At 65.8% G+C, this 56,184-nt stretch carries 56 protein-coding genes (1 of these 56 only partly in view); 30 read left to right on the top strand and 26 right to left on the bottom strand.

Annotation, left to right across the window (positions count from 1 at the left end):
* From IE100_RS13655 to cysG, 10 genes are all read right to left on the bottom strand, one after another.
* Positions 1-90, bottom strand: the 5' end (the start) of a protein-coding gene (locus tag IE100_RS13655) for a glycosyltransferase family 9 protein (protein ID WP_189374910.1). Its footprint begins 1,056 nt before the window's first position; 90 of the gene's 1,146 nt are visible here — the first part of the coding sequence; the start codon lies at positions 88-90; its stop codon lies beyond the left edge, outside the window.
* Complete coding sequence (locus IE100_RS13650) at positions 90-911, bottom strand: polysaccharide deacetylase family protein (RefSeq protein WP_189374909.1); 822 nt, start codon at positions 909-911, stop codon at positions 90-92. Before IE100_RS13650 ends, IE100_RS13655 begins: the two co-directional genes overlap by 1 nt.
* Entirely contained in the window at positions 908-2,008 is a 1,101-nt protein-coding gene (locus tag IE100_RS13645; RefSeq protein ID WP_189374908.1) for a glycosyltransferase family 4 protein, read from the bottom strand. The genes IE100_RS13650 and IE100_RS13645 overlap by 4 nt, the downstream gene beginning before the upstream one ends.
* On the bottom strand, positions 2,001-3,761 hold the full coding sequence (gene msbA, locus IE100_RS13640) for a lipid A export permease/ATP-binding protein MsbA (protein ID WP_189374907.1): 1,761 nt from the start codon (positions 3,759-3,761) through the stop codon (positions 2,001-2,003). The genes IE100_RS13645 and msbA overlap by 8 nt, the downstream gene beginning before the upstream one ends.
* 59 nt (positions 3,762-3,820) lie before the next feature.
* Positions 3,821-4,942 carry a glycosyltransferase family 4 protein gene (locus tag IE100_RS13635; protein ID WP_189374906.1) on the bottom strand — a complete coding sequence of 374 codons (1,122 nt, stop codon included), beginning with the start codon at positions 4,940-4,942 and terminating at the stop codon, positions 3,821-3,823.
* Positions 4,939-6,021 carry a putative lipopolysaccharide heptosyltransferase III gene (gene rfaQ / locus IE100_RS13630; protein WP_189374905.1) on the bottom strand — a complete coding sequence of 361 codons (1,083 nt, stop codon included), beginning with the start codon at positions 6,019-6,021 and terminating at the stop codon, positions 4,939-4,941. Before rfaQ ends, IE100_RS13635 begins: the two co-directional genes overlap by 4 nt.
* Before the next feature lie 19 nt (positions 6,022-6,040).
* Positions 6,041-7,780 (bottom strand): phosphoenolpyruvate--protein phosphotransferase, encoded by a 1,740-nt coding sequence (ptsP, locus tag IE100_RS13625; RefSeq protein WP_189374904.1) that lies wholly within the window; start codon positions 7,778-7,780, stop codon positions 6,041-6,043.
* Between the two features lie 45 nt (positions 7,781-7,825).
* Positions 7,826-8,095, bottom strand: a complete 270-nt coding sequence (locus tag IE100_RS13620; protein WP_047967915.1) for an HPr family phosphocarrier protein — start codon at positions 8,093-8,095, stop codon at positions 7,826-7,828.
* Positions 8,092-8,490, bottom strand: coding sequence for a PTS sugar transporter subunit IIA (locus IE100_RS13615; protein ID WP_189374903.1), 399 nt, complete (start codon positions 8,488-8,490; stop codon positions 8,092-8,094). The genes IE100_RS13620 and IE100_RS13615 overlap by 4 nt, the downstream gene beginning before the upstream one ends.
* A gap of 77 nt (positions 8,491-8,567) precedes the next feature.
* The gene (gene cysG, locus IE100_RS13610) at positions 8,568-9,983 is read right to left on the bottom strand and encodes a siroheme synthase CysG (RefSeq protein ID WP_189374902.1); all 1,416 of its coding nucleotides are present in this window, start codon (positions 9,981-9,983) and stop codon (positions 8,568-8,570) included.
* Positions 9,984-10,163: 180 nt separating this feature from the next.
* On the opposite strand from cysG, the gene IE100_RS13605 reads away from it, so the two are divergent.
* A complete protein-coding gene (locus IE100_RS13605; RefSeq protein ID WP_189374901.1) occupies positions 10,164-11,831 on the top strand; it encodes a diguanylate cyclase in 1,668 nt (555 codons plus the stop codon).
* Between the two features lie 83 nt (positions 11,832-11,914).
* Here the strand turns inward: IE100_RS13605 and polA are convergent, their stop codons facing one another.
* Positions 11,915-14,713 (bottom strand): DNA polymerase I, encoded by a 2,799-nt coding sequence (gene polA / locus IE100_RS13600; protein WP_189374900.1) that lies wholly within the window; start codon positions 14,711-14,713, stop codon positions 11,915-11,917.
* Positions 14,714-14,729: 16 nt separating this feature from the next.
* On the opposite strand from polA, the gene IE100_RS13595 reads away from it, so the two are divergent.
* The 10 genes from IE100_RS13595 to IE100_RS13550 all read left to right on the top strand — a co-directional run bounded on the left by IE100_RS13595 (position 14,730) and on the right by IE100_RS13550 (position 22,639).
* A complete protein-coding gene (locus tag IE100_RS13595) occupies positions 14,730-15,458 on the top strand; it encodes an LOG family protein (protein ID WP_189374899.1) in 729 nt (242 codons plus the stop codon).
* Positions 15,459-15,507: 49 nt separating this feature from the next.
* A complete protein-coding gene (locus IE100_RS13590) occupies positions 15,508-15,819 on the top strand; it encodes a DUF2782 domain-containing protein (RefSeq protein WP_120809321.1) in 312 nt (103 codons plus the stop codon).
* Between the two features lie 9 nt (positions 15,820-15,828).
* Positions 15,829-16,767 (top strand): homoserine kinase, encoded by a 939-nt coding sequence (gene thrB / locus IE100_RS13585; RefSeq protein WP_189374898.1) that lies wholly within the window; start codon positions 15,829-15,831, stop codon positions 16,765-16,767.
* Positions 16,768-16,876: 109 nt separating this feature from the next.
* Positions 16,877-17,578, top strand: coding sequence for a winged helix-turn-helix domain-containing protein (locus tag IE100_RS13580; RefSeq protein WP_189374897.1), 702 nt, complete (start codon positions 16,877-16,879; stop codon positions 17,576-17,578).
* Positions 17,575-18,915 (top strand): ATP-binding protein, encoded by a 1,341-nt coding sequence (locus IE100_RS13575; RefSeq protein ID WP_189374896.1) that lies wholly within the window; start codon positions 17,575-17,577, stop codon positions 18,913-18,915. Before IE100_RS13580 ends, IE100_RS13575 begins: the two co-directional genes overlap by 4 nt.
* 106 nt (positions 18,916-19,021) lie before the next feature.
* Positions 19,022-19,612, top strand: a complete 591-nt coding sequence (locus tag IE100_RS13570) for a porin family protein (protein ID WP_189374895.1) — start codon at positions 19,022-19,024, stop codon at positions 19,610-19,612.
* 159 nt (positions 19,613-19,771) lie between these two features.
* Positions 19,772-20,689 carry an oxygen-dependent coproporphyrinogen oxidase gene (gene hemF, locus IE100_RS13565; RefSeq protein ID WP_189374894.1) on the top strand — a complete coding sequence of 306 codons (918 nt, stop codon included), beginning with the start codon at positions 19,772-19,774 and terminating at the stop codon, positions 20,687-20,689.
* Positions 20,686-21,201, top strand: a complete 516-nt coding sequence (locus IE100_RS13560) for a hypothetical protein (RefSeq protein ID WP_189374893.1) — start codon at positions 20,686-20,688, stop codon at positions 21,199-21,201. The genes hemF and IE100_RS13560 overlap by 4 nt, the downstream gene beginning before the upstream one ends.
* A 45-nt stretch (positions 21,202-21,246) precedes the next feature.
* Entirely contained in the window at positions 21,247-21,660 is a 414-nt protein-coding gene (locus IE100_RS13555; RefSeq protein WP_189374892.1) for an HIT family protein, read from the top strand.
* 136 nt (positions 21,661-21,796) lie between these two features.
* Positions 21,797-22,639, top strand: coding sequence for a sulfurtransferase (locus IE100_RS13550; protein WP_189374891.1), 843 nt, complete (start codon positions 21,797-21,799; stop codon positions 22,637-22,639).
* 96 nt (positions 22,640-22,735) lie between these two features.
* On the opposite strand, the gene IE100_RS13545 is transcribed toward IE100_RS13550, so the two are convergent.
* Together IE100_RS13545 and IE100_RS13540 are read right to left on the bottom strand one after the other, a co-directional pair.
* Positions 22,736-23,332 carry an RBBP9/YdeN family alpha/beta hydrolase gene (locus tag IE100_RS13545; RefSeq protein WP_189374890.1) on the bottom strand — a complete coding sequence of 199 codons (597 nt, stop codon included), beginning with the start codon at positions 23,330-23,332 and terminating at the stop codon, positions 22,736-22,738.
* Positions 23,332-24,105, bottom strand: coding sequence for an exodeoxyribonuclease III (locus tag IE100_RS13540; protein WP_189374889.1), 774 nt, complete (start codon positions 24,103-24,105; stop codon positions 23,332-23,334). The genes IE100_RS13545 and IE100_RS13540 overlap by 1 nt, the downstream gene beginning before the upstream one ends.
* Before the next feature lie 75 nt (positions 24,106-24,180).
* Between IE100_RS13540 and pyrE the strand changes: the two genes are divergently transcribed.
* Positions 24,181-24,825 carry an orotate phosphoribosyltransferase gene (gene pyrE / locus IE100_RS13535; protein ID WP_189374888.1) on the top strand — a complete coding sequence of 215 codons (645 nt, stop codon included), beginning with the start codon at positions 24,181-24,183 and terminating at the stop codon, positions 24,823-24,825.
* Positions 24,826-24,880: 55 nt separating this feature from the next.
* Here the strand turns inward: pyrE and IE100_RS13530 are convergent, their stop codons facing one another.
* The 4 genes from IE100_RS13530 to metX form a co-directional block, all read right to left on the bottom strand.
* On the bottom strand, positions 24,881-25,207 hold the full coding sequence (locus IE100_RS13530) for a hypothetical protein (protein WP_189374887.1): 327 nt from the start codon (positions 25,205-25,207) through the stop codon (positions 24,881-24,883).
* Between the two features lie 34 nt (positions 25,208-25,241).
* Positions 25,242-26,834, bottom strand: coding sequence for an AmpG family muropeptide MFS transporter (locus IE100_RS13525; RefSeq protein ID WP_189374886.1), 1,593 nt, complete (start codon positions 26,832-26,834; stop codon positions 25,242-25,244).
* Between the two features lie 85 nt (positions 26,835-26,919).
* Positions 26,920-27,516, bottom strand: coding sequence for a methionine biosynthesis protein MetW (gene metW / locus IE100_RS13520; RefSeq protein WP_189374885.1), 597 nt, complete (start codon positions 27,514-27,516; stop codon positions 26,920-26,922).
* The gene (gene metX / locus IE100_RS13515) at positions 27,513-28,655 is read right to left on the bottom strand and encodes a homoserine O-succinyltransferase MetX (RefSeq protein WP_189374884.1); all 1,143 of its coding nucleotides are present in this window, start codon (positions 28,653-28,655) and stop codon (positions 27,513-27,515) included. Before metX ends, metW begins: the two co-directional genes overlap by 4 nt.
* A gap of 174 nt (positions 28,656-28,829) precedes the next feature.
* Between metX and IE100_RS13510 the strand changes: the two genes are divergently transcribed.
* The 5 genes from IE100_RS13510 (at position 28,830) to ybaK (ending at position 32,181) form a co-directional block, all read left to right on the top strand.
* The gene (locus IE100_RS13510) at positions 28,830-29,009 is read left to right on the top strand and encodes a protein MIGRI (RefSeq protein WP_189374883.1); all 180 of its coding nucleotides are present in this window, start codon (positions 28,830-28,832) and stop codon (positions 29,007-29,009) included.
* An 84-nt stretch (positions 29,010-29,093) separates the two neighbouring features.
* On the top strand, positions 29,094-30,014 hold the full coding sequence (gene mnmL, locus IE100_RS13505; RefSeq protein ID WP_189374882.1) for a tRNA modification radical SAM protein MnmL/YtqA: 921 nt from the start codon (positions 29,094-29,096) through the stop codon (positions 30,012-30,014).
* Positions 30,015-30,101: 87 nt separating this feature from the next.
* The gene (gene msrP / locus IE100_RS13500) at positions 30,102-31,013 is read left to right on the top strand and encodes a protein-methionine-sulfoxide reductase catalytic subunit MsrP (protein WP_189374881.1); all 912 of its coding nucleotides are present in this window, start codon (positions 30,102-30,104) and stop codon (positions 31,011-31,013) included.
* 1 nt (position 31,014) lies between these two features.
* On the top strand, positions 31,015-31,668 hold the full coding sequence (gene msrQ, locus IE100_RS13495) for a protein-methionine-sulfoxide reductase heme-binding subunit MsrQ (RefSeq protein WP_189374880.1): 654 nt from the start codon (positions 31,015-31,017) through the stop codon (positions 31,666-31,668).
* 27 nt (positions 31,669-31,695) lie between these two features.
* Positions 31,696-32,181 carry a Cys-tRNA(Pro) deacylase gene (ybaK, locus tag IE100_RS13490; protein ID WP_189374879.1) on the top strand — a complete coding sequence of 162 codons (486 nt, stop codon included), beginning with the start codon at positions 31,696-31,698 and terminating at the stop codon, positions 32,179-32,181.
* A 142-nt stretch (positions 32,182-32,323) separates the two neighbouring features.
* Here the strand turns inward: ybaK and IE100_RS13485 are convergent, their stop codons facing one another.
* Positions 32,324-33,526: a multidrug effflux MFS transporter gene (locus IE100_RS13485; protein ID WP_189374878.1), complete on the bottom strand. Its 1,203-nt coding sequence runs from the start codon at positions 33,524-33,526 to the stop codon at positions 32,324-32,326.
* Positions 33,527-33,639: 113 nt separating this feature from the next.
* Between IE100_RS13485 and arsC the strand changes: the two genes are divergently transcribed.
* The gene (gene arsC, locus IE100_RS13480) at positions 33,640-33,984 is read left to right on the top strand and encodes an arsenate reductase (glutaredoxin) (protein WP_189374877.1); all 345 of its coding nucleotides are present in this window, start codon (positions 33,640-33,642) and stop codon (positions 33,982-33,984) included.
* A gap of 69 nt (positions 33,985-34,053) precedes the next feature.
* Here arsC and IE100_RS13475 read toward each other — a convergent pair whose 3' ends face one another.
* On the bottom strand, positions 34,054-36,396 hold the full coding sequence (locus IE100_RS13475; protein WP_229800382.1) for a penicillin-binding protein 1A: 2,343 nt from the start codon (positions 36,394-36,396) through the stop codon (positions 34,054-34,056).
* 212 nt (positions 36,397-36,608) lie between these two features.
* Between IE100_RS13475 and IE100_RS13470 the strand changes: the two genes are divergently transcribed.
* The 8 genes from IE100_RS13470 (at position 36,609) to IE100_RS13435 (ending at position 43,706) form a co-directional block, all read left to right on the top strand.
* Positions 36,609-37,730 (top strand): pilus assembly protein PilM, encoded by a 1,122-nt coding sequence (locus tag IE100_RS13470; protein WP_189374963.1) that lies wholly within the window; start codon positions 36,609-36,611, stop codon positions 37,728-37,730.
* A gap of 3 nt (positions 37,731-37,733) precedes the next feature.
* Positions 37,734-38,324 carry a PilN domain-containing protein gene (locus IE100_RS13465; protein WP_189374875.1) on the top strand — a complete coding sequence of 197 codons (591 nt, stop codon included), beginning with the start codon at positions 37,734-37,736 and terminating at the stop codon, positions 38,322-38,324.
* Positions 38,321-38,926 (top strand): type IV pilus inner membrane component PilO, encoded by a 606-nt coding sequence (locus IE100_RS13460; RefSeq protein ID WP_189374874.1) that lies wholly within the window; start codon positions 38,321-38,323, stop codon positions 38,924-38,926. Before IE100_RS13465 ends, IE100_RS13460 begins: the two co-directional genes overlap by 4 nt.
* The gene (locus tag IE100_RS13455) at positions 38,923-39,459 is read left to right on the top strand and encodes a pilus assembly protein PilP (RefSeq protein ID WP_229800381.1); all 537 of its coding nucleotides are present in this window, start codon (positions 38,923-38,925) and stop codon (positions 39,457-39,459) included. The genes IE100_RS13460 and IE100_RS13455 overlap by 4 nt, the downstream gene beginning before the upstream one ends.
* On the top strand, positions 39,456-41,561 hold the full coding sequence (locus IE100_RS13450; protein WP_189374873.1) for a type IV pilus secretin PilQ: 2,106 nt from the start codon (positions 39,456-39,458) through the stop codon (positions 41,559-41,561). Before IE100_RS13455 ends, IE100_RS13450 begins: the two co-directional genes overlap by 4 nt.
* A 34-nt stretch (positions 41,562-41,595) precedes the next feature.
* A complete protein-coding gene (gene aroK / locus IE100_RS13445; protein ID WP_189374872.1) occupies positions 41,596-42,144 on the top strand; it encodes a shikimate kinase AroK in 549 nt (182 codons plus the stop codon).
* Between the two features lie 2 nt (positions 42,145-42,146).
* Positions 42,147-43,238, top strand: coding sequence for a 3-dehydroquinate synthase (aroB, locus tag IE100_RS13440; protein ID WP_189374871.1), 1,092 nt, complete (start codon positions 42,147-42,149; stop codon positions 43,236-43,238).
* Positions 43,239-43,316: 78 nt separating this feature from the next.
* Entirely contained in the window at positions 43,317-43,706 is a 390-nt protein-coding gene (locus IE100_RS13435) for a type IV pilus assembly protein FimV (RefSeq protein ID WP_189374870.1), read from the top strand.
* A 172-nt stretch (positions 43,707-43,878) separates the two neighbouring features.
* On the opposite strand, the gene IE100_RS13430 is transcribed toward IE100_RS13435, so the two are convergent.
* Positions 43,879-44,307: a type IV pilin protein gene (locus IE100_RS13430; protein WP_189374869.1), complete on the bottom strand. Its 429-nt coding sequence runs from the start codon at positions 44,305-44,307 to the stop codon at positions 43,879-43,881.
* A complete protein-coding gene (locus IE100_RS13425; protein WP_189374868.1) occupies positions 44,301-44,801 on the bottom strand; it encodes a pilus assembly FimT family protein in 501 nt (166 codons plus the stop codon). The genes IE100_RS13430 and IE100_RS13425 overlap by 7 nt, the downstream gene beginning before the upstream one ends.
* Positions 44,802-45,126: 325 nt before the next feature.
* Between IE100_RS13425 and gabT the strand changes: the two genes are divergently transcribed.
* Both gabT and gabD read left to right on the top strand, forming a co-directional pair.
* Entirely contained in the window at positions 45,127-46,392 is a 1,266-nt protein-coding gene (gabT, locus tag IE100_RS13420; RefSeq protein WP_189374867.1) for a 4-aminobutyrate--2-oxoglutarate transaminase, read from the top strand.
* 78 nt (positions 46,393-46,470) lie between these two features.
* Positions 46,471-47,931: an NADP-dependent succinate-semialdehyde dehydrogenase gene (gene gabD / locus IE100_RS13415; RefSeq protein ID WP_189374866.1), complete on the top strand. Its 1,461-nt coding sequence runs from the start codon at positions 46,471-46,473 to the stop codon at positions 47,929-47,931.
* Positions 47,932-48,037: 106 nt separating this feature from the next.
* Here gabD and IE100_RS13410 read toward each other — a convergent pair whose 3' ends face one another.
* The 5 genes from IE100_RS13410 to IE100_RS13390 all read right to left on the bottom strand — a co-directional run bounded on the left by IE100_RS13410 (position 48,038) and on the right by IE100_RS13390 (position 54,022).
* Positions 48,038-50,398 (bottom strand): diguanylate cyclase, encoded by a 2,361-nt coding sequence (locus IE100_RS13410; RefSeq protein ID WP_189374865.1) that lies wholly within the window; start codon positions 50,396-50,398, stop codon positions 48,038-48,040.
* A gap of 52 nt (positions 50,399-50,450) precedes the next feature.
* Entirely contained in the window at positions 50,451-51,884 is a 1,434-nt protein-coding gene (locus tag IE100_RS13405; protein WP_189374864.1) for a hypothetical protein, read from the bottom strand.
* A 73-nt stretch (positions 51,885-51,957) separates the two neighbouring features.
* Positions 51,958-53,118 carry a GNAT family N-acetyltransferase gene (locus IE100_RS13400; protein ID WP_189374863.1) on the bottom strand — a complete coding sequence of 387 codons (1,161 nt, stop codon included), beginning with the start codon at positions 53,116-53,118 and terminating at the stop codon, positions 51,958-51,960.
* A 9-nt stretch (positions 53,119-53,127) separates the two neighbouring features.
* The gene (locus IE100_RS13395; protein ID WP_189374862.1) at positions 53,128-53,544 is read right to left on the bottom strand and encodes a rhodanese-like domain-containing protein; all 417 of its coding nucleotides are present in this window, start codon (positions 53,542-53,544) and stop codon (positions 53,128-53,130) included.
* Between the two features lie 13 nt (positions 53,545-53,557).
* Entirely contained in the window at positions 53,558-54,022 is a 465-nt protein-coding gene (locus tag IE100_RS13390; RefSeq protein ID WP_189374861.1) for an OsmC family protein, read from the bottom strand.
* Positions 54,023-54,115: 93 nt separating this feature from the next.
* On the opposite strand from IE100_RS13390, the gene pdxR reads away from it, so the two are divergent.
* Positions 54,116-55,582 carry a MocR-like pyridoxine biosynthesis transcription factor PdxR gene (gene pdxR / locus IE100_RS13385; protein WP_189374860.1) on the top strand — a complete coding sequence of 489 codons (1,467 nt, stop codon included), beginning with the start codon at positions 54,116-54,118 and terminating at the stop codon, positions 55,580-55,582.
* Entirely contained in the window at positions 55,579-56,073 is a 495-nt protein-coding gene (locus IE100_RS13380; RefSeq protein ID WP_189374859.1) for a 2-thiouracil desulfurase family protein, read from the top strand. The genes pdxR and IE100_RS13380 overlap by 4 nt, the downstream gene beginning before the upstream one ends.
* Positions 56,074-56,184: the final 111 nt, after the last annotated feature.

Below are 56,184 nucleotides of genomic sequence, written 5' to 3'. Positions count from 1 at the left end.
CAGCTCGGCCGGGTCCGGCGCACGGCGGTCGAAGCGGCGGGCCAGGCCCAGCCCCCACGCCAGCAGGTTTTCGCGGATGCGGGTGCCCATTATTTGCCCCGCAGCGCCAGATAGGCGCGCCCCAGCAGCGGGCTGCGATACAGGCCGAGGCGACGGCCGAACCAGCCGTCGCTGCGGTCCTTGGTCACGATGCGGCCGATGTGTCGTGGCGAGGTGGCGCGGGTGTTGAGCGCCTTGTCCACCGTATACAGGTGGCGGAAACCGGCCTCGGCGGCCACGGCCAGGTAGTCGTCGTCAAAATAGCCCTGCGGCCAGCACAGGTGATCGCTGACCGTGCCCAGCCGCGCCTGCAGCGTGGCACGCGACTGCGCCAGATCCGCCGCCAGTTGCGCGCGCTTGTCCTCGCGGCTGGCGCACAGCTTGTCCCAGCGCGCATGGCTGTGGGTGTGGCTGTGGAACTCGAAGGTGCCGGCGGCACGCGCCGCCTCGATCTCGCTCCAGCGCATCATCACCTCATCGGCACGCCCCTCGTCAACCGCCCGCTTGCAGCCCTTGTGATCCGGCGTGGCCGGCAAGGGTTGGCCGCAACCGTCGTGCGGCCGCACCGCACCGTCGCCGATCCAGCCGGTGATGGTGAACAGCGTGGCCTGCTGGCCGTAACGCTGCAGCACCGGATGGGCGTAGACCCAGTTGTCGAGGTAACCGTCGTCAAAGGTGACCAGCACGCTCTTGTCCGGCAGCGGTCGACCGGCGAGAAAACCGGCCAGGTCGTCGCAACGGAGGGTGGTCCAGCCGTTTTCCGCCAGCCAGCGCATATTGTGCTCGAAGGTCTGCGGCGAGACCGTCACCAGGCCGGGGCTGGGGCTGACGTGGTGGTACATCAGTACCGGAATGGCTTTGGCCTGTTTCATCCCTGCCCCCGTTGTGCCAGCAGGCGGCGATACAGCTCCAGCATCGACCGGCACATGGTGTCGACATGGAACACCGACGACACCAGCTCGCGGCTGCGCTCGGCCATGCGCCGGCGCAGCGCGTCGTCGCCCAGCAGGCGGTTGACCGCCTCGGCCAGGCTGGCGGCATTGCCCGGCGCAATCAGCAGGCCGTTGTCGCCGTCGCGGACCACTTCCGGCACGCCATCGACATTGGTGCCCACCACCGGCAGACCCATCGCCATCGCCTCGATGTAGGAGGTGCCCAGCGCCTCCTGCTCGGTCGGCAACAAGAACAGGTCGCAGCCGGCCAGCACATTGGCGATGTCGCGGCGCAGGCCGAGCAGGTGTATGCGTGCGGCCAACCCTTTTGCTGCAATCAGCGTCTTGAGGTTGTCCATCTGTGCACCGTCGCCGGCAAACACGAAATGGGTGTCCGGATGCGCCGCCAGAATGCGGTCGGCCGCCCCCACGATGAAACGGTGTCCCTTTTTCATGCGCAGGATGGCCACGGTGCCGATCACGCGGGCGCTGTCGGCGATGCCCAGTTCGGCGCGCAGCGTGGATGGCCCGTCCAGTTGCATCACCCGCGGATCGATGCCGGTGTACACGGTGGACACGCGCGACTCCGGCACACCCTCGCTCATCAGGTAGCGGCGCACGTGCTCGCTGACGCTGACGACATGGTGCGGCAGCGTGGTATAGGTGAAACGCGAGGTGATCGGCAGCGCCAGATGGCGGGTACGCACCACCAGACGACCGGCCAGCAAGCCGGCCACGCCGCCGAGGATGCTGTCGCGGCCACTGTGGGTGTTGACCACGTCGGCCTGCACGCGACGGATGATGGCCGCCATGCGCCACGCCGCCGGCAGGTCGATGCCGTTGCGCATGCGCACCTCGAACACCTCGAAACCGGCCTCGCGCGCACGGGCGCCGAACTTGGCCTTGGGCTGGCACAGCAGGATCATGCGGTGGCCCAGCTGGCGCAGGCCCACCATCTCCTTGAAGGTGCGGTGCTCCTGCCCGCCCCAGCCCAGCGACGATTCGGTATGGACGATGGTCAGTGCCGGCTTAGTCATGGGCCGGCTCCTTGAATTGCAGGCGGTGCAGGTTGGCGTACAGGCCATCCTGCGCGATCAGGGCGGCGTGGTTGCCGACTTCGGCAATACGACCCTGATGCATCACCACGATGCGGTCGGCGTGCTCGATGGTGGACAGACGGTGGGCGATCACCAGCGTGGTGCGGTTCTGCATCAGGTTTTCCAGCGCCGCCTGCACCAGCCGTTCGGACTGGGTGTCCAGCGCACTGGTGGCCTCGTCCAGGATCAGGATAGGCGCGTTTTTCAGCAGTGCACGGGCAATCGCCAGCCGCTGGCGCTGGCCGCCGGACAGGCGCACGCCGTTTTCGCCGATCAGGGTGTCAAAGCCCTGCGGCATCGCCTCGATGAATTCCAGCGCGTTGGCGGCGCGGGCGGCCTCGACCACCTGCTCGCGGCTGACTTCGCCGATGCGGCCGTAGGCAATGTTGGCCGCCACGCTGTCGTTGAACAGCACCACGTCCTGGCTGACCAGCGCAATGTGCTGGCGCAGGCTGGCCAGGGTGATGTCGGTCAGCGGAATGCCGTCCAGCAGGATCCGCCCCGCCGATGGCTCGTAGAAGCGCGGGATCAGGCTGACCAGCGTGGTCTTGCCGCTGCCGCTGGAGCCGACCAGCGCCACGGTCTCGCCCGGTTTGACGGCAAAGCAGATGTCCTGCAACGCCGGGCGCTCGGCTGCCGGGTAGCTGAACTGTACGTTGTCGAACAGCAGCTCGCCGCGCGTACCCTGCAGGCGGCGGGTGCCGTTATCCGGCTCGCCCTGCTCGTCGAGGAAGCCGAACACGCTCTCGGCGGCGGCCAGGCCTTTTTGCAGCGATTGCGAAATGCTGGTGATGCGCTTGACCGGTGCGAACAGCATCAGCATCGCGGTCAGGAAGGACATGAAGTCACCAGCGGTAAAGCTACCGCTGTGGGCGCGCAGCGCGGCGAAATACAGGATGGCCGCCAGCGCGCAGGCGATGAACAGCTGGGTCACGCCGGTATTGGCCGACGAGGTGGCGCTTTGCTTGACGCCGTTATGGCGGATGGCCTCGGCCGTGCGCTGGAAGCGCTGCGCCTCGTAGCCTTCGCCGCCATAGACCTTGACCACGCGGTGGCAATCGATGGTTTCGCCCAGCACCTGGGTCAGTTGCGCGATGTTCTGCTGGTTCTGGCGCGACAGGCCGCGCAAGCGCTTGCTGACCACGCGCACGCACAGTGACACCACCGGCAGTACCGCGAGGCAGATCAGCGTCAGCTGCCAGTCGGTATAAAACAGCAGGCCCAGCAGGCCGATGATGGTGATGCCGTCCTTGACGGTGACGGTGATCACGTTGAAACCGGCCTCGGTCACCAGGTTGACGTCGAAGGCGATGCGCGACAGCAGGCGGCCGGACGGATGGTCGTCGTAGTAGTTCACCGGCAGGCGAACCAGTTTGGCGAACATCTCCTCGCGCAGCGTCTGCACCAGATGGCCGGTCAGCCAGCTGGTGGAGTATTCGTTGATATAGCTGGTCAGCCCGCGCACCAGGAACAGGCCGACGATGGCCAGCGGCGCCCAGATCAGCGACGAGCCGTCCTTGTTGACGAAACCGCCGTCGATCAGCGGCTTCATCAGCCGGGCGAAGGCCGGCTCGGTGGCGGCGGCGATGCTCATCGACAGCAGCGACACCAGAAAAACCTTCCAGTAAGGCCTCAGGTAGCCGAGCACCCGCTTGTAAAGCGCGAAACTGCTGGTCGCAGGGATAGTTGTCATGCGAAAAACCAACGATAAAACAAACGATTATAAACCAGTCCGGCGCCAGCCGGGCCCTGTCACAACAAGCGCTGGTAGCAAGCCAGCAGACGCGCGGCCATCTTGTCCAGCGTCAGCTCGGCCACACTGTCGCGCGCCGCTGCGGCCAAGCTTGGCCAATCGGCACGGCAGGCCAGCCAGCTGGCGACCTGTGCCTGCTGCGCCGGCGTATCCAGCGCGTCGGCTACCCAGCCGTTGTCGCCGTCGCGGATCAGCTCCGCGGCGCCACACTGCAGCGTGGTGAATACCGGCAGACCGGCGGCCAGCGCCTCGACACAGACATTGGGAAACGGATCGTACAGGGTGGGCAGGATGAAGGCGTCGGCCATGCCGTAAAACGGCTTGACGTCGTTTTGCGCGCCGGCAAAACGGACACGTGCGGCAACCCCCAGCGCTGCGGCCAGGCTTTGGTAGCGCGCGACGCGCTTGTCGTGCCCGACGACCACCAGATGCACATCCGGATGCGGCACGATGGCCTGCAAGGCCCGTGCCACGCCCTTGCGCTCGAAGCCGGAGCCGACGTACAGCAGCAGCGGCGCGGAGGCCGGGATCTGCCACTGCTCGCGCATCGCGGCACGGTGTTCGCGCAGCGACGGGTGAAACGCCGCGGTATCGACGCCGTTATAGATCACGGCAAAACGCTCGTCCGGCAGGCCGAAGTAGTGCTGGATCTCACGCTTCACCATCTGCGAATTGCAAATTACGGTTTTCAGGCGCGGATGCAGGAACATGCGCCGCTCCATCCACTGCACGTAGTGGTGGTAGGGATTCAGCAGCATGGCCAGCCGGCCCCGGCGCGACAGCACGCGGCGGCGCAGCTGCAGCCAGTGACGGTGCACGCCATCGCCGGCACGGTAGATGTCGCAGCCGGCGATGCGCTCGTGCGACTGCACCAGCTCGAAGCCTTCGCGCTGCCAGATCTGGCGCGCGGCGCAAGCAAAGCCCCAGTCGCGCCAGACACTGCCGAGATAGAAAGGGTTGGCCGCAAAGGCGCGCACGCCGGACAGCGACTCCCACTTGCGCGCGATCAGGTTCACCTCCAGAGCGCCCTGCGCCGACAGCGCCGACAGCGCGCGGCTGACGAAGCGCTCGGCGCCGCCGGCCGGATTGTATTTCTGCCGCACGATGGCCAGCCGCGTCATGCGCCGACCTCGGCCATCAGGCTGTTGAAGGCGGCCAGCACCTGCGCCTCGGTGATCAGTTCCAGACACTCGCTGCGCTTGCCGCCGCCACAGCCGTCCTTGCCACACGGGCGGCACGGCAGGTTGGTCGTCAGTACGCGATGTGGCACCTGCCACGGCCCCCACTCGATGTCGCCGGAGGGACCGAACAGCGCCACGCACGGCGTCTGCATCGCCGCGGCGATGTGCATCGGCACCGAGTCCATGCCAATGAAGGCGCGCGCACCGTCGATCAACGCCGCCAGCTCCTTCAGGCTCAGCTGGCCGGCCAGCGAGGCCACCGGCCGGGACAGCCGGCCGGTGATATCGGCCAGCATCGCCAGCTCCGCCGGATCCGGCGCCGCCGACAGCACCACGGTCTCGCCCTGCACGCGCAATTGTTCGATCAGTGCCGCCATACGGGCGGCAGGCCAGGTCTTGAACAGCCAGCGCGAGGTCGGATGGATGAGCAGGTAGGCGCCGCTGACGCCCTGCGCCGCCAGCTTCTGGCGCACGCTCTGCTGGGCGGTTTTGCCGGCCACCAGCCGCAGCCGGCGCTCGCCAGCCGACGGATGGATGCCGAGACGGCGCAAGGCGTCGAGGTGGATTTCGACGGTATGGCGACGGTTACCACCGATCACCGGGTAACGGTGACTGAAGCTGCGAGCAAAGAACTTGCCGAAATTACCGCCCGGCGCCACCGCCCAGCGCGGCCGCAGCATGCGGACGAGCCAGGCGCCGCGCTTGTGTTCGGTCAGCTGGATCACCAGATCGTAGTCGCGCGCCTTCAGCCCGGCCAGCAGCTGCCACTCGGCGGCCAGCTGGCCGCGCAGGCCGAGCTTTTTCCAGTTCCGGTCGATGGTGAACAGCTGCGACAGCGCCGGATGGCCGGACAGCATGTCGCGGGTGTCGTGATACACCAGCGCGTCGATCTCGGCGTGCGGTGCGTGCGTCTTCAGCACCGACAGCACCGGCGACGACAACAGCACGTCGCCGTGGTGGCGCAGCTTGATGACCAGCACGCGGCGCACGGCGGACAGATCGATAGCGTCTTTGAGCATAGAAAAGAAAAAAGCCGGATCAGGCGTCCGGCCCGGCATTCAGTTGTTGCAGAAGATCGGCGATTCTATCAGGGTCTTCGCTGCGAAGCATGCGCGCGACGTGCGGCCCCACTTCGTCGAGGTGGCTGGACAGTACCTGCTGCTTCACGTCCAGCAGGTTGGCCGGGTGCATCGAGAAGCGGCGCAGGCCCATGCCCAGCAGCAGGCGGGTCAGGCGCGCGTCGCCAGCCATCTCGCCGCACACCGATACCGGCACCCCGGCCTTGCTGGCGGTCTTGATGGTGTAGGAGATCAGCTTCAGCACCGCCGGATGGATAGGATCGTACAGGTGGCTGACGGTGTCGTCGTTGCGGTCGATCGCCAGCGTGTACTGGATCAGGTCGTTGGTGCCGATGGAGAGGAAGTCGACGTGCTTGATGAAGCTGCCCACCACCAGCGCCGCCGACGGGATCTCGATCATGGCGCCGACCTCCACCGCCTCGGCAAAGGCGACGCCCTCCGCGCGCAGCTCGGCCTTGGCGTACTCCAGCTGGTTGAGCGACTGCTTCAGCTCGCCCAGGCTGTTGATCATCGGGAACAGGATGCGGATCTTGCCGAAGGCCGAGGCGCGCAGCAGCGCGCGCAGCTGGGCGCGGAACATCAGCGGCTCGGCCAGGCACAGGCGGATGCCGGTCAGCCCCAGCGCCGGGTTTTCCGCCAGCTGGTGATTGAGCCAGCGCGGGCTCTTGTCGGCGCCGAGGTCCATGGTGCGCACCGTCACCGGCGCGCCACCGGTCAGCTCCGCCACCATGCGGTAGGCCTCGAACTGCTCGTCCTCAGACGGCAGGTTGTCGCGGCCGAGGAACAGGAATTCGCTGCGGAACAGGCCGACACCGACGGCACCGGCCTCCAGCACGTTGGCCGCATCCTGCGGCAGCTCGATATTGGCCAGCAGCTCGATCGGAGTGCCATCCTCGGTGATGGCGTCGGTGTTGCGGATGCTGGACAGCTTGCGCCGCGCCTCGACGCAGGCGCGTTGCCGGCGGCGGTACTCGGCCAGCACCGACGGCTCCGGGTTGATCAGCAGCACGCCCTGCTGGCCGTCGACGATGATCAGCTCGTCCTCGCGCACCAGTTCGCGCGCGTGGTGCAGTGCGATCACCGACGGCAGGTCGAGGCTGCGGCCGAGAATGGCGGTATGGCTGGTGGCGCCGCCGACGTCGGTGACGAAGGCGGCGACGCTGGAATCCTTGAAATAGACCATGTCGGCCGGCGACAGGTCGTGCGCGACCAGGATGGCGTCGCCGTCCAACCCTTCCGATAGCTGCAGCTCGGTAGTATGGCCGCCGAGGTTCTTGAACACGCGCTCCACCACCTGCAGCACGTCGTGCTTGCGTTCGCGCAGGTAGTCTTCCTCGATGGCGTCGAACTGCTCGATCAGGGTGTCGCACTGCTGTTTCAGCGCCCACTCCGCGTTGCAGCGCAGGCTGGCGATCAGTTCGCGCGGATCGCGCGTCAGGGTCACGTCCGACAGCAGCATGATGTGCAGCGACAGGAAGGCCCCCAGCTCGGCCGGGGCATTCTCCGGGATGCTGCCCCACAGCATTTCCAGCTGCTTGCGCGTGGCCCGCACTGCCTGGTCGAAACGCTGCTGTTCTGCCGCGATTTCGTGGTCGTCGATACTGTAATGCACCACGTCATCCATGCTTTGCGACAGCAAGTGGGCACGGCCGATGGCGATGCCGCCACCGATCGGTACCCCGTGCAAAACGATGCTCATGTTGCGCCCTCTCCCCTGTCCGGTACCTGTTCTTGTTGCGGGCGGTTATTCCGCCTCGTCAAAGCGGTTGTTGATCAGTTCGACCAGCGCCGCCATCGCGAGATCCTCGTCCTCGCCGTTGGTTTCCAGCTCGATTTGCGAGCCTTTCGCCGCCGCCAGCATCATCACCCCCATGATGCTCTTGCCGTTGACGCGGCGGCCGTTGCGCGCGATCCAGACCTCGGCCTTGAAACGGCTGGCGGTCTGGGTGAACTTGCTGGAGGCGCGCGCGTGCAGGCCCAGCTTGTTGATGATCTCGATTTGCTGTGTTTTCATTCTTTTCCCTCGGGAATGACGTAGTACACGCCTTCCAGTCCCCCTGTAATCGCCTTGCTGACCACCACCTCCAGCGGCTGCGCACTGTAGCTCAGCGCCCGCACCAGCATCGGCAGGTTGACGCCGGCAACGACCTCGACCATGCCGCGCTTGCGCAAGCGGCTGGCAATATTGCAAGGCGTCCCGCCGAGCATGTCGCTTAACACCAGCACGCCGCTGCCGTCATCGATCTTGTCGATCAATGCCTGCGCGTCCAGCAGCCGCGCGTCGGGATTGTCCTGTTTCTCGACGCCGAGAATGGCCAGATTGTCCGGCACGCGCCCCAGCACGTGCCGTGCACAGTCGGCCAGGCACAAGCCCAGCTCGCCATGCGAAATGATCAGTACACCTACCATGATTGTCTTGCTCCGGACGAGCCGGTATTGCCCGCGTTATGACGTGGTGACGGTACCGCGCCGCCACCGCCCTGGATTCACTGCTGCGCGTCGGGGGTCAGCACCACCTCCTCGACATCGCGGAACCAGCCCAGCCGCGACGACAGCGCCACCACGTCGCCGACGATGATCAGCGCCGGCGAGGCGATGCCGCTCTGCGCGATCTTGGCCGGCAGGCTGGCCAGCGTGCCAACCACGGTGCGCTGCTGCGCGGTGGTGGCGCGCTGCACCACCGCCGCCGGCGTCGTCGCCGCCTTGCCGTGCGCGATGAAGGCGTCGCAGATCTCGGCCGCCATCGCCAGTCCCATGTACACCACCACCGTCTGATCCGGGCGCGTCAGTGCCGGCCAGTCTAGCTGAATGCTACCGTCTTTTTTATGACCTGTAACAAACACCACCGCCTGCGCGTGATCGCGGTGCGTCAGCGGGATGCCGGCGTAGGCGGCAGCGCCGCTGGCCGAGGTGATGCCGGGCACCACCTCGAACGGGATACGGTGCTCGGCCAGCAACTCGATTTCCTCGCCGCCACGGCCGAAGGTGAACGGATCGCCGCCCTTCAGCCGCAGCACGCGCTTGCCCTCTTGCGCCAGCCTCACCAGCAGGGTGTTGATCTCTTCCTGCGGCATGGTGTGGTTGGCACGCTGCTTGCCGACGAAGATGCGCTCCGCGTCGCGGCGCACCAGCTCCATCAATTCCGGCGCCACCAGATTGTCGTACAGCACCACGTCGGCCTGCTGCATCAGGCGCAGGGCACGGAAGGTGAGCAGGTCGGGGTTGCCGGGGCCGGCACCGACCAGGTAGACCGCGCCGGACGGCGTGCTGTCGCCTGCGGCCAACCTTTGCAGCAGGTCGGCCTCGGCGGCGCGCTCGTCGCCGTTCATCACCTGTTCCGCCAGCGGCCCTTCCAGCACCGCCTCCCAGAACGCGCGCCGCTCCTCGACATTGCCGAAGCGCGCCTTGACCCGATCGCGGAAGCGCGCGGCGAACTGTGCCAGGCGGCCGAAACCGGCCGGGATCAGGCTTTCAAGCCGCGCGCGGATCAGCCGCGCCAGCACCGGCACGCCGCCGCCGGTCGATACCGCGATCACCAGCGGCGAGCGGTCGACGATGGCCGGCGTGATGTAGCTGGACAGCTCGGGGTCGTCCACCACGTTGACCGGAATGCCCTGCGCCTGCGCCGTCTGCGACACCAGACGGTTGACCTCGCGCTGGTTGGTGGCAGCCACCACCAGCCGCTGGCCGCCGACCTGTGCCGGCTGGAAACAGGCGTCGATATGGCGTACCTCGCCGGCGGCCGCCATCGCGGCCAGCTCCGGCGCCAGCTGCGGTGCCACCACCGTCAGCCTTGCACCGGCCGATTGCAGCAGGCGCGCCTTGCGCACTGCCACCTCGCCGCCGCCGACCAGCAGGCACGGCTCGCCGGCAAGGCGCATGAAAATCGGAAAATACTCCACGGAATGCTCCTGTAGCTGACCCTGGCAGAATACTCCAGCCGGCGCCGGTTGGCGATGCCCGCCCTCGGCACTACGCCCTGCAGCGGATGTCGCCGGCCATGGCATTCAGGTACTATGCTGCAAACATTATCCCGGATTCGCCATCGCCCGCCGCGCGGCCATGGCCTGCAGGAGTATCGCGTGTTCGCCCAAGCCACTCTCGAAACCGTCCTCAGCGCGCTGCCGGCCGGTTACCTGCTGCTTGACCTGTCGCGACAGGTCGTCTTCGTCAGCGAGCGTTTCAGCATCGCCTGCCACGACGCCCCGCTGCCCGTCGTCGGCAGCCCGCTGCCCGCCGCGCTGCTGCCGCAGGCGGTGCTGCAGCGCCTCGATCAGCCCGACGACAAGGGGCTGGCGCTGCCGGCGCACGGCCTGCTGCTGGAGTGGCTGGTCACGCCGCTGCAGAGCGGTTGGCTGATCAGCGTGCGCGAGGACCGCCACGCCTTCCGCACCCTGGTCGACAACTCGCCGGACATCATCACCCGCTACGACCTCGACCTGCGCTGCCGCTTCATCAACAACACGCTGAGCAAGTTCTCGCCGACACCGGCGGCGGAACACATCGGCCGCACGCTGGACGAACGGCGCCTGCCGGCACAGCTGAAGGACGCCATCCGCCACAATGCGCAGCAGGTGATCGCCAGCGGCAAGCCGCAGCGCTTCACCAGCGAGCTGAGCCTGCCGCAGAGGCTCTACGTGTTCGAGTCCAGGCTGCTGCCGGAGTTCGATGACGACGGCCAGCTGCAGTCGCTGCTCAGCATCGACCGCGACATCAGCGAGCAGCACGCCACCCGGCTGTGGGAAGCCGACGAAAACCGGCTGCTGGAGATGATCGCCAACGACCGGCCGCTGCCGGAGGTGATGACCTGGACCTGCCAGATGATAGAGAACCAGCTCAGCGGCACGATGTGCAGCATCATGCTGCTGGACGAGGCCGGCGAGCGGCTGTACCTGGCGGCGGCACCGTCGCTGGCCAGCGAATACAAGGAGGCGATCGACGGCCTGCGCATCGGCGAGGGCGTCGGCTCCTGCGGCACCGCCGCGCTGCGCGGCGAGATGGTGATCGTCAGCGACATCGCCAACGATCCGCTGTGGCAGGACTACCGCGAGCTGGCCGCCGCCCACCGGCTTGGCGCCTGCTGGTCGCTGCCCATCCTGGCGCAGGACGGCAAGGTACTCGGCACCTTCGGCCTCTACCACGACCGCCCCTGCGCGCCGGAGCCGCAGGCACTGGACATCGTGCGCCGCACCTCGCACCTGATGGCGATCGCCATCCAGCAGGAGCAGCGCGCCACCGCGCTGTACCGGCTGGCGACGCTGGACGGCCTGACCGGCCTCGCCAACCGCCGCCACTTCCTCGACCTCGCCTCGCAGCGGTTCAGGGAGGCGCGCTACCTCGGCAAGCCGTTCAGCCTGCTGATGATGGACATCGACCACTTCAAGCGCGTCAACGACGGCCACGGCCACGAAGGCGGCGACGTGGTGCTGCAGGCCTTCGCCCAGTGCGTGAAGAGCACGCTGCGCGCCAGCGATTTGGTGTGCCGCATGGGCGGCGAGGAGTTTGCCGCCATCCTGCCCGACACCCCGGCCGGCGAGGCGCTGGTGGTGGCGAAACGGCTGCGTAACGCCATCGCCGCACTGCCGATCTCGCACCAGGACCACACCATCCCGATCACGGTCAGCATCGGCGTCGCCTCGCTGTCGCCGGCCTGCCGCGAGCTGAGCGAGCTGATCCGTCACGCCGACCAGGCGCTGTACCAGGCCAAGGCCAAGGGACGCAACCGCGTCTGCGTCGCCGAGTCGCTGTAAGCGGCGCGATGGCCAAAAAGGTTGGCCGCAACAGCGCATGCCGTTGCGGCCAACCTTTTGTCATGGGCTGAAGACGAACGCGCCTAGTGCGCACTCTCCCAGCTGCTGCCGACACCGACCTCCGCCAGCAGCGGCACCTTCAGTTCGGCGACGCCGGCCATCAGCTGCGGCAGTTTTTCCCGCACCAGCACCAGCTCGCTTTCCGCCACTTCCAGCACCAATTCGTCGTGCACCTGCATGATCAGCTTGCTCTGCAGCCGCTCCCTCTCCAGCCAGCCCTGTACCGCGATCATCGCCAGCTTGATCAGGTCGGCGGCGGTGCCCTGCATCGGCGCGTTGATCGCGGCGCGCTCGGCGCCGGCGCGACGCGCCTGGTTGGCGGCGCGGATCTCCGGCAGGTACAGGCGGCGGCCGAACACGGTCTCGACGTAGCCCTGCTCGCGCGCCGCATCGCGCGTCTGCTGCATGTACTCGGCGACGCCCGGGTACTTGCGGAAGTAGCTGTCGATGTACAGCTTGGCGGCGTCGCGGCTGATGTCCAGCTGCGAGGCGAGGCCGAATTCGCCCATGCCGTAGATCAGGCCGAAGTTGATGGCCTTGGCGGCGCGGCGCTGCTCGGTCGTCACCTCGCCCAGCGGGGTGGAGAACACCTCGGCGGCGGTGGCCTTGTGGATGTCCTCGCCGCTGGCGAACGCCGCCAGCATGCCCGCGTCGCCGGACAGGTGCGCCATGATGCGCAGCTCGATCTGCGAGTAGTCGGCGGAAACGATCACGTGGCCGGGCGCGGCGATGAAGGCCTCGCGCACGCGGCGGCCCTCGGCGGTGCGCACCGGGATGTTCTGCAGGTTGGGGTCGGAGCTGGCCAGACGGCCGGTAATCGCCACCGCCTGTGCATAAGTGGTGTGCACGCGGCCGGTCTGTGGATTGATCAGCGCCGGCAGCTTGTCGGTGTAGGTGGACTTCAGCTTGGCGAGGCCGCGGTACTGCAAAATCAGCTTCGGCAGCGGGTGGTCCAGCGCCAGTTTTTCCAGCACTTCCTCGTCGGTGGAGAAGCCGCCGCTCGGCGTCTTGCGCACGCCCTTGGTCGGAATGCCGAGCTTGCCGAACAGGATTTCCTGCAGCTGCTTGGGCGAGTTGAGGTTGAACGGCTGGCCGGCCTGCGCGTAGGCGGCCTGCTCCAGGCGCAGCATCTCGCTGCCCAGCTGGTGGCTCTGCGCCGCCAGCTGCTCGCGGTCGATCAGCACGCCGTTGCGCTCCATCGCGAACAGCACCTCCGCCACCGGCAGCTCGATGTCGCGGTAGACCTCGGCCAGCTTGCCGCTCAAGAGCGGGGCGAAATGCTGCGCCAGGCGCAGGGTGATGTCGGCGTCCTCGGCCGCGTAGTTGGCCGCCACGTCCACCGCCACCTCGGCAAAGCCGATCTGCTTGGCGCCCTTGCCGCAGATTTCCTCGTAGCTGACCGTGGTTTCGTTCAGGTGGCGACGCGCCAGATCGTCCATATTGTGGCGCAGGTGGCTCTCGATCACGTAGGAGGCCAGCAGCGTGTCGTCGACCACGCCGCGCAGGGTGATGCCGTGGTTGGCAAACACGTGGCGGTCGTATTTCAGGTTCTGGCCCAGCTTTTTCTTGCCGGCGTCTTCCAGCCACGGCTTGAGCCGCGCCAGGGTGGCGTCGAAGTCCACCTGCTGCGGCGCGTCCGGGCCGCGGTGCGCCAGCGGCAGGTAGGCGGCCTGCCCCGCGGCCACCGAGAAGCTGATGCCGACCAGCCGCGCCTGCATCTGGTCGAGGCTGGTGGTCTCGGTGTCCAGCGACACCACCTCGGCCGCGGCCAACCTTTGCAGCCACGCGTCCAGCTGCCCAGTACTGAGGATGGTGTCGTAGTGGCGCACGATGGCGGGGTCGTTACCGACGGCCACAACAGTGGCCGGCGCCGCCGCGCCGTCGTCGCCGAACAGGTCGCCGCTGGTAGGCTGCGCCGCTGGCGCCCGCGTGGCGGCCGGCGTGACGGTGGCGGTATCGGCCGCCGCTTCGCTGACCTCGCGCAGGAAGGTGCGGAAGCCGCAGGCGGCGAACAGTTCCGCCAGCCGCGCCTTGTCCTTGCTGCCGTGCCGCAGAGTGTCCATGCCCTGCGGCAGCTCCGCCTGCAGCGGCACGTCGCACTTGATGGTGATCAACTCGCGCCCGCGCGGCAGCCAGTCCAGCGCCGCGCGCAGATTGTCGCCGACCTTGCCGCCAACGTTGGCCGCATGGGCGATCACGCCATCCAGCGTGCCGTACTCTTCCAGCCACTTCACTGCCGTCTTCGGGCCGCACTTGTCGACGCCGGGCACGTTGTCGACCTTGTCGCCGATCAGGGTCAGGTAGTCGATGATCAGGCCCGGCGGCACGCCGAACTTCTCCTGCACCCCGGCCTCGTCCAGGTTCTCGTTGGTCATGGTGTTGACCAGCGTCACCGCCGGCGTCACCAGCTGCGCCATGTCCTTGTCGCCGGTGGACACGATCACCCGCATGCCGGCTGCCTCCGCGCTGCGGGCCAGGGTGCCGATCACGTCGTCGGCCTCGACGCCGTCCACCATCAGCAGCGGCCAGCCGCTGGCGCGCACCACCTCGTGCACGGTGGGCACCTGCGCGGCGAGATCGCCCGGCATCGACGGCCGGTTGGCCTTGTACTCCGGGTACAGCTCGTCGCGGAAAGTCTTACCTTTAGCATCGAAAATGCAGGCGCTATAATCGAACTGCACTTCCTTTTCCAGCCGGCGCAGCATGTTGACCATGCCGTAGATGGCACCGGTCGGGTCGCCGGTGGGCGAGCGCAAGTCGGGCATCGCATGGAAGGCCCGGTACAAATAAGAAGAGCCGTCAATCAATAACAAGGTTTTCATAAGAAAAGGGGCAGATATGAGCTTGTCCGATAAATTACCGCAAACCAGCGACCGCTACGCGATGATGCAGCGTTTCCGCTCGCGCGAAGCCTGGCATGTGATGAAAATTCTGTCGGAATTTGTTGAATCGGCAGAAGAACTGCAACAGATCAGTCCAGCTGTAAGTATTTTTGGCAGCGCACGGACGCCGCGCGATCATCGCTATTATAAGCTGACCGAGGACATTGCCCGCCTGTTATCCGACGCCGGCTTCGCGGTGATCTCCGGTGGCGGCCCCGGCATCATGGAGGCGGCCAACAAGGGCGCCTATTACGGCAACAGCCCGTCGGTGGGCCTCAATATCGTGCTGCCGCACGAGCAGCGCCCCAACGAGTACCAGGACCTGAGCCTGAAGTTCGACCACTTCTTCAGCCGCAAGGTGATGTTCGTCAAACATGCGCTGGCCTATGTGGTGATGCCCGGCGGCTTTGGTACACTGGACGAAATGTTCGAGGCGCTGACGCTGATCCAGACCGGCAAGACGCGCAAGATGCCCATCATCCTGTGCGGCGTCGAGTTCTGGAGCGGCCTGCTCGACTGGGTGCGCCAGCGCCTGATCGGCGATGGTCTGATCAACGCCGAAGACCTCGACCTGCTGCAGCTGATCGACGATCCGCAGCAGATCGTGGAAACCATCTTCACCTTTTACGAAACCCGCGGCTTCGAGGCCCTGCCGGAAGAACGCGAACAGCTGCTCAATCTGTAATATTTGCCGACCGGCGCTGCCAGCCAGCGCCGACAACCGAGGAAACCCCATGTCCCGCCTGATTCTGGCCGTGCTGGCCGCCATCGCCCTGCCGGCGCTGGCCGATACCCCCGCCGCGGTGCTGCCGCCACCGCCGACCATTGCCGCCGATGCCATGGCAGAGCCGGAAGTCCGCATCATCCAGGACGGCGACAACAGCATCGAGGAGTACCGTCTCAACGGCCGCCTCTACCTGCTGAAAGTGACGCCGAAAAACGCGCCACCGTACTACCTGCGTGACGACGAGGGTAACGGCCAGATGAAACGCATCGACCCGTCGCAGCGCCTGGTGGTGCCGCAGTGGGTCCTGCTGACCTTCTGAGGAGCGGGCATGTCGGTTTATACCTCGGTCTCGACCGCAGAGCTGGCACAGTGGCTGCAGCGCTATGCGCTGGGCGAGCTGGTCGAGCTGAAAGGCATTGCGGCCGGTGTCACCAACACCAACTACTTCGTCACCACCACCCACGGCCGCTACGTGCTGACGCTGTTCGAGGTGCTGCAGCTGGATGAGCTGCCCTACTTCCTGGAGCTGAAGAGCCACCTGGCGCGCCACGGCGTCGCCTGTCCGGCGCCGATCGCCGACCACAACGACCAGTTTGCCTCGCTGCTGGCCGGCAAGCCGGCCTGCCTGGTCAGCTGCCTGGACGGCCACGACGTCGCCGAGCCGAACGCCGCACAGTGCTACGCCATCGGCGAGATGCTGGCGCAGATGCACAAGGCCAGCAGCACCTTCCCGCGCCGCATGCGCAACCCGCGCGGCCCGGAATGGTGGAGCCGCACCGCGGCCTCGCTGTATCCGCAGCTGCCGGCTGCCGACGCCGCCAGCCTGCGCAGCGAAGTCGCGTTCCAGGACAGCCACCGCTTCGATTTCCTGCCGCAGGGGGTGATCCACGCCGACCTGTTCAAGGACAACGTGCTGATGGACGGCGACAAGATCGCCGGTTTCATCGACTTCTACTACGCCTGCAACGACGTGCTGCTGTACGACCTCGCCATCGCGCTCAACGACTGGGCGCGCGACGCGCAGGGCGACATCGACGCCGAACTGGCCCGCGCCATCATCGCCGGCTACCAGAGCATCCGGCCGCTGACCGCGGAAGAGCGCAAGGCGTGGCCGGTGATGCTGCGCGCCGCGGCGCTGCGCTTCTGGGTGTCGCGCCTGCTCGACTTCTACCGTCCGGCCAGCGGCGAGATGACCTACACCAAGGACCCCGGCGTGTTCCAGCGCCTGCTGGAAGCGCACCGCACCCGCCAGGACTTCTGGCTGTAACGCGCATCAGCCCCGGCCAGCCGCCACCGCACAGCCCGCCCGTCGCGGGCTGTTTTGCCTGCTGGCGGAATTGCGGTATAACCGGCCAGTCACCCCACAAGGATCTGCCATGAACCCACGTCTGTTGCTGATCGAGGACGATCAGCGCCTGGCCGACCTCGTCAGCAGCTACCTGCGCAAGAACGGCTACGACATCCAGCACCACGCCCACGGCGACGGCGCCGCCGAACGCATCATCGAGATCATGCCCGACCTGGTGATCCTCGACGTGATGCTGCCGGGCAAGGACGGCTTCGAAGTCTGCCGCGCGGTGCGCCACCGCTATCCGGGGCGCATCCTGATGATGACCGCCCGCGACGAGGAGATCGACGAGATCCTCGGCCTGGAGCTGGGCGCCGACGACTATCTGGCCAAGCCGGTGGAACCGCGCCGCCTGCTGGCGCGCATCCGCGCGCTGCTGCGCCGCAGCGACAACGGCGGCGACGACGGCGGCGACCAGGACAAGCTCGGCTTCGGCAGCTTCAGCATCTGCCAGAGCACGCGCGAGGCGGTGCTTGGCGCGCAGTCGCTGGAGCTGACCACCGCCGAATTCGACCTGCTGTGGCTGCTGGCCAGCCACGCCGGCGAAATCCTGTCGCGCGACGACATCATGAACCAGCTGCGCGGCATCGGCTTCGACGGCCTCGACCGCTCCATCGACGCCCGCATCTCGCGCCTGCGCAAGAAGCTGGACGACAATCCGGAGACGCCGACCCGCATCAAGACCGTGCGCGGCAAGGGCTACCTGTTCTCGCGGAGCGACTGGGAGTGAGAGCGCCGCTGGGCATGGCGCGCATGTTCGCGCGCTACTTCGCGCAGACCATGCTGCTGCAGTTCGTGCTGCTGCTCGGCTTCGTACTGCTGCTGATCGTGCTGTCCGCCAACAGCGAGCGCGAACGGCTGCAGAAGCAGATGGACGGCACCGTGCGCCTGATCCAGCGCGAGCTGCTGCGCCAGCCGCCGGCACGGCGCGACGCCAGCCTGCGCGAGCTGCAGCCGCTGTTCGCCTATCCGCTGGCGCTGCTCAGGCAGCCGCCGCCCGGCCTCGGCGAAGAGGCGCGCGCGCGCCTGGCCAGCGGCCAGAGCTGGCTCGACCGCAGCCAGCAGAACCTGTACGCGCCGCTGCCCGGCACCAGCCAGCTGCTGGTGATCGGCCCACTGGACAGCCAGGACAGCGGCGGCGGCTGGCTGCACAGCGAGCTGGGCCTGTTCGTGCTGTGGTTCGTCTTCTTCGGCGTGCCGCTGGCGCTGCTGATCTACCTCAACCTGCGCCCGCACTGGCACGACCTGGCCGCGCTGCGCGACACCTCGCTGCGGCTGGCGGAGGGCGACCTGGGCGCGCGGGCGCCGCCGGCGCGCAGCCCGCTGTTCTCGCCGCTGCAGCGCCAGCTCAACAGCATGGCGGAAAAGCTGGAAACGCAGATGGAGACGCGGCAGGCGCTGGCGCACGCCATCGCCCACGAGCTGCGCACGCCGGTGGCAAGGCTGCGCTTCGGGCTGACCATGATGGACGAGGCGGAGTCCGACGACGAGCGCCGCGGCTACCGCGACGGCATGGAGCGCGACATGCAGGAGCTGGACGAGCTGATCAACGTCAGCCTCAGCTACGCCAAGCTCGACCGCGGCGAGGTGCCGCTGGAGTACGACACCATCGACCTCGAAGAGTGGTTCGAGGACCTGATCGAGCTGGTGCAACCGTTGCGGCCAACCTTGCTGCAACTGACACTGGACTGCGCGCGCGGCGAGGCCACCGTCGACCGCCGCCTGGTCTACGTCGCCACCCGCAACCTGCTGCTGAACGCCTTCAAGTACGCGCGGCAGCAGGTGGCCATGACGGTGGCGGTCGAGCACGACCAGCTGATCGTCACCGTCGACGACGACGGGCCGGGCATTCCGGAAAAGGAGCGCGAGCGCATCTTCGACCCGTTCCAGCGCCTCGATCGCTCGCGCGACCGCGCCAGCGGCGGCTACGGCCTCGGCCTGTCCTTCGTGCGCCTGATCGCCCACCACCACGGCGGCAAGGCGTGGATCGCCCAGTCGCCGCAAGGCGGCGCCCGCTTCGGGCTGACGCTGCCACGGCAGCCGGCGCCGTCACAAAGCGTCACATAAACGCACAGCCGCCACACAGTCGGCGTACGCAAGCGCCATAGTGTTGCGCGGCGGCGGCACGCAGAATGGACTCATCAACCTCACTCACCGTGAAACGGAGTCCATCATGAAGAAACTGCTTGTCGCTACCCTGTTTGCCGCTGCCGCCAGCACCGCCTTCGCCGCGGAAACCGGCAACTACGTGTTCGGTAATGTCGGCATCTCCGCCAACCAGTGGACGCTGAAAGACGGCGCCGCCAACCGCGCCGGCGTCAGCGATCGCAAGGTCAACGACGACGATGCCACCTCCGGCATGGTCGAGATCGGTGTCGGCCAGCGCATCAACGACAACTTCGCGGTCGAGGGCAGCTACCTGCGCCACGGCGACGCCACCGGCCTGAACGGTGCCGGCAGCCTGGACTACGACACCTTTCGTGTCGCTGCACTTGGCATCATCCCGGTGACCCAGCAGCTTGAAGTCTACGGCAAGGTGTCCGCCAACCACATCCGCAGCAAGTTCAACAGTGCCTCGCCCGCGCTGGCCAGCAGCAAGGACAGCAGCTTCGGCATGGGGCTGGGCGTCGGTGCCGCCTACAACTTCGACAAGAACCTGTCCGCCCGCGTCGAGTACGAAGGCATCGGCAACATCGGCCACAAAGACATCACCGACACCGCGCCGGTCGGCGCGCTGAAAGTCGGCCTGGGTTACCGCTTCTGATTTCCTGCTGTCCAGTAACATCCTCGTGTGCATTTGCCCGCCTTCCTGGCGGGCTTTTTTTCGTTGTCGGCGTGTTGCCCGGTCAATGATCACACCACGGCGGCGACAGCCGGCGCTTTTGCTACAATCGGCGCTTGTTGACCAAATCAGGACATTGCGATGAGCCACCCCCACGCCAACCAAGTGAAGGCCTTCCTGCTCGACTTGCAGGACCGCATCTGCGCCGGGCTGGAAGGCGCCGACGGCGGCGCCCGCTTCGCCACCGACAGCTGGCAGCGCGGCGACGCCGGTCTCGGCGGCGGTGGCATCAGCCGCGTGCTCACCGGCGGCGCGGTGTTCGAACAGGCCGGCGTCAACTTCTCGCACGTCACCGGCCCGGCACTGCCGGCCTCCGCCACCGCGCACCGCCCGGAGCTGGCCGGCCGCCGCTTCGAGGCCATGGGCGTGTCGCTGGTGATCCACCCGGAAAACCCCTACGTGCCCACCAGCCACGCCAATGTGCGCTTCTTCATTGCCGAGAAAGACGGCGAAGCGCCGGTGTGGTGGTTCGGCGGCGGCTTCGACCTCACCCCCTACTACGGCAATGTGGAAGATGTCGTTCACTGGCACACGGTGGCGCGCGACTTGTGCGCGCCGTTCGGCGCCGACAGCTACCCGAAATACAAGCAGTGGTGCGACGAGTACTTCTATCTCAAGCACCGCGACGAGGCGCGCGGCGTCGGCGGCCTGTTCTTCGACGACCTCAACCAGCCGGACTTCGACACCAGCTTCGCCTTCATGCAGGCGGTGGGCAACGGCTTTCTCGATGCCTACCTGCCCATCGTCGCACGCCGCAAGACGACAAAGTGGGGCGAGCGCGAGCGCCAGTTCCAGCTCTATCGCCGCGGCCGCTACGTGGAATTCAACCTGGTGTGGGACCGCGGCACGCTGTTCGGCCTGCAGACCGGCGGCCGCACCGAATCGATCCTGATGTCGATGCCGCCGCTGGTGCGCTGGGAATACGGCTACCAGCCGGAAGCCGGCAGCGCGGAGGCGGCGCTGTACACGGACTTCCTGCCGGTACGGGAGTGGGTGTGAACATGTTGCGGCCAACCTTGTGGCGTGTCCTGGCGCTGTGCCTGGCATTCAGCCTGCCCAGCCAGGCAGAAGAAAGCGTACCGCCGGAAGTGGCGGCCTTCATCCCCGCCGGCTTCCAGCCGCTGCGTTACCAAGCCAACGATTTCAACAACGACGACCGGTTGGACGGACTGTTGATGCTGCACGGCAAGAGCAAGGAACGCCCGGTGCTGCTGTTGCTGCGCGGCGACGACGACAAGCTGACCCTCGCCGCGCGCAACGACCATGCGATCCTGCCCAAGGGCTGGTTTTCCGATCCGTTTGACGAAGTAACAGTGGGAACAGGTTGGTTTAGCTTGTCTCACAGCATCAACAATCAACACATCAGGCAAAAATTCGGCTGGGACTCCCTACAGCAAACCTGGCTTCTCCAGGAGTTGCATGTGGTCGCGCCCGGAGATATCCGCACCTTCGGGCCAAAGCAGATCAAACCAGTGCGTTTTGCAGACTTTTTCCCACTTGTAACCGAGTAAACGGTACGTTCTGGCCTCAAATCTTTTGCCGAAAAGGAACAACACATGCAATGCGAACTGTGCCACCAGGACGGTGGCGACATCCTGTACCGCGACGACAGGCTGCGGGTGATCCTGGTGGCCGATGCCGACTACCCGGCGTTCTGCCGCGTGATCTGGCACGAGCACGTCAAGGAGATGACCGACCTTTCCAGCGCCGACCGCGCCCACGTGCTGGACTGGGTGCTGCGCACCGAGCAGGCGCTGCGCGACGTGCTGAACCCGGACAAGATCAACCTCGCCAGCTTCGGCAACATGGTGCCGCACCTGCACTGGCACGTGATCCCGCGCTTTGCCGACGACAAGCACTTCCCCAACCCGCTGTGGGGTGCGGCGATGCGCGACGGCGTGGCGCACGGTACGCCAACGTTGGCCGCGCAGCTGCGCCACGCACTGCAGGGCGGCGCAATAGCGCAATGACATTGCCGGCCTGGCAGGCGGGTGGTAAGGTGAGGCGCGTTTCAGTGCCCCAACCAGAACCACTTCCCAGCCGGTCTTGTCCATCCTCCAGACCGGCTATGAAGCGGCTCCGTCACCATCTGTCCGAGGAGCGTCGATGTTTACCACCCTGATTTCCGCCAGCCAACTGCAACAACTGGACGAGCAGCACACCGTGCTGCTCGACTGCCGTTTCCGCCTCAACGATCCCGACTTCGGCCGTGCCGCCTACGACGAGGGCCATCTGCCCGGCGCGCACTACCTGCATCTCGACTACCACCTGTCCGGCACCAAGAACGGCAACAACGGCCGTCATCCGCTGCCGGACGGGCAGCGCCTGGCGGTCAACCTCGGCGCGCTGGGCATCGGCCCGGAGACCCAGGTGGTGGCCTACGACGACGCCGGCGGCATGGTCGCCGCCCGCGCCTGGTGGCTGCTGCGCTGGCTGGGCCACGCCAATGTCGCGGTGCTGGATGGCGGCATCCAGGCGTGGCAGCAGGCCGGCGGCGCGCTGGACACCGGCGTGCCGGAACGCAACGCCACCCGCTTCAGCATGGGCACGCCGCAGGAAAGCGTGGTGACGCTTGACGAGATTGCGGCCAACCTGTGCACGCCGCAGTACCAGCTGGTCGACGCCCGCGCGCCGGACCGCTTTGCCGGCGAGAACGAGACGCTGGACCCGGTCGGCGGCCACATCCCCGGCGCCAAGAACCGCTTCTTCATGCACAACCTCGGCAGCGACGGCCTGTTCAAGCCGGCCACGCAGCTGCGCGACGAATGGCTGGCGCTGCTGGACGGCACCCCGGCCGGACAGGTGATCCTGTCCTGCGGCAGCGGCGTCACCGCCTGCCACAACAAGCTGGCGATGGAGTACGCCGGCCTCAGCGGCGCGCGGCTGTACGCCGGCTCGTGGAGCGAATGGTGCAGCGATCCGACACGACCGGTGGCCACCGGCGCCTGAGAACCTGTTCAATGTCTGCACAACAAAAATCCCCGCCGCGGCGGGGATTTTCCATGCAAGCTTGGCCGCAAGGCGCGGCCGCGCTCAGTCTCACACTCAGTCGAGAATCAGCTGCTGGATCAGGCGCTGGCCGGCCTTCCAGTCGCCAAGACGGCTGGCACTGCCCATGTGGCCGCTGTTGCCGGCACTGAGCAACGGCACCTGCCAGCACGCCGCCAGCGCTTCCGCCTCGGTCCAGTCGCAGAACAGGTCGTCGTGGCTGGCCACCAGCCGTGCCGGCACCGGCAGCCGCAGTTCGCGCGGCGCGGTAAAGCCGGCAAAGTCGGGCAGCGGCGCTCCCGGCGGCAGCTCGCCACTGGCGGCGGCGCGCTGCGGCGTGATCGGCAGCGCCGGCGGCGCCACCAGCAGCACGCCCTTCACCTTCTTCTGCTCCAGCAGGCTGGCCTGGCCCAGCCACTCCACCGTGGCGTGACAGCCGAGACTGTGCGCGGCGATCACCACCTTGCCGTCGCAGTCCGCCACCGTGGCGGCCAACCTTTGCACCCAGGCGTCGCGCGTCGGGTACAGCCAGTCGTCCTGCTCCACCCGCCGCGCCAGCGGATACAGCACCTCCCAGTAGCTCTGCCAGTGGCTGGCGCCGGAATTGCCCCAGCCGGGCACGGTAATCAGGAACACGTCGTCATCGTCCAGCATCACTCACTCCTGTCGTAGTCCACCGTCAACGGTGCGTGGTCGGAGAACTTTTCATCTTTATAGACGCTGGCGCTGCGCGCCTGTGCCATCAGCGACGGCGTCACGATGTGGTAGTCGATGCGCCAGCCGACGTCCTTGGCGTAGGCCTGGCCGCGGTTGCTCCACCAGCTGTAGCCCGGCGCGTCCGGATACAGGCGGCGCCACACGTCGCACCAGCCGTCGCCGAGCAGCTGCGTCATCCACGCGCGTTCCTCCGGCAGGAAGCCGGAATTCTTGACGTTGCCCTTCCAGTTCTTGAGGTCGATCTCCTGGTGGGCGATGTTCCAGTCGCCGCAGATCACCACGTCGCGGCCCTGCGCGCGCAGCTGGTCGAGGTGCGGCTTGAACACGTCGAGGAAGCGGAATTTCACGTCCTGGCGCTCGTCGCTGCTGGAGCCGGACGGCAGGTACAGCGAGATCACCGACAGGTTGCCGCTATCGACCTGCAGGTAGCGGCCTTCGGCGTCGATCCAGTCCACGCCGAGGCCGATGGTGACCGCGTCCGGCTGATGGCGGGTGTAGATGCCGACGCCGCTGTAGCCCTTCTTGTCGGCGTAGTGAAAGTAGCCGGTCAGGCCGTCCGGATTCTGCATCCGCGGCGACAGGTCGCCGGCCTGCGCCTTCAGCTCCTGCACGCAGACAAAATCGGCATTGTGTCCGGCCAGCCAGTCAAAAAAGCCCTTCTTGTCGGCAGAGCGGATGCCGTTGAGGTTGGCGGAAACGATTCGAAGCATGGGGTCTCCCGTGGTATCCTTGCCGGCAATTTTTCAGGCACGTCAAAGTGTTAATCATTAAAGAGGCATATGGAAATGAGCGATTTTCGTCAGGATTTTATTCGTTTTGCGCTGAGCAAGCAGGTATTGCGTTTTGGCGCATTCGTCACCAAAGCCGGACGCACCTCGCCGTACTTCTTCAACGCCGGCCTGTTCAATGATGGCGACAGCGTACTGCAGCTGTCGCGTTTTTATGCAAAATCCATCAGCAGCAGCGGCGTAGCGTTCGACATGATCTTCGGGCCGGCCTACAAGGGCATCATCCTGGCCGCCGCCGCGTCGATGGCGCTGGCGGAGCAGGGCCGCAACGTGCCGTTCGCCTACAACCGCAAGGAAGCCAAGGATCACGGCGAGGGCGGCAGCCTGGTCGGCGCCCCGCTCAAGGGCAAGGTGCTGATCATCGACGACGTGATCTCCGCCGGCACCTCGGTGCGCGAGTCGGTGCAGCTGATCCGTGCCGCCGGCGCCGAGCCGGCCGGCGTCGCCATCGCGCTGGACCGCATGGAACGCGGCACGGGCGAGCTGTCGGCGGTGCAGGAAGTGGCCCGCGACTTCAACCTGCCGGTGGTGGCGATCGCCAACCTGCAAGACCTGCTCGGCTTCCTCGAGGGCAGCCCGGAGCTGGCCGACAACCTGGAGGCGGTGCGCGCCTACCGCGCCCAGTACGGCGTCGGCGCCTGATATCGCCCGCGCCGGCCACAGCGCTCGCCGTGGCCGGTGTGCGGCGTAGCAGCACTTACTGCTGCGCCGCTTCCTTCTGCTGCCAGGCGTCCTTCAATACCTGCTGCGCCTGCTGCAGGCCGCTCTCCGCCGCCAGCAACTGGCTGTCGGCGTGCTGCAGCTGCAGATTGGCCTGCGCCAGCTGCTGCTGCGCCTGCTCCAGCCGCTGTGCGGCCAACCTTTGCTCCGCCTCCGCCTGCTGTTTCTGCCGCCGCGCGCTCTCCAGCCGGCTGTCGGCGCTCTGGTACGCCATCTGCGCCGCCAGCAGCTGCTGATCCACCGTCTGCGCCTGCAGCGTGCCCGCCGCCAGCAGCAGCGCCAGTGCCATGGTCTTGCCTTTCATGTTTCGGACTCCTTGAATCGGTTTGCGGTGTGGCTCAATCGTCCGCCGGCAGCGCGCCGCGCGGCACGTCCAGCGCCTGGATGCGCCCGCGCAGATAGCCCAGCATCAGCAGCCCCGGCAGCGCCATCACCGTCGAGAATAGGAAGAACACCGGCCAGCCGACGCTTTCGGCCAGCACCCCGGACATCGGCCCGACCCACACGCGGCCGATGGCGGAAAACGCCGACAGCAGCGCGAACTGGGTGGCGGTGAACTTCTGGTTGCACAGCGCCATCAGGAAGGCGACGAAGGCGGCGGTGCCCATGCCGGCGGTCAGGTTCTCGATGCTGACCGCGAACAGCAGCAGGTTGTCGACGGCGGTGGCCTCGTGCAGCGCCACCAGTCCCCAGTCGAACGGCGGCAGCGAGAAGCCGCCCCAGGCGCCCTTGCCCGACACCGCCACCAGCCAGAAGCCGAGGTTGGACAAGAGCTGCAGCACGCCGAACAAGAGCAGCGAGCGGAACAGCCCCAGCTTCATCATCAGCGCGCCGCCGGCCAGCGCGCCGACGATGGTCAGCCAGATGCCGATCACCTTGTTGACCACGCCGATCTCGGCCTGGGCAAACCCGACGCCCTTGAGCAAAAAGGTGGTGGTCAGCGCGCCGGCAAAGGCGTCGCCCAGCTTGTAGAGGATGATCAGCGCCAGGAAGGCGCCGGCCGCCTCCATGCTGAAATAGTTGCCCAAGGAGCGGTTCAGCGTCTCGAAACGCGCGCGCCGCGCCGCCCACCACGCCAGCGGGATGGTCACCCCCATGCCGATCAGCAGCGTCAGCAGGTCGACCCATTTTTTCTGGTCCGGATTGACCGGCGGCGCAAGGTTGGCCGCAGCCGGCGCCGCGCTGCCGAACAGCGGCGACAGCACGGCGTCGGCCAGCGGCGCGCCAACGCGGGTGGTGAACTGGTAGCCAACCACCACCGCCAGCAGCACCGCGACAAAGCCTTTCAGGTCGTTGCGCGCGTTGCTGTGCGGCGCGACGTTGCCGGCCGGCACCGCCGGCACCAGCAGCAGCGACACCAGCGCCGCCGCCAGCATCAGCCCCGCCATCAGCAGGTAGATGCCGTTCCAGTTCAGGCCGCTGCCGCTGACCGGATCGGCCCACACCATGGCGATGCCGCCGGACAGGATCATCGCCAGCCGGTAGCCGAACACCCCCAGCGAGGAGCCGAGGCCGCGCTCCTGCGGCGCCAGCACGTCGGTGCGGTAGGCGTCGATCACCACGTCCTGCGACGCCGACAGGAAGGACAGCAGCACCGCCAGCAGCGCGAACGCCTGGATGCCGTGCGCCGGCGAGGTCTGGGACATCAGCGCCAGCGTGGCGGCGATGCCCAGCTGCGACAGCACCAGCCAGCCGCGGCGGCGCCCCAGCCACGGCGGCTCGAAGCGGTCCATCAGCGGCGCCCACAGGAACTTGAAGGTGTACGGCAGCCCGACCAGGCTCAGGAAGCCGATGGTGGCGACGTCGAGGCCGTCCACCGTCAGCCACGCCTGCATCGCGGTGCCGGACAGCGCCAGCGGCAGGCCGCTGGCAAAGCCCAGCACCCCGATCATCAACATGCGCCACGCGCCGCTCTTGCGAAAATCAGCCATCTACCCGTTCCTGTCCCTGCAAAATAAAAAGAGCGCGGATCACGCGCCCTGAAGCCGCCGGGGGCGGACCCCGGCCGGTTGCGCGTCAGCCGCGGCCGACGCGGTAAAACGCCAGACTGCCGCGCAGATTGGGCAGGAAGCTCACGCGCTTGCCCTGGTCCATCACCACCCGCTCCAGCACGCGGATGTGGTTCTTGGCGCACAGGCTCTCGAAATCGCCCAGCATGCACCAGTGGATGTTGGGGGTGTTGTACCACTGGTAGGGGATGGTTTCCGACACCGGCATGTGGCCCTGCAGGATCTGCCAGCGGTTCTGCCAGTAGCCGAAGTTGGGGAAGGTGACGATGGCCTCGCGGCCAACCCTGAGCATCTCCAGCAGGATCTCCTCGGTGTGCTGCATCGCCTGGATGGTCTGCGACAGCACCACGTGCTCGAAACGCTGGTCCTCGAATTCGGCGAGGCCGGCCTCCAGGTCGCCCTGGATGGCGTTGACGCCGGCCTTCACACAGCGCACCACGTTGTTCACGTCGAAATCGACGCCGTAGCCCTTGACCTGCTTGTGCTGCTGCAGCCAGGCCAAGAGCTCGCCCTCGCCACAACCGAGGTCCAGCACGCGGCTGGCCGGGGCCACCCAGTCGGCGATCAGCTGCAGGTCGGGGCGCAATGTTGTCAGTGTCGTCATGCGTTCACCTCCTCGGCCACGCGGTCCAGATAGGCCTGCATCAGGTCGACGTAGGGTTGGTCGGTCATCAGGAAGGCGTCGTGGCCGTGCACCGACTCGATCTCGCCGTAGCAGACGCGCTTGCCGGCGGCGATCAGCGCCTTCACCGTCTCGCGCGAGCGTTCCGGCGAGAAGCGCCAGTCGCTGGTGAAGCTGGCCACCAGGAAGCTGGCGGTCGCCTTTTTCAGCGCCGCCACCAGGTCGCCGCCGTAGTCCTTGGCCGGGTCGAAGTAGTCCAGCGCCTTGGTCATCAGCAGATAGGTGTTGGCGTCGAAGTAGTCGGAGAACTTGTCGCCCTGGTAGCGCAGATAGCTCTCGATCTCGAACTCGACGTCGTAGCCGAACTGGTACTCGCCGGAGCGCAGCATGCGGCCGAATTTCTCGCCCATGCCGTCGTCGGACAGGTAGGTGATGTGGCCCAGCATGCGCGCCAGACGCAGGCCGCGGCGCGGGATGGTGCCGTGGGCGTAGAAATCGCCGCCGAGGAAATCGGGGTCGGTAATGATCGCCTGCCGCGCCACGTCGTTGAAGGCGATGTTCTGCGCCGACAGCTTGGGGGCCGAGGCGATCACCAGCGCGTGGGCGATGCGATCCGGGTAGTCGATGCTCCACTGCAGCGCCTGCATGCCGCCCAGGCTGCCGCCGATCACCGCCGCCCAGCGGTCGATGCCGAGACGGTCGGCGAGGCGCGCCTGCGCGGTGACCCAGTCCGGCACCGTCACCACCGGAAAGCGCGAGCCCCAGGGTTGGCCGCAATCCGGATCAATGCTGGACGGGCCGCTGCTGCCGTGACAGCCGCCGAGGTTGTTGACCCCGACCACGAAAAACCGGTTGGTGTCGATCGGCTTGCCGGGGCCGACCATGTTGTCCCACCAGCCGGCGGCCTTGTCGTCGGCGCTGTAGCGGCCGGCGACGTGGTGATGCCCGGACAGCGCGTGGCAGATCAGAATGCCATTGCTGCGCGCGGCATTCAGCGTGCCGTAGGTTTCAAAAGTCAGGCGATACGACGCCAGCACATGGCCGCTATTGAGCGGCAGCGGCGTGGAAAAATCCGCATGCTGTGGCGTCACGATGCCGACGGATGACGAAAGATTGGACATAACTGCCTCTTGTAATCGGCGGCGGGGGCAGGAATGGCGGCCTTTTCGGCTCTGCCCGTCCCCGTTCAAGGCTGCTCCTGAGCAAGGAGAGAGCTTAGCTTGCCGACGCACGCTTGCACAGGCCTGCCAACGCCGCCAATAATCATTCCCTGCAAATTTTCGCGGTTTTTCGCCATGATCGGTCGCCTGTTCCGGCTTGCCCTGCTGTTTGTCACCGCTTTCCTGCTGATCCGCTGGCTGTTCAGCCGCGAACAGCGCCAGACCGTCCGCGATTTCATCCGTACCCTCGCCATCGCGCTGCTGGGCAGCTCGCTGCTGTTCCTGCTGCTGAATCTGGCCGGCATCCGGCTGTAGTCGACAGCCTTGATCCCGCTCACTCCGCATCGGCGGCCAAGGCGCTAGACTGCCGGCTTTTCTGCCGACGAGCCCTGGCTGCGCATGGACCTGACCCGCCACCTTCATACCTTCGGCCACTACCTGAAGACCCGTTTCGGGGAAAAGGTGCACAAGCTGTCGCTGGCCGGCGACTTCACCTGCCCCAACCGCGACGGCACGCTGGACCGCGGCGGCTGCACCTTCTGCAACGTGAAAAGCTTCGGCCGCGAGGGCGCCGCGCTGTCCATCGCCGAGCAGATCACCCGCGAGAAGCACAAGACCGACCGTGCCCGCCGTTACCTGGCCTACTTCCAGGCCTATACCAGCACCTACGCCGAGGTGGCCACGCTCAAGGCGCTGTACGACGAGGCGGCGAGCCAGCGCGACGTCGTCGGCCTGTGCGTCGGCACCCGCCCCGACTGCGTGCCGGATGCCGCGCTCGACCTGCTCGCCGGCTACCAGCAGCGCGGCTACGAAGTCTGGCTGGAGCTGGGCCTGCAAACCGCCCACGACGCCACCCAGGCGCTGATCCGGCGCGGCCACGGCCTCGCCGACTACCGCGACGCGGTACAGCGCGCGCACCGGCGCGGACTGAAGGTCTGCACCCACCTGATCGCCGGCCTGCCCGGCGAAGACGACCGCCACGTGAGGCAGACGCTGGCCACGGTGCTGGACATCGGCGTGGAAGGGCTCAAGCTGCACCCGCTGATGATCGTGCGCGGCAGCCGCATGGCGGCGCAGTACCGCCGCGGCGAGATCGCCCCGCTGACGCAGGAGCACTACGCCGCGCTGGCGGCCGAGCTGATCCGTCACACCCCGCCCGAGGTGGTCTACCATCGCGTGTCCGCCACCGCGCAGGCGCCGACGCTGATCGCGCCCCACTGGTGCGGCCCACGCTGGCCGGCACTGCAGGCGATCGCCGCAAACCTGGCCGCCAGCGGACCGCAGGGCAGCGCGCTCGGCCGCCCGTGGCGGGCGGGATAAGCCGCGGCGCGCAACTGTTTTTGCCGGCGGCTGTCAGATCAGGCGGAATGCCGCGACTAAGGCATGTTCCCCCGCGAGATCACCGCCATGCTCATCAAGACCCTGACCGACCGCCTGTCCGCCGCCGACATCACCCCGCAGGAGGTCTACCTCAACCGCCGCCAGTTCATGGCCGGCAGCGCCGGGCTGCTGCTGCCGGTATCGGCCATCGCCGCACTGCCGGCGGCGAAGAGCCCGCTGTCGACCAGCGAAAAACCGAACAGCCGCGACGACATCACCGGCTACAACAACTACTACGAGTTCGGCACCGGCAAGGACGAGCCGGCGCTGTACGCGCAGCGGCTGAAGACGCGGCCGTGGACGGTGACGGTGGACGGCGAGGTGACCCGCGCGCGCACCTTCGACATCGACAGCCTGCTGAAGATGAAGCTGCAGGAGCGCATCTACCGCCTGCGCTGCGTCGAGGGCTGGAGCATGGTGATCCCGTGGATCGGCTTCCCGCTGGCCGATCTGCTGAAACAGGTGCAACCGACCTCGCGCGCCAGATACGTCGCGTTCGAGACCGCGCTGCGCCCCGGCGAGATGCCGGGCGTGGCGCGACGGGTGCTGGACTGGCCCTACCGCGAGGGGCTGCGCATCGACGAGGCGATGCACCCGCTGACCATCCTCGCCGTCGGCCTCTACGGCGAGGTGCTGCCCAAGCAGAACGGCGCGCCGGTGCGGCTGGTGGTGCCGTGGAAGTACGGTTTCAAGAGCATCAAGTCGATCAGCCGCATCCACCTGCTGGAAAAGCAGCCGCCGACCAGCTGGAACATGGCGGCGCCGAACGAGTACGGCTTCTACTCCAACGTCAATCCGGCGGTGGACCACCCGCGCTGGAGCCAGGCCACCGAACGCCGCATCGGCGAATTCTTCAAGCGCAAGACGCTGCCGTTCAACGGCTACGGCGAGCAGGTCGCAGGCCTGTACCGCGGCATGGACCTGCGACGGAACTTCTGACATGGCCAGCACCGTAACCCTCGCCAAACCGCTGGCCCTGCACTGGCAACAGCCCGGCCCGCGCCTGTTCGCCACCATCAAGGGGCTGCTGTTCCTGCTGTGCCTGCTGCCGCTGGCGCAGCTGCTGTGGCACGCGCTGCTCGGCCACGCGGTCAACCCGATCGAGGACCTGACCCGCGGCCTCGGTACCTGGACGCTGCGCTTTTTGCTGATCACGCTGTGCGTGTCGCCGCTGCGCGCGCTGGGGGCGCCGGGCTGGCTGCTGCGCCTGCGGCGCATGCTGGGGCTGTACGCGTTCTTCTACGCCTGCCTGCACCTGCTGACCTATCTGTGGCTGGACCAGTTCTTCGACTGGGGCGCCATCGTGCGCGACATCGTCAAGCGGCCGTTCATCACCGTCGGCATGCTCGCCTTCCTGTTGCTGCTGCCGCTGGCAATCACCTCCACCGATGGCTGGATCCGCCGCCTGAAGCGCAACTGGGGCAAGCTGCACCGCCTGGTCTATGTCATCGCCCCGCTGGGGGTGTTGCACTACCTGTGGCTGGTGAAACGCGACCTCCAGTCGCCGCTGATCTATGCCGCCATCCTCGCCGTGCTGCTGCTGTGGCGTCTGTGGCGATACTTGCGGCCAACGTTGGCCGCACGGGTAAAATAGCCGGCGTCTTGCACTGGATCCAGCATCATGTCGAAAGAGAAAGCCCCGGTCACCCAGGCCATCCGCCTGCTGCGCCAGCATCAGGTCAGCTACAGCGAACACCTGTACAAGTACGAGGAAAAAGGCGGCACCCGCGTCTCCGCGCGCGAGCTGGGTGTCGACGAGCACTGCGTGATCAAGACCCTGATCATGGAAGACGAGCAGAAAAAACCGCTGGTCGTGCTGATGCACGGCGACCGCGAGGTCGGCACCGGCATGCTGGCCAAGCAGGCCGGCGTCAAGAAGATCAGCCCCTGCGACGCCAAGACCGCCGACAAGCACAGCGGCTACCAAGTCGGCGGCACCAGCCCGTTCGGCACCCGCGCCAGCATGCCGGTGTACATGGAAGCCAGCATCGCCGAGCTGGACAAGATTTACATCAACGGCGGCAAGCGCGGCTTCCTGCTCGGCCTGTCGCCGCAGGAGGTGATCCGCGTGCTGCAGCCGGTGCTGGTGCAGGCCGCCGCCAGCTGAGCGCGCGGTTCACGTTCTCGCGAGTCAAGATCGGGCCAGGCGGCGTTGGCCAGCTGAGTGCCGTGGCGGTTGGGATCAGTACGCCGGTTTGACCTATGCCCGCGCCGGATCACGCCGGCGCCGCCACTCGCGGACTGCGGGCTTACCCCGTGCGGCTGACGCGGCGGCGATAGGCGCTGCGCAGCAGGAAGCCGGTCAGCAGCAGGCCACTCATGGTCAGCGCCAGCGACAGCGTCGACGTCCACACCAGCGGTGCGATCACCCCGGCGATCAGGCTGGAGAACATGGTTTGGGTGAAGCCCTGCATCGACGACACCGTGCCGCGCAGGTGCGGGAACTGGTCCATCAGCACGATGGTGATCGACGGCGCCGACAGCGACATCCCGGTCGAATACAGCGCCAGCGGCGGCACGCTGCTCCACACCGACGGCGGCAGCAGCCACGCCGACAGCACGTTGAGCGCCGCGGCGCCGAACATCAGGCCGTAGCCCAGCGACACCAGCTGCCGCGCATTGCGCCGCCCGGCCAGCCGCCCGGACAGGAAGGCGCCCAACATGATGCCCCCCACCGCCGGGCCGAACATCCAGATGAACTGGTCGTGGCCCAGCCCCAGGTGCTGCATCACGAACACCGGCGCCGACGGGATATAGAGGAAGAAGCCGGCGAAGTTGAACGACACCGCCAGCGCCAGCAGCTGGAATTCGCGCTTGCGGCCAACCTCCAGATAGTTGCGTGCCAGTTGCCGCCAGGCGAACGGCGGGCGCACCTCGCGCGCCAGCGTTTCCGGCAGGCTGCGCCAGCAGGCGGCAAACAGCAGCAGGCCCAGCAGCGCCATGAACACGAAAATCGAGCGCCAGCCGAAACTGCCGAACAGCAGGCCGCCGACCACCGGCGCAATCGCCGGCGACACCGAGAACAGCATCGTCACCTGCGACATCATGCGTTGCGCGTCGTGGCCTTGGAAACGGTCGCGGATGATGGCGCGACCGACCACCAGCCCGGCGCCGCCGCACAGCCCCTGCATACCGCGGAACAGCAGCAGCGTCGACAGGTCGTTGGCCATCGCGCAGCCGACCGAGGCGATGGCAAAGCACAGGCACGACACCAGGATTACCGGCCGCCGCCCGACGCTGTCGGAAATGGCGCCATGCCACAGCATCATCAGCGCGTAGCAGAACAGGTAGACCGACAGCGCCTGCTGCATCTGCAGCGGCGAGGCGGACAGCGCCACGCCGATGTCGGCCATCGCCGGCAGGAAGGTGTCGATGGAGAACGGGCCGAGGGTGGCCAGCGCGGCAAGCAGCAGGGCCAGCACCGCGTGGCGCTGGCGGGACGATTCAGGCATAGTCGGCAAAGAACGGGCTAGGAAATATAATCGGCACCGTAGCACGCCACGGCGGCGCTGACGAACAACAGTGTGTTCAAGAACTCCCAAGACATAGCAGAAAGTAGCGATTCATGATCCGTTTTTATCACAACCCGCGCTGCTCGAAATCCAGAGAAGCATTAAAACTGTTACAGGAGCGGGCAGCCCCGCTCGACATCGTGGAATACCTGAAAACACCGCCCAGCATCGAGGAGCTGCAGCAGCTGTGCCGGGCGCTGGGCGTCAGTCCGCGCCAGATAATGCGTAGCAAGGAGGACGATTACGTCCGCCTGCACCTGGACGACGTGTCGCTGGAAGACAAGCATCTGCTACAGGCGATCCACAGCCATCCGCAGCTGCTGGAGCGCCCGATCGCGCTGCTCGACAACCGGGCCGTGATCGGCCGACCGCCGGAACAGGTACTGTCGCTGCTGTAACGGCGCCGCACCGCAAAACGACAAGGCCAGCAGACGCTGGCCTTGTTGCCTTGCCGCTGCGGCCAACGTTCAGAACAGCAGTTCCTTCACGTTTTCCACCGCGTCGCCCGCCGGCGCCGCTTCCTCGGCCGGTGCCGTCTCGTCCGGCGTCACATTGCCGCTACCCGGCACCGTACCGCGGTTGTTGATGCTCAGCTGCGGATTGGTACGCTGGAACTCTTCCATATAGTACTCGTCGTTGCCGCGCAGGGCGGCGCCAGGGCGCACCACGATGCCCGGCGGTGGCGGCAACTCGATGTCCGGCACGCCCTTCAGCGCATTGTTCATATAGTTGATCCAGATTGGCAGCGCCGCGGTGCCGCCGTAGCCGTAACGGCCGAGGCTGCGCGGCTGGTCGAAGCCGACCCAGGTCACCGCCACCAGCGACGGGGTGAAGCCGGCAAACCAGGCATCGCGGAAGTTGTTGGTGGTGCCGGTCTTGCCGGAGATGTCGCCGCGCCCCAGTGCGGTGGCACGGTTGGCGGTGCCGTAGCGCACCACGTCCTTCAGCATGTTGCTGATGATGTAGGCATTGCGCGGGTCAATCGCCTGCGCCGCGTTGCGCCCCGCCACCGCCGGCTCGGTGCGTGCCAGCAGGCGGCCGCCGACATCCTCGATACGGTCGATGAAGTAGGCGCGGGTGCGGTAGCCGCCGTTGGCGAACACGGCGTAGCCTTCCGCCATCTGCAGCGGCGAGGCCTGGCCGGCGCCCAGCGCCATGGTCAGGTAGGCCGGGATGTTCTTCGACTCGAAGCCGAAGCGCTGCACGTACTGCTGGCCGAAGTCGGTGCCGATCGACATCAGGATGCGGATCGACACCAGGTTTTTCGACAGCGCCAGTGCACGGCGCATCGTGATCATGCCAGCATATTTGCCGTCATCGTTCTTCGGATCCCAACGTTGGCCGCCGATGGTCTGCGGATCGACCGAGATCGGCGCGTCGTTGATCATGGTCGACGGAGTGAAACCGCGGTCGAGCGCCGCGGAGTAGACGAAGGGCTTGAAGGTGGAGCCCGGCTGGCGCATGGCCTGGGTCACGTGGTTGAAGCTGCTGCGGTTGAAGTCGAAGCCGCCGACCAGCGAGCGGATCGCGCCATTGGCCGGATCCATCGCCACGAAGGCGCCCTCCACCGTTGGCATCTGCACGATGCTGGCGTGAGTGCCCTGCTCCACGATGCGGATCACCGCGCCGCGGCGGATGCGCTGCACCGGGGTTACCCGTTCCGACAGCGCGCTGCGGGCGAAGGCCAGGCCACGGCCGCGGATCTGCAGCGTGCGCCCGCCACGCAGGTAGACGCTCACCGCCGACGGCGAGGCCGACAGCACCACGCCCGGCTGCATGTTGCCGCTGTCGCGCACCGCAGCCAGCGTCTCATCCAGCGTTTCCTCCACATCGGCGTCGTCCACCTTGCTCAGGTCGACGAACGACTCCGGGCCGCGGTAGGGCTGGCGACTGTCGTAGTCCATCAGGCCGGCACGCAGCGCGTCGAATGCCCACTGCTGGTGGCGGCTGTCGATTGTGGTAAAAACGCGAAACCCTTCGGTGTAGGCGCCGTCCTTGTAACGCTCGTACATCGCCTGGCGCACCATTTCCGCCACGTACTGCGCCGGCAGCGAGCTGTCCTGATTGGCGGCCGCAAGGCGCAGCGGCTCGTTTCTGGCCGCCTGGTACTGCTCGGCGGTGATGTAGCGCAGCTCATGCATGCGACGTAAAACATAAGCTTGGCGTAATTTTGCCCGTTCCGGATTGACAACGGGATTGTAGCTGGACGGTGCCTTCGGCAAACCGGCCAGCATCGCCATCTCGGCCACGCTCAGGTTTTGCAGCGGGCGCCCGAAATAGGCTTGTGCGGCAGCGGAGAAGCCGTAGGCACGCTGCCCCAGATAGATTTGATTGAAATAGAGTTCGAGAATCTGGTCTTTCGATAAAGTGTGCTCGATCTTGAACGCGAGCAGCGCTTCATTGAATTTCCGGGTAAAGGTTTTCTCGCTGGACAGGAAGAAGTTTTTGGCCACCTGCATGGTGATCGTGCTTGCACCGGAATGCGTGCGACCGGATACTATGTTGCCGACTGCGGCACGCATTACGCCAATGTAATCAATGCCGCCATGCTGGTAGAAACGCTCATCTTCCGCCGACAAAACCGCCTGTTTCATCAACTGTGGTACATCGCCGATTTTGGTAAAAGAACGCCGTTCCTCGCCAAATTCACCGATTAATACCTTGTCCTGGGTATAGACGCGCAACGGGATTTTCGGGCGGTAGTCGGTCAGCACGTCCAGGCTCGGCAGGCGCGGATAGGTCACCAGAATGGCGATCACGGCCAGGCCCAGCACCAGGATGGTCAGGCCGGCGATGATGCCGGCGGTCACGGAGAGTATGCGTGGCAACATAAGTGGGTAGTGAAGCTCTTGCCTTTCAGAAGGATGGCGCATTATACCTTTTTCAGATAGCGACGATACGTAACGGCGCCTCAGCCGGTCATCGCAGCCGCGCCGCGGATGACCATCAGCCGATCAATGGCCACAAGACCGGAGGTTGGCCGCGCCCAGTCGGCAGTCACGACAGGCGCGGCTTGAAAACGATGTTTGACAAGAAACCCTCGCTGGATGTTTCCAGACTGAAAAAAGCCCTGGCACCCTTGCTGAGCACGACCGAGCATGGCCTGCTGGGCATGGACATCAGTTCCACCGCCATCAAGCTGGTCGAGCTGAGCAGCGCCGGCCGCGGCCCGCAGCTGGAGCGCTACGTCGTCGAACCGCTGCCCAAGGACGCGGTGGTGGAAGGCAATATCCAGAACATGGAAGCCGTCGCTGAAGCCATCCGCCACGCCCGCCGCCACCTTGGTTCTTCCTGCAAGCGGGTGGCCATCGCCCTGCCCACCGCGATGGCGATCTACAAGAAAATCCTGGTGCCGGCGGCACAGAATCCCGACGACCTGGCCATGCAGGTGGAGGCCGAATCCAACCAGTACATCCCGTTTCCGCTGGACGAGGTCAATCTCGACTATCAGGTGCTCGGCCCGTCCGCCAACAGCGGCAACGACCTGGACGTGATGATCTGCGCCGCGCGCAAGGAAAAAGTCGAGGAACGCGTGGCTGTTGCTGAAATGGCGGGGCTGAAGGTCGATGTTGTCGACATTGATGCCTTCGCCATGCTGGCCGCCTTCGAGCAGCTGCAGCAGCAGCTGCCGGATCAGGGCATCAACCAGACCTTCGCCCTGTTCGACATCGGCGCCACCGCCATCCACTGCTCGGTGATCCGCAACGGCCAGCAGCTGTATTACCGCGAACAGGCCTTCGGCGGCAGCCAGCTCACCCGCGACATCCAGCGCCGCTACGGCTACAGCCACGAAGAGTCGGAACACGGCAAGCGCACCATGATGCTGCCGGAGGGCTACGAGAACGAGCTGCTGCGCCCCTTCGTCGATTCGCTGGCGCAGGAAATCCAGCGCGCGCTGCAGTTTTTCTACACCAGCGTCAGCGTGTCGCAGTACCTGCGGGTCGACTACATCCTGCTCGCCGGCGGCTCCAGCATGCTGGCCGGACTGGACGACGCCGTGCTTGGCCGCACCCAGATCAGCACCATGATCGCCAACCCGTTCACCACCATGACGCACTCCTCGCACGTCGAGCTGAAAAACCTGCTGCTGGATGCGCCATCGCTACTGGTCGCGTGCGGACTGGCCCTGCGGAGATTCGACTGAACCATGATCCGGATCAACCTGCTCCCCCACCGCGAACTGAAAAAGGCGGCCCACCGCAAGCGCTTCCAGAACATGCTGGCCGCGGCGCTCCTCGCCGGACTGGGCCTGTCCTATGCCGGCTACAGCTGGCTGGACGGCGCCCTCAGCGAACAGCAGCACCGCAACCAGCAACTGGAACAGGCGATTGCCAAGCTTGACAAGGAGTTGAGCAATATCGAGTCGCTACGGCGCCAGCGTCTGGACATGCTGACCCGCAAGGAGCTAGTAGAACGGCTGCAGCACAGCCGCACCGAAGCAACCCGGATTTTTGACCACCTGATCAAGACACTGCCGGAAGGGGTGTTCATCAAAAGCTTCAAACAGACCGGCACCAGCATCGCGATCAGCGGCACCTCCCTGTCCAGCGCACGCATCGCCGCCCTGATGCGCAATCTGGAACAGTCCACCGTGTTCAGTGCACCGGTTCTGGTCGAAGTCAAATCGACCCTGGCCGACAACATCCGTGCCAATGACTTCAGCCTCCTCATCAGCCTGCGCGGCGCCGAAACCAAGCCAGGTGACGGCAAGCCCGGCCAGAAGGGAAAACCATCATGACCATGGATGAATTCCGTCAACTCGACCTCAAGAACCTGCCGGACTTGCCGCTCGGGCCGCAGATCGCCAGCCTGGTCGTCATGATTCTCGCCATCCTGGGTTTGGCCTACTACTTCGTGTTTGCCGACCTGCAGGACCAGATCGAGCGCCAGCAAGCCAAGGAAGTGCAACTGAAGGCAAGCTATCTCGACAAGAAGCGCCAGGTAGCGAACCTTGCCGCCTTGCAACAGCAGCTGAAGGAGATCGAATCCTCCTTTAGTGCCCTGCTCAAACAGCTGCCAACCAAGGCCGAAATGCCGACCCTGCTCACCGAAATCAACCAGGCAGGGGTTGGCCGCGGCCTGCTGTTCGAGCTGTTCCGCCCCGGCAGCGAAACCAAGGCGGCGCAAATCGCCACCCTGCCGATCCAGATCCGCCTCAGCGGCAGCTACGGCGAGCTGGCGACCTTCGTCAACGACGTGGCGCAGCTGTCGCGCATCGTGACCATCGGCGACATCACCCTGAGCCCGAACGGCAGCGATCGCCTGCAACTGCAGGCCACCGCCAAGACCTATCGCGCACTGGAAGCCGGCGAACAGACGGCCAAGGCGGGCAAACCATGATGAAAACAGCTCACCTGCGTACCGCCCTCATCCTGCCCTGCCTGCTGGCACTGAGCGCCTGCGGCGCCGAGCCGGAGAGCATCGAACAATGGATGCAGCACGCCGGCAAGGACCTGCAAGGCAAGGTCGAACCCTTGCCGCCGATGCAGCCCTATGAGCCTTACCAGTTTCAAAGTGCCCAGCTGGGCTCGCCGTTCGATCCGGCCCGGCTGAAGCTGGCCCGCGCCAAGGTCAAGGGGCTGTTCAACAGCAACCGGCCGCGCGAGGTACTGGAAAACTACGAGCTGAGCCAGCTCAAGCTGACCGGCACACTGCGCTTCAACAAGCAGTATGTCGGATTGATCCAGACACCCGACAACGGCATCTACCACGTGCGGCCCGGCAGTTTTGTCGGCCCCAACTTCGGCATTGTGCGCAAAGTCAGCGAGACCGAAGTGGTACTGGAAGAAACCGTGGAAAACATCAATGGGGAGTGGGTACAACAGGAAAACACGTTGTACCTGCTACAGCAGGAACAAGGGGCAAAACCATGAACACGCATTATCTGAAAACACTGGCCAGCAGCCTGCTCCTGGCCGGCCTCTCCCCGGCCCTGCTCGCCGCCAATGCCATCACCGCCATCGACCTCGTCCGCAACAGCCAGAACGAGCCGGTACTGGCCATCAGTTTTGCCGAAGCACCGACCATGCCGGCCAGCTTTTCCATCATCAACCCGCCGCGCATCGCCTTCGACTTCAGGGACACCAAGAACCAGACCGGCAAGAACCTGCTGCCATTCACCGGCGAGCTGCTCAACGCCGCCACCCTCGTCGAAAGCAACGATCGCACGCGGCTGGTGCTCAACCTCAACAAGAGCAGTGCGCACAGCGCCCGTATCGACGGCAAGCAGCTGCTGGTCAGCTTCAATGCAGCCGACAAGCCGGCGACCGCAGGCAGCAGCCCGTTTGCCAGCCTCGTTGCGGCCAACCTTGGCACAACCGGCCAGGTGGTCAATGTCGACTTCCGCCGCGGCAGCAAGGGCGAGGCGCGCATCATCGTCGACCTGCCGACCAGCAACAGCCCGGTAGACATCAAGCGCGAAGGCAACAGCCTGATCGTGGACCTGGCCGGCATCAAGCTACCGCGCCACCTGGAGCGGCGCCTGGATGTCACCGACTTTGCCACCCCGAGCAGCCGCGTCGATGCCGTCAACCAGAACAGCGGCAGCCGCATCGCCATCCAGTCCGGCGGTAACTGGGAGTATTCGTCCTACCAAACCGACAAGCAGCTGGTGGTCGAGATTCGCGCCGTGTCGCAGGAGGAGGCCGAGGCCAACCTGCTGGCGCAGGGCAAGACCAGTTACAAGGGGCAACGGCTGTCGCTCAATTTCCAGACCGTCGACGTGCGCTCGCTGCTGCAGGTCATCGCCGAGTTCACCGGCCTGAACATCATTGTCAGCGACAGCGTGAGCGGCAACCTCAGTCTGCGCCTCAACGACGTTCCCTGGGACCAGGCACTGGACCTGATCCTGGCCCAGAAGAACCTGGAAAAGCGCCAGGTCGGCAACGTCATCCGCATCGCGCCGCGCAACGAGCTGGTCAGTATCGAACGCCAGATAGCCGAAGCCAACCGCATCAAGAAAACCTCGGAACCCCTCATCACCGAGACCTTCGCCATCCGCTATCGTGCCGCCGAAGAAATCAAGGAGGCCATCAAGGATCTGGAGCGCTTCAGTAGCGTCGCGCAGAGTGAACGGGAAAGCAACGACAGCGATACCAGCTCCAATACCCGCGCGGCAACCACTGTCAGCAAAAGCATGGCCATCATGGTCGACAGCCGCTCTAACCGGATGATCGTGCGCGCTGGCGTTTCCATGATTGAGGAAATTCGCAAAGTTATCGAGATTCTGGACGTGCCACTACGCCAAGTATTGATTGAGGCGCGCATAGTCGAGGCCAAGGACAACTTCCAGCGCGATCTGGGCGTGCGTCTGGCCTTCCAGAAGGTCGGTGGAGATACGCTGGTTCGCGAGACCCTTGCCGGAGCAACCACCTCGAACGGCACCCTGAAACCCATCGTTGATCTGCCTGCTTCACTTGGCGGGGCGTCCATCGCCACCATTTACCGTAGTGCAAGCAGCCTGATCGGTCTGGAACTGTCTGCGATGCAGGCCGAGGACAATGGCAAAGTGGTGTCCAGCCCGCGCATCCTGACCGCAGACCGCACCAAGGCGACCATCACCGAAGGGACCGAGATTCCCTACCAGTCCATCGACGACAACGGCAAGTCGACCACCACCTTCAAGAAAGCGAACCTGAGTCTGTCGGTGACGCCGCAGGTGACGCCGGAAAACGACATCATCATGCAGCTCAACATCACCAAGGACACGCCGAACCTCAAACTGGCGCTCGATGCCGGCCCGGCGATCGACAACAAGACGGTAGAAACCCAGGTTCGCGTCGAAAATGGCGGCACCGTCGTGATCGGCGGCATTTACGTGCAGGAAGAAAACAATGTCGAAAACAAAGTGCCGTTACTGGCAGACATCCCGCTGCTTGGCGTGCTGTTCCGCAACAAATCGGTTACCAACAACCGTCGCGAGCTGCTGATTTTCATCACGCCGCGGATCGTCGAAAACGAGCTGATTGCCCGCTAAGGGCAGGCGACAGCGTGCCAACACTTCCTTTACAATGCTGGGCATGAAACTGGCAGGCAATATCTTTCTGGTCGGCTTGATGGGTGCCGGCAAAACCACGGTTGGCCGCACCCTTGCCCGCCACACCGGCAAACAGTTTTTCGACTCGGACCACGAGATCGAAAAGCGCACCGGTGTTCGCATCACGACCATCTTCGACATCGAGGGTGAGCAGCGCTTTCGCGAGCGGGAGCGAGACACCATCGCCGAGCTGTGTGCGATGGACAATATCGTGCTGGCCACCGGGGGCGGTGCCATTCTGGCACCGGAAAACCGGCAAGCACTGCGCAGCCACGGCACCGTGATCTATCTGCGCGCCCAGATCGACGACATTCTGGCCCGCACCCTGCACGACAAGAGCCGCCCGCTGCTGCAGACCGGCAACCCGCGTGCCAAGCTGGAAGAGCTGTTTGCCCAGCGCGACCCGCTGTATCGCGAAGTGGCCGACCTGACCATCGACACCTCCCATCAAAACGTTAACGTGCTGATTGCCCGACTGGAACAGCAGTTGGCCGAGCTCCTGACCTGTCCGAAATCCAACTGACCATGAAAACGCTCGATCTTGTTCTTCCCGATACCCGTTACCCCATCCACATCGGTCAGCAGTTACTCGGCAAGGTCGAGCTGATTACCCCCCACCTCAAGCAGCCTCGCGTGGCCATCGTCACCAATACCACTGTGGCGGCGCTGTATCTTGAGCCGCTACTGCGCAGCCTGGAGCAGGCCGGCGTCAGCTGCCTGCCGGTAGTGCTGCCGGACGGGGAAGACTTCAAGACCTGGGACACCCTGAACCAGATATTTGACGCGCTGCTGTCGCACCGCTGCGAGCGCAGCACCACGCTGATCGCACTGGGTGGCGGCGTCATCGGCGACATGACCGGTTTCGCCGCCGCCTGTTACCAGCGCGGCGTGCCCTTCATCCAGATTCCGACCACCCTGCTGGCCCAGGTCGACTCTTCCGTCGGAGGCAAGACCGCGATCAATCATCCGCAAGGCAAGAACATGATAGGCGCGTTCTATCAGCCGCAGGCGGTGATTGCCGACATGGACTTGCTGGACACGCTGCCGGAGCGCGAACTGTCGGCGGGCCTGGCCGAGATCATCAAGTACGGCCTGCTAGGCGACGAGCAGTTTCTGGGCTGGCTGGAGCAGAACATGCTCGCGCTGCGCAAGCGCGACAAGCAGGCGCTGGCCTACGCGGTGGAACACTCCTGCAAGATGAAGGCCGACATCGTGGCGCAGGACGAGAAGGAACAGGGCATGCGCGCGCTGCTCAATCTCGGCCACACCTTTGGTCACGCCATCGAGGCCGGCCTCGGCTTTGGCACCTGGCTGCACGGCGAAGCCGTCGGCGCCGGCATGCTGCTGGCGGCCGAGGCGTCACGACAACTGGGCTGGCTGGATCAGGCGCAGGTCGCGCGGGTGGAGCTCATACTGCAGCAGGCCGGCCTGCCGACGCTGGCACCTGCACTGGGTACTGCGCGCTGGATCGAGCTGATGGGCCATGACAAGAAAGTGGAAGGCGGCGAGATCCGTTTCGTGCTGCTGCAGTCGCTGGGCCATGCCGTTGTCGCAAAGCTGCCCGCCGCAATCCTGGAGCAAACCCTGAACAGCCGTTTCGTCGGCAGCGCCCCGTAAATACCACTACGCATTTCTACGAATTGTCGCGGCGGGTAGCGCACGGCAAAATGGTTGCTCCAACGAGGAGAGATCACCATGCTGCGCCTACTTGCCGATGTCGCCAAAGCCTTTGATACCGTTGCCGACATCGCCCATCCGGGCGAGCTGATGCACCAGCTGCGCTTCGTGCCGCCACGGCAGCGCGGCATCGACCCGGTCGGCGAGGCCGAGGTGTACCTCACCTACCAGCGCTACAAGCGGGCACGCCAAGTGCTGCGCCACACCATCCGGACCGAGCCGGATAACCTGCCGGCGCACATCCTGCTGCTGCACACCTACTTCCTGCTGGAAAGCAGCCACGACTACTGCCAGCTGGCCGCCACACTGCAGAGCAAACTGGCACACCGCCCGGAGTGGGCGCACATCTGTCACGTTGGCCGCAGCCTGGCGCCGGACCATCCGCTGTTCCAGCAGCACATGCACTGAACCGGCTTGCTGCTGCACGGGCAGGACAAGCGGCGGATAACCTCCCCTCCATCTTTCCACCCCCATGTCCCCTGTCACGCCGCCGCCTTCAACAGAGTGCGGCGCTGCGCCAATGCACGCCCTGCCGTGCCCTGCCGCTCACTCTGCGGTAAGGCGCGGACACTCCCACGCATCAGTGCACCAGCTCGCACCGCTCCACACCGTCACGCCGGACACAGCGCTTGATGATTCCGGTTTGCGTCAGCGAAATCACCTCCGTTTCGTCCGCCACTCGCAAGCGCGTGGCGCGCAGCACGTAGTAACCGTCGTCGGTGTTGCGTGGCAAGGTGCCGAATGCCAGCTGGTACTGCGCGACCCCGTCCGGTGGCGAGACCGGGACCGGCAACGCCGGCCAGCGGGTCGGTGTCAGTTTGTAGCTGCCGTGGCGATGGTAAAACTCTTCCAGAAAGATCGCGTTTTCCTGCAGCAGGGCAATCGCCTGCGCCCGCTGACTACGCTGCACATAGCCCTGATACGCTGGCAAGGCGGCCGCCGACAGAATGCCGAGCAATACCAGCACCAACAGCAACTCAAGCAGGGTGAAACCGCGCCGCACTAGCATGGCTGCGCGCGGATGCGCATCGGCACCGATACCTGCAGTTGCCGGCAGCCGCCATGCTGATCCTGCACCGTGAAGCGCACCGACTGCACGTTCTTCAGCCCCCCCCACTCCCCGACCTCGAAGCGCGGCACCGACACCAGCAGCTGCGGCGCCGCCGGCGTGGCCTTCAGCGGCAGCACCTGCAACGCCTCCTTGGAGTCGTAGAGCGCCAACCGTCCACCCGCCCGGTCCTGGTACAGCAGCACGCCCTCGTGCCAGTGCCGCACACCGGCACTAAGCGGTGGATTGGCAAAACAGCCTTGCGGGTCCTGGTTCAGCTTCATGTTGACAGCACAGACGTACACCGGCTGCTGCCGCAGCAGCGCATCATTCCGGGCACGCAGCAACAGGACATGCAGACGGCCGATATAGGCCTGCAACACCCGTTCCCGCGCCATGCCGCTCCACGCCGGGACGGCAAACGACAGCACGATGCCCCCGAGCAGCAACGTCATCAACATTTGCAACAGTGAAAAGCCATGAACCCGCGACATGTCTGCACACCTCTCCGGCAAATTCATCGACAAATAATGCCATATGATTTTTAATTGGCATTAAAAATCAGCAAGATGTATCGCGACACGTTGGCCGCAGTGTGGCGCGCCGCGTCACACCACCCAGCGCCAGGTGCGATTGGTAATTTTGCGACGGCGCATGTTTAACTTATCGATCACCCGTAGCTTTTTACTAAACACCGGCATAGAATGAGCCAATACTCTAGCCGGTGCTGGGCGAGCTCATCTCCAGCAGACAAGGCAGGGCCGTCCAAAGGAGAAATTCATGAGTCCGCAAGAACTGATGCAACGTAAAGCCAACGCTACCCCGCGCGGTGTAGGCGTAATGTGTTCCTTCTTCGCCGAGCGCGCGAAGAATGCCGAGATCTGGGACACCGAAGGCAAGCGTTACATCGACTTTGCCGGTGGTATCGGCGTACTGAACACCGGCCACCTGCACGACAAGGTACAGGCCGCCGTTGCCGAGCAGCTGAACAAATTCAGCCACACCTGCTACCAGGTGGTGCCGTACGAACTGTATATCGAAGTTGCCGAAAAGCTGAACCAGCTGACCCCGGGCAACTACGCCAAGAAAACCGCGTTCTACACCACCGGCGCCGAAGCCGTGGAGAACGCCGTGAAAATCGCCCGCGCCGCTACCGGCCGTCCGGGCATCATCGCCTTCGGCGGCGGCTTCCACGGCCGTACCCTGATGGGCATGGCACTGACCGGCAAGGTTGCCCCGTACAAGATCGGTTTCGGCCCGTTCCCGTCCGACGTGTACCACGGCCTGTTCCCGAACCCGCTGCACGGCGTATCGGTTGAAGACTCCATCGCCAGCATCGAGCACCTGTTCAAGTACGACATCGAAGCCACCCGCGTGGCCGCCATCATCTTCGAACCGGTACAGGGCGAAGGTGGTTTCTACGCCGCACCGGCCGAATGGGTACGCGCTGTACGCGCCCTGTGCGACAAGCACGGCATTCTGATGATCGCCGACGAAGTGCAGGCCGGCTTTGCCCGTACCGGCAAGTTCTTCGCCATGGAACACTACGATGTGGCGCCGGACCTGATGACCATGGCCAAATCGATGGCAGGTGGTTTCCCGATCTCCGCTGTAGTCGGCAAGGCCGAAATCATGGACGCACCGGCACCGGGCGGCCTGGGCGGCACCTACGCCGGCAGCCCGCTGGCACTGGCAGCTTCCAAGGCCGTGATCCAGGCCATTCAGGAAGAAAAACTGCTGGAGCGCGCCAACAAACTGGGCAACCAGCTGAAGGAAACCATCAACGGTCTGAAAGCCGAAGTACCGCAGATCGCCGAAGTGCGCGGCCTGGGCGCTATGATCGCCGTGGAATTCAACAAGGCTGGCAGCCACGAAGCCGATGCCGACTTCACCAAGAAAGTGCAGACCAAGGCGCTGGAAGCCGGCCTGATCCTGCTGACTTGTGGCGTATACGGTAACGTTGTCCGCTTCCTGTTCCCGCTGACCATCGAAGACGCCATCTTCGAAGAAGCGCTGCAGAAGCTGGTTGCCGCCATCAAGGCCTGATCGCCTGAACTGAACTGACCTGCGGCCAACCTTGCACCACGCAACGTTGGCCGCATTGCATAACAAGGACACAACACCATGCTGAACCTGAAAGATCCTTCTCTGCTGCGTCAGCAGTGCTACATCAACGGCCAGTGGCTGGATGCCGATAGCGGCCAGACCATTGCGGTAACCAACCCGGCCACCGGCGAAACCATCGCCCACGTGCCGAAAATGGGTAGCGCCGAAGCCCAGCGCGCCGTAGACGGCGCCGCCGAAGCCTTCAAGAGCTGGAAGAAAAAGTCCGCCAAGGAGCGCGCCGGCATCCTGCGCAAGTGGTTCGACCTGATGATGGCGAACCAGGACGACCTGGCGGTGATCCTGACCAGCGAACAGGGCAAGCCGCTGGCCGAGGCCAAGGGCGAAATCGCCTACGGCGCCAGCTACATCGAGTGGTATGCCGAAGAAGCCAAGCGCATCTACGGCGACACCATTCCGTCCACCGGCGCCGACAAGCGCATCCTGGTGAGCAAGGAACCGATCGGCGTGACCGCCGCGATCACCCCGTGGAACTTCCCCAATGCCATGATCACCCGCAAGGCCGCCCCGGCACTGGCCGCCGGCTGCCCGATGGTGGTACGCCCGGCCAGCCAGACCCCGCTGTCGGCACTGGCCATCGCCGTGCTGGCCGAGCGCGCCGGCATTCCGGCAGGCGTGTTCTCGGTACTCACCGGCGGCTCCACCGAAATCGGCGGCGTGCTCACCGGTAGCGACACGGTGAAGAAATTCTCCTTCACCGGCTCCACCGAGGTTGGCCGCAAGCTGATCAGCCAGTGTGCCGAAACCGTGAAGAAGGTATCGATGGAACTGGGCGGCAACGCACCGTTCATCGTGTTCGACGATGCCGACCTGGACGCCGCCGTGGAAGGCGCGATGATCTCCAAGTACCGCAACGCCGGCCAGACCTGCGTGTGCGCCAACCGCCTGCTGGTGCAGGACGGTGTGTACGATGCTTTCGCCGCCAAGTTCGCCGCCGCGGTAGCCAAGCTGAAAGTGGGTAACGGCCTGGAAGCCGGCGTGACCCAGGGCCCGATGATCGACGAAAACGCGGTCGCCAAGGTGGAAGAGCACATCGCCGACGCACTGGCCAAGGGCGGCAACCTGGTCACCGGCGGCAAGCGCCACGACCTGGGCTACAGCTTCTTCGAACCGACCGTGATCACCGGCGTGACCCCGGAAATGAAAGTGGCCAAGGAAGAAACCTTCGGCCCGCTGGCACCGCTGTTCCGCTTCAAGACCGAAGAAGAAGCGATCCAGATGGCCAACGACACCGAGTTCGGCCTGGCTTCCTACTTCTACGCCCGCGACATCGGCCGTATCTTCCGCGTGTCCGAAGGCCTGGAATACGGCATGGTGGCGGTGAACAGCGGCATCCTGTCCAACGAAGCCGCACCGTTCGGTGGCGTGAAGCAGTCCGGCCTGGGCCGCGAAGGCTCCAAGTACGGCATCGAAGACTACCTGGAAATCAAGTACGTGCTGCTGGGTGGCATCGACAAGTAAGCCGTGACAGACGGGTTGGCCGCTTGCGGCCAACCTTGAGCATGACAAAGCCGGTGTCAACGACACCGGCTTTGTCATTTCCGGTCACCGATCCGCGCCGGCGCCCTCAGAGCACGCCCGCGTGCAGTACCAGACAATTGCGGCCGCGCTGCTTGGCCTGGTAGCAGCCGTCGTCGGCGCGCGACAGCACCGGCTGCGCCCGCTCGTCCTGCGGCTGGATCATGGTCACGCCGATACTGGCGCTGATGCGGAACGCGCGCTCGCCCAAGTACACGATGTGGGCGTCGATCGCCTGCAGCAACTCGCGCAGCATGCGCTCGGCGACGTCCAGCTCGCAGTGGCACAGCAGGATGGCGAACTCATCGCCCCCCAGGCGCGCGACGATGTCGCTGCTGCGCACCTGGCGCTGCATGATGCGCGCCACATCCTGCAGCAGCAGGTCGCCGCCCTCGTGGCCGGCGCTGTCGTTGACCGCCTTGAAGTGGTCGAGATCGATCATCGCCAGCACGTGCGGCTGGTAGTGCACGCGGTTGTCGTCGAGCACCTCGCCCAGTGCGGCGAGGAAGGCGCGGCGGTTGCGCAGCCCGGTCAGCACGTCGTGGCGGGCTTCCCAGCGCTGCTGCTGCACGCGCTGCTGCCGCTCGCCGTCGTCGCGCACCACCACCACCTTGTAGCCCTGCAGCGGGCCGCTGCCGGTCATCACCGACAGCGTCAGCAGCACCGGCTGCACCCGCATGTCGCGGCTGAGCAGATCCAGCGCCAGCGGCTTGCCGGCGGCATCGCGCTCGATGTCGCGCAGCGGCACCGCCAGCCCGGTCTCCGGGCTGACCAGATTCATGAACACGCCCAGCAGACGGCCGAGCACGTCCGAGGCCGGCACTCCGAACAGCGCCAGCGCCGGCGGATTGGCGTACTCGATCTCGTCCATGCGGTTGGTCAGCACCACCGCGTCGCCGATCGCGCCCAGCAGCAACATGCTGCGTTCACGCTCGGCCTGCAGGCTGCCGCGCGCCTCTTCGCGGGCGCTGACATCGCTGACCAGGCCGAGGAAACGGCGTTCGCCACCGCTGGCGGCCAGCTCGCTGAAGCGCAGTTCCGCCATCACCCGGCAGCCGTCGCGATGCTTGAGCCGGCACAGCAGTTCGAAGCCGCTGCCGGTGGCCAGCAATTGCTGCCACTGCCCGGCCACCTGCGGCAGGCTGTCGGGGTGGATCTCGTCCAGCCAGTGGCGGCCGATCCAGTTGCCGATCTCCGCCGCCGGCAGGCCGGCGACGCGCATGCTGGCCGGATTGAGCGACTGCAGGCGCGCCTGCGCATCCACCACCAGCACCCCCATCGGCGACACCTCGTTCAGGGTGCCGAACAGGGCGTCGCGCGCGGCGAGCTGCCGTTCGCAGTCGGCACGGCGACGGCTGGCGGCCGCCACCTCGTGGGCGATGCGCTGCAGCTCGCGGCAACCCAGCGCCGGCACCGCGGCGTACGGATCGCCCTGCAGCACCGTGAGCTGGTTCTGTAGCCGGCCCAGCGGCCGCAGCAGGCGACGCATGCCCCACCACGCCAGTGGCAGCGACAGCAGCAGTATGGCCAGCAGCAGCAAGAGATGGTGGCGGCCCAGCACGCGCGCCGGCTGCATCACCTCGTGCAGCGGCAGCACCACGCCGAGCAGCCACGGCACATTGCGCAGGCGCTGGTAGACCTGCAGTGCCGGCACACCATGGCTGTCGCCCACCGCGGCCTGGCCGGCGCCGCCGCCGAGGGCATGCTGCAGCAACGGGTCGGCCGCCGCAGCCGGCTCGCTGTCGCCGGCGTCGGCGTGCAGGATGGCCAGCTGGCTGCGTACGCTATGGATGGTCAGGACCCCGCCCTGCCCGATGGCGATGTTTTGCAACTCGCCGAAGAACTCCGGCGCGTACAACTCCAGACTGCCGCCCAGCACCCCGGCGAGCTGGCCTTCGGCGCTGAATACCGGCGCAGTGAACACGATCGCGCTGCGCTTCAGCCCGCCACTCATCCGCACCGGTTCCGACACCTGCGGCCGCAGGGAGTCGCGGGTGGCGCGGAAATAGTCCTGATCGGCGACATTGAGGCCTAGCCGATCCGGCAGCCCGGGGTAGTCGGCAATGACATTGCCCTTGCGGTCGTACAGCAGCACGCTGTTGAACATGCCTTTCAGGTGACGCAGGCGCGCGATCAGCGCCGGCCCCTGCTGCTCGAACCGCTCCGGCGCCAGCTGCAGGCTGGCCGCAGCCTGCTCCAGTAGCACCTGCCGCGTACGCACGCGGTCGTCGACATCGGCGGCCAACCTTGCGGCCAAGGTTTCCAGGCTACGTGCCTGCACCTCGCGCAGCGCCGTGCGGTCCTGCACGTAGACGCCGCTACCGGCCAGCAGCAACAGCAGCGCCAGAAACAGGCCACCCAGTACCAGCAGACGCAGGCGCAGCGTCGACAACATCACACTCTCGAACATGACCCGGCTCGGCACCCTCGCAATGGTTGGCTATGGCAGGCGGCGCTGCCGTTCAATGCAGTTTCGGGGTGTGCTCGGTGACCGGAATCCCGGCCTGGCGCAGGCAGGACTGCAGGTCCTGCCACACCAGGCTGCGGTCCGGGCTCAGGTCCGGCGTCAACAGCCACGGCGTACGGGCCAGCAGCTGCTGCGAGGCGCCCAGCAGGCGCACATCGTAAGCCTGGTGTTCCGGCTGGTATTCCGCCTCGGCGTGCAGCCCGTCCGGCAGCTCGCTACCGGCCAGTACCGCCATGGTCAAGGCAAAACGCTTGCGGTTGTAGGCGGCGGTACCGGCGGCCAGCGCTTCCCACCACGGCAGCGGCATGAACAGCTCGGCCTCGCCGTACACCATCTCCGCCGACAGCGCCTGCTGCACCAGCGGCATGGTGGCGTCCAGTGCCTCGCGCGCATGGCGACGCACCTGCGCCAGCGGCAGCTTGCCGCGCTCGACGATGAACGGCAGCCACGCCAGCACCAGCTGCGGCTCGTTGACGGTGGAGGCGGCCTCGAAGCTCGCGCGCGCGGCGGCAACGTCGTGCAGCGCCAGATCGCAACCGGCGTCCATGGTCGGCGCCAAGTGCACCAGCGACTGGCAGCTGCGTTCGGCCAGGCTGTCGACGGTGAAGATGGTCGGCGACATCCACAGGATGGTCTCCGGCGCCAGCTGCAGTGCCTCCGCCAGCGGCGGCTCCACCTGTTCCAGCAGCGGGAAGTGCCACCACACCCCGCCCTGCGCCCGCGAGAACACCACCGGGAACGCCCACAGCTCGTAGGAGGCGACACTGCCGTCCGGGCGCATCACCTCGGGGAAGGCGATGGTGTCGTGGGCGCAATCCAGCAGCAGCTTGCGCGCCGCGGCCTCGCCCTGCAACGCCAGCTGCGCCTCGGTAAACACCGCCTGGTCGCCGCCGGACAGCACCTGCTGCACCAGTGCCGCCAGCTGGATGCGCTTCACCGGATTCTGCTGGGCGTCACGGCTGAGTGCGAGCAGCTCGGCGATGCGCGCCTGCCGCTCTGCCGGCGGCAGCGGCTCGGTCGGCACCAGGCGGAAATCGCGCTCCTTCGGTGCCACCTCGCGGTCGATATAGGCCTTCTGCAGCCGCTGGTAGACCTGCATCGCCTCGTCGCAGATCTTCTGCAATTGCGCGGCGGTCGGGATCTCGCCCCAGAAGTTGAAATCGAACAGGCGGAAGCCGGAGTTGGTGACGTAGTGCGTCAGGTGATGGCTTTCGTCGTACAGCACCACGCTGCGGAAGCCTTCCTGGTCGCGGCCGTCGAACGGCGTCAGATCCATGCCCACCAGACGACAGACGAACACCGGCTCCTGGGTATGAATCACGTATTCGTAAGGCTCCAGCCCTTTCTCTTCGACGGCGTCACCAAAGATGAAACGGCTGGGAATGAATGGATCGCCCTTGATCGGGACATTGCGCGGATGGAGTTTCATGCGTCTGGCGTCGATGCTGCCTTGTAAAACCGTTGATTTTACTCCGACGCCAGAAGCATAGCTAACAGTTAGGCTAATTTAGTGCCAGCTGGTAACGCCGGAACGCCACATCGCGTTGCCAGCCCAGGCTCTCGTACAGTATCTGCGCGGCAAGGTTGTCGTGAGCGGTGGCCAGCTCCAGCCGTGCCACGCCGTGTTGTCGTGCCAGTTCGCCGGCCGCCAGCAGCAGCTTGCGGCCAACCCCGTCCCGCCGCGCCGGTGCCGCCACGAACAGATCATTCAACAGCCAGACCGGTGCCGTCGCCACCGAGCTAAACAGCGGGTACAGCTGGGTGAAGCCCTGCAGCTCGCCCGCCTGCTCGTACACCAGGATGGTGGCATCGCCCTGCAGCAGCCGCTGGCGGATGAAATCCTGCGAGGTGGCGGCATCGTCGTGACGGCCGTAGAACCGGCGGTAGCCGTCGAACAGGGGAGTCAGCTGCGGCAGGTCGGCCAGCGTCGCCAGCCGCACGCCGTCCTGCTGCGTCTGCGCCGCCAGCGCGCGGCGGCACTCGTCCAGGCTGCGCTGCTGCTTGCCCGCGGCATCGAAGTTGGCCGCATCCAGCCACGCTTCCAGCGCGGCGCGGTTGGCCGGCCACTCGCTGTCCAGCAGGCTGAACCAGGCGGTGTCGCGGTTCCGCCCCCAGTTCACCCGCGCCTGGCGGAAGATGCCCTCGAAGGTGAAGCCCAGCCGCGGCGCGGCACGCATCGACGGTGCATTCAGCGCATTGCACTTCCATTCGTAGCGGCGGTAGCCCCAGTCGAAGGCCTGCCGCATCAGCAAATACATCGCCTCGGTGGCGGCCACGCTACGCTGCAGCAGCGGCGAGAAACGCAGCCAGCCGATTTCGATGACGCCCATGACCGGATCGATGCGCAGGTAGCTACAGCTGCCGATGGCCTGGCCGCTGGTCTGATCGACGATGGCGAAGAACAGCGGGTCGCGGCTGTCTTCCATCATGCCGAACCAGTTGTGCCAGTCGGCATCCGTCTGCGGGCGCGGCATCAGGTAGGCCCAGTCGCGGCCGTCCACGTCCAGCTCCAGCGCCGCGCGCAGCCCGGCACCGTGCTGCTGGCGGCTGAACGGCTCCACGCGGCAACTGCGCCCCTGCAGGGTGACTCGCTGCGGCGGGGTGGCGCCCTGCCAGTTGTCTACCGTCACGCCCAGCGCCTGGCCGTATTGATCGTATTGCATGTTCATGTTTCAGCCTCCGCAGCCGCAGTCGGCGGCCGTGTTGATGTCGCAGCGGGCGCCGCCGGCCACCGTGGGGTAGCCGTCGCGCTTCCACCAGTCCACCCCACCCTGCAGCTCCTTCACCGTGAAGCCCAGCTTGGCCAGCTTCAGCGCGGTCTTGGTGGAGGCGTTGCAGCCGATGCCGTCGCAGAAAGTCACCAGCAGTACGTCGCGCGGCAGCTGCGCGGTGCTTTCGGCAGTAATGCCGCGATGCGGCAGGTTGATGGCGCCGGGCAGGGTCTCGGCGGCGTAGGCCGCCGGCGAGCGGCCATCCACCAGCAGCAGCGCCACGCCCTGCTGCAGTTGATCCATCACATCCCAGCTGTCGATCTCGTACGCCAGTTTGGCCTGGTAAAACGCCAATTGCTGTGGGTCGATGTTGTTCATACCTAGGCCCCTTTCAGGCAAATACCGGCTCGCAGCGAATCTCCGTGCGCAGCGAGTTGGCAATAAAACAGGCTTCGTGCGCGGCATGATGCAGCGCATGCACGGCGGCCTCGTCCGGCTGCTTGCCACCAAACAACACCGTTGGCCGCAAGGTAATACAACTTACCCACAACTTGTCTTCGGGGGATTTCGTCATCACGCCTTCGGCGGCATCATCGTAGTCATCCACCAGCCAGCCCTGCTCTGCCGCCTGCGACAGGAACCACAGCATGTGACAGCTGGAGACCGAGGCCACCAGCATTTCCTCCGGGTCCGCCGCCTGCGGGTCAGAGAACGGAACGCGTACCACGTGGGGTGACGACGATGCAGGTAGCACCACACCGCCATCAAAAACCAGCTGGTGGCGCCGGCTGTAAGCATTGTCGGTAAAGCGCTGGCCGTTACGCTGCCAACTACATCGGGCTGTATACACTGCCATGCTGACACTCCTGTTTGCCTGAGAATGACACCATGGTAAAAAGATAAGCGGCCCTGCAACAGAGCCAAACTATCAAAATGAAAGGGAGCCACTTTGCAAGCAGCATGGATCAGCGAGGCACTGGCCGCCAGTCTGGAGCGGCACAGCAAGGAAGGCTTGTCACGGCAGCTGACGCGGCTGCTGCGACAGTGGATCAGCGACGGTCGCCTGGCTGGCGACACCCTGCTGCCGGCCAGCCGCGAGCTGGCCACCAGCCTCAAGGTTGGCCGCAACACGGTGCTGAACGCCTACGAACAGCTGCAGGCGGAAGGCTATCTGTGTACGCGCCACGGTGCCGGCACCTATGTTACCGGCCTGTTCCGCCAACGACAGCAGACGCCGCTGCCGGCCCGGCGCCTGCCATTAGGGCTGTCGGCGCGCGGCGCCAGCCTGTTCGCCAGCTGCGGCCTGCCGCAGGGGCTGAGCGGCGCCTTCGCCCCGGGGGTGCCGGAAATCCGCCAGTTCCCGCATCACTGCTGGCAGCAACTGCTGTCCCGTCACCAGCGACAGGCGCATCCGGCGATGCTCAACTACACCGCCGACGGCGGCCTGCCGGCGTTGCGCGAGGTCTTGGCGGAATACCTGCAGCTGTCGCGTTCGGTGCGCTGCCGGCCTGAACAGATCCTGATCACCAACGGCGCACAGCAAGGGCTGGAGCTGACAGCCCGCTTGCTCGCCGATCCCGGAGACATCGCCTGGGTGGAAGAACCCGGCTATGCCGGCGCCCATGCCGCGTTCCGCGGTGCCGGCCTGACGCTGCTGCCGGCACCGGTGGACGCCGAAGGTCTGGCGCCGCAGCAGGTCGCCGACCCGCGCCCGCCGCGCCTGATCTACACCACGCCGTCGCACCAGTATCCGTCCGGGGTAGTGATGAGCCTGTCGCGACGGCTGGCCTTGCTACAGCACGCCGAACAGGCGCAGGCGTGGATCATCGAGGACGACTACGACAGCGAGTTCCGCTACCGCTCGCAGCCGTTGCCGGCGCTACAGGGCATGGCACCGGACGACCGGGTGATCTACATCGGCACCTTCAGCAAGGTGATGTATCCCGGGCTGCGCATCGGCTATCTTGTGGTGCCGGATGCGCTGATCGACGCCTTTCGCAGCGCCAATGCCCGCCTGTACCGGGAAGGTCAGTATCCGGTACAGGCGGCTCTGGCCGACTTTATCGCCGCCGGACACTTCGCCCGCCACGTGCGCCGCATGCGCGAGCTGTATCGTGAGCGGCAACAGGTACTGCGCCAGGCACTGGCCGACTCCGCCGCCGAACGGCTGGTGTTGTCGCCGGGCGAGGCCGGCATGCACCTGGTAGCCGGCCTGCCCCCCGGCCAGCAGGAACTGGCACTGAGCCAGGCCGCCGCGACACAGGGCATCTGGCTGCGGCCACTAGCGCGTCACTACCTGGCGACACCACAACAGCAAGGTCTGGTTCTCGGCTATGCCGGCATCGATCAGCACGCGATCCGGCATGGCGCTCAGGTACTGGCCAGGCTACTCCAGGAACAGGAGAAAAAGGGATGAACAAACCGCCACTACTGATCAGCGCCTGCCTGCTGGGACAACCGGTGCGTTATGACGGCCACGGCAAGGCCCTGCTGGCACCGGAACTCTTCGAGTTGACTCGTCGCTACCAGCTGTTCAGCATCTGCCCGGAGTGCCAAGGCGGCTTGCCGACACCGCGCCCAGCGGCCGAAATCAGTGGCGGCGACGGTGGTGACGTACTCGACGGCCGCGCCCGCGTTATCACACAGGCAGGGCAGGATGTCAGCCGCGCATTCATTGACGGCGCGCGACAGGCACTCGACAGCGCCATCCAGCACGGCTGCCGGCAGGCACTGCTCAAGGCCAACAGCCCGTCCTGCGGCAACCGGCAGATCTATAGAGGACACTTCGATCAGCAATTACAGCCCGGCAGCGGCGTGACTGCCGCCCTGTTGCAACGACACGGCATTAACGTTTTCAATGAAAACGAGATGGACGGGCTGCTGCACCCTACCAAGCAGCAGCCATAGCTGCCGGCAAGTGCGGCCTGGCTCCCTGCAGGCCGCGGCGGTGTGATGCCCTCCAGCCCATCCAAAAGCCAAGCCCGGCCGTCAGGCCGGGCTTTCCATGTTCCGTATTCG

It is taken from the genome of Vogesella alkaliphila, assembly GCF_014652475.1.
GTDB lineage: Bacteria > Pseudomonadota > Gammaproteobacteria > Burkholderiales > Chromobacteriaceae > Vogesella > Vogesella alkaliphila.
This window is presented reverse-complemented; position numbering and strand designations above follow the sequence as displayed.

Bases quoted from the DNA above. Each gene is read 5' to 3' on its own strand.
- ybaK (WP_189374879.1), top strand. From the start codon at position 31,696: ATGTCGAAAGAGAAAGCCCCGGTCACCCAGGCCATCCGCCTGCTGCGC.
- IE100_RS13510 (WP_189374883.1), top strand. From the start codon at position 28,830: ATGATCGGTCGCCTGTTCCGGCTTGCCCTGCTGTTTGTCACCGCTTTC.
- IE100_RS13580 (WP_189374897.1), top strand. From the start codon at position 16,877: ATGAACCCACGTCTGTTGCTGATCGAGGACGATCAGCGCCTGGCCGAC.
- msrQ (WP_189374880.1), top strand. From the start codon at position 31,015: ATGGCCAGCACCGTAACCCTCGCCAAACCGCTGGCCCTGCACTGGCAA.
- ptsP (WP_189374904.1), bottom strand. From the start codon at position 7,780: ATGAGCATCGTTTTGCACGGGGTACCGATCGGTGGCGGCATCGCCATC.
- arsC (WP_189374877.1), top strand. From the start codon at position 33,640: ATGATCCGTTTTTATCACAACCCGCGCTGCTCGAAATCCAGAGAAGCA.
- polA (WP_189374900.1), bottom strand. From the start codon at position 14,713: ATGAAAACCTTGTTATTGATTGACGGCTCTTCTTATTTGTACCGGGCC.
- aroB (WP_189374871.1), top strand. From the start codon at position 42,147: ATGAAAACGCTCGATCTTGTTCTTCCCGATACCCGTTACCCCATCCAC.
- IE100_RS13550 (WP_189374891.1), top strand. From the start codon at position 21,797: ATGTTTACCACCCTGATTTCCGCCAGCCAACTGCAACAACTGGACGAG.
- pyrE (WP_189374888.1), top strand. From the start codon at position 24,181: ATGAGCGATTTTCGTCAGGATTTTATTCGTTTTGCGCTGAGCAAGCAG.
- IE100_RS13485 (WP_189374878.1), bottom strand. From the start codon at position 33,526: ATGCCTGAATCGTCCCGCCAGCGCCACGCGGTGCTGGCCCTGCTGCTT.
- IE100_RS13645 (WP_189374908.1), bottom strand. From the start codon at position 2,008: ATGACTAAGCCGGCACTGACCATCGTCCATACCGAATCGTCGCTGGGC.
- IE100_RS13650 (WP_189374909.1), bottom strand. From the start codon at position 911: ATGAAACAGGCCAAAGCCATTCCGGTACTGATGTACCACCACGTCAGC.
- IE100_RS13540 (WP_189374889.1), bottom strand. From the start codon at position 24,105: ATGCTTCGAATCGTTTCCGCCAACCTCAACGGCATCCGCTCTGCCGAC.
- aroK (WP_189374872.1), top strand. From the start codon at position 41,596: ATGCTGGGCATGAAACTGGCAGGCAATATCTTTCTGGTCGGCTTGATG.
- IE100_RS13400 (WP_189374863.1), bottom strand. From the start codon at position 53,118: ATGCAATACGATCAATACGGCCAGGCGCTGGGCGTGACGGTAGACAAC.
- metW (WP_189374885.1), bottom strand. From the start codon at position 27,516: ATGACGACACTGACAACATTGCGCCCCGACCTGCAGCTGATCGCCGAC.
- IE100_RS13430 (WP_189374869.1), bottom strand. From the start codon at position 44,307: ATGCTAGTGCGGCGCGGTTTCACCCTGCTTGAGTTGCTGTTGGTGCTG.
- metX (WP_189374884.1), bottom strand. From the start codon at position 28,655: ATGTCCAATCTTTCGTCATCCGTCGGCATCGTGACGCCACAGCATGCG.
- IE100_RS13390 (WP_189374861.1), bottom strand. From the start codon at position 54,022: ATGGCAGTGTATACAGCCCGATGTAGTTGGCAGCGTAACGGCCAGCGC.
- IE100_RS13635 (WP_189374906.1), bottom strand. From the start codon at position 4,942: ATGACGCGGCTGGCCATCGTGCGGCAGAAATACAATCCGGCCGGCGGC.
- IE100_RS13380 (WP_189374859.1), top strand. From the start codon at position 55,579: ATGAACAAACCGCCACTACTGATCAGCGCCTGCCTGCTGGGACAACCG.
- IE100_RS13615 (WP_189374903.1), bottom strand. From the start codon at position 8,490: ATGGTAGGTGTACTGATCATTTCGCATGGCGAGCTGGGCTTGTGCCTG.
- msbA (WP_189374907.1), bottom strand. From the start codon at position 3,761: ATGACAACTATCCCTGCGACCAGCAGTTTCGCGCTTTACAAGCGGGTG.
- hemF (WP_189374894.1), top strand. From the start codon at position 19,772: ATGAGCCACCCCCACGCCAACCAAGTGAAGGCCTTCCTGCTCGACTTG.
- IE100_RS13425 (WP_189374868.1), bottom strand. From the start codon at position 44,801: ATGACGTTGCTGCTCGGGGGCATCGTGCTGTCGTTTGCCGTCCCGGCG.
- gabT (WP_189374867.1), top strand. From the start codon at position 45,127: ATGAGTCCGCAAGAACTGATGCAACGTAAAGCCAACGCTACCCCGCGC.
- IE100_RS13410 (WP_189374865.1), bottom strand. From the start codon at position 50,398: ATGTTCGAGAGTGTGATGTTGTCGACGCTGCGCCTGCGTCTGCTGGTA.
- IE100_RS13595 (WP_189374899.1), top strand. From the start codon at position 14,730: ATGAGCTTGTCCGATAAATTACCGCAAACCAGCGACCGCTACGCGATG.
- IE100_RS13465 (WP_189374875.1), top strand. From the start codon at position 37,734: ATGATCCGGATCAACCTGCTCCCCCACCGCGAACTGAAAAAGGCGGCC.
- IE100_RS13620 (WP_047967915.1), bottom strand. From the start codon at position 8,095: ATGAAAACACAGCAAATCGAGATCATCAACAAGCTGGGCCTGCACGCG.
- IE100_RS13395 (WP_189374862.1), bottom strand. From the start codon at position 53,544: ATGAACAACATCGACCCACAGCAATTGGCGTTTTACCAGGCCAAACTG.
- msrP (WP_189374881.1), top strand. From the start codon at position 30,102: ATGCTCATCAAGACCCTGACCGACCGCCTGTCCGCCGCCGACATCACC.
- IE100_RS13455 (WP_229800381.1), top strand. From the start codon at position 38,923: ATGATGAAAACAGCTCACCTGCGTACCGCCCTCATCCTGCCCTGCCTG.
- IE100_RS13545 (WP_189374890.1), bottom strand. From the start codon at position 23,332: ATGCTGGACGATGACGACGTGTTCCTGATTACCGTGCCCGGCTGGGGC.
- IE100_RS13530 (WP_189374887.1), bottom strand. From the start codon at position 25,207: ATGAAAGGCAAGACCATGGCACTGGCGCTGCTGCTGGCGGCGGGCACG.
- rfaQ (WP_189374905.1), bottom strand. From the start codon at position 6,021: ATGCTCAAAGACGCTATCGATCTGTCCGCCGTGCGCCGCGTGCTGGTC.
- IE100_RS13525 (WP_189374886.1), bottom strand. From the start codon at position 26,834: ATGGCTGATTTTCGCAAGAGCGGCGCGTGGCGCATGTTGATGATCGGG.
- mnmL (WP_189374882.1), top strand. From the start codon at position 29,094: ATGGACCTGACCCGCCACCTTCATACCTTCGGCCACTACCTGAAGACC.
- IE100_RS13570 (WP_189374895.1), top strand. From the start codon at position 19,022: ATGAAGAAACTGCTTGTCGCTACCCTGTTTGCCGCTGCCGCCAGCACC.
- IE100_RS13405 (WP_189374864.1), bottom strand. From the start codon at position 51,884: ATGAAACTCCATCCGCGCAATGTCCCGATCAAGGGCGATCCATTCATT.
- IE100_RS13555 (WP_189374892.1), top strand. From the start codon at position 21,247: ATGCAATGCGAACTGTGCCACCAGGACGGTGGCGACATCCTGTACCGC.
- IE100_RS13460 (WP_189374874.1), top strand. From the start codon at position 38,321: ATGACCATGGATGAATTCCGTCAACTCGACCTCAAGAACCTGCCGGAC.
- IE100_RS13590 (WP_120809321.1), top strand. From the start codon at position 15,508: ATGTCCCGCCTGATTCTGGCCGTGCTGGCCGCCATCGCCCTGCCGGCG.
- thrB (WP_189374898.1), top strand. From the start codon at position 15,829: ATGTCGGTTTATACCTCGGTCTCGACCGCAGAGCTGGCACAGTGGCTG.
- gabD (WP_189374866.1), top strand. From the start codon at position 46,471: ATGCTGAACCTGAAAGATCCTTCTCTGCTGCGTCAGCAGTGCTACATC.
- IE100_RS13450 (WP_189374873.1), top strand. From the start codon at position 39,456: ATGAACACGCATTATCTGAAAACACTGGCCAGCAGCCTGCTCCTGGCC.
- IE100_RS13435 (WP_189374870.1), top strand. From the start codon at position 43,317: ATGCTGCGCCTACTTGCCGATGTCGCCAAAGCCTTTGATACCGTTGCC.
- IE100_RS13470 (WP_189374963.1), top strand. From the start codon at position 36,609: ATGTTTGACAAGAAACCCTCGCTGGATGTTTCCAGACTGAAAAAAGCC.